The organism is Streptomyces sp. NPDC002476, assembly GCF_042889785.1.
GTDB lineage: Bacteria > Actinomycetota > Actinomycetes > Streptomycetales > Streptomycetaceae > Streptomyces.
On the sequence record NZ_JBIARH010000009.1, the window covers coordinates 55,510 to 109,331 of the forward strand.

A 53,822-nucleotide genomic window follows, 5' to 3' on the forward strand; every position below is an offset into this window, starting at 1 on the left:
TCCCACCCGCTGCCCCCCGAGGCACCTGCCGCCCCGACCCCCGCGCCCGCGCCCGGCGCCGCGCCGGTCGCCACCGGCTCCGCGGCCACGACCACGTCCGGACTCGACACCTCCGGGTACGGCGCGCCCAGCACCCTGGGCAACAGCCGCGTCACCGACGCCCAGCGCGCCCGCGCCGAGGGCCGCTCGCCGATCATCCCGCCGGGCATTCAGCCCGCGGGGCTCACCGCCGTGCTCGGGCTGCTGCTCGCCCTCGGCGCGGCGATCGGGTCGTACGCCCTGCTCGTACCGCTGGTGCTGCTGCAGGCCGTGACCGCGGCCGGATGGTTCCGGCTGAACGGTATGTGGCCCGCGCGCCAGGGCATCGCGCTCGCGTTCGCGGGCGGGATCGTCGCCGATGCCGCCCTGCTCGCCGCGGGCCGGGAGAACGCCCCGGCCGCCGTCCTCGGCACCCTCGGCGTGTGGGTGCTGCTCACCGTGGTCCTCCAGCTGCGCAGCCAGGCGGACGCGGACGAGCGGATGTACGGGCTGATGGCCACCACCGCCTCGGCCGCCCTGACGGTGCTGGCGGCGGGGCACCTCGCGGCGGCTCCGGACGCGGTGACGGTCGGCACGGTGGCCGTCTCGGCCGCCGTGCTCGTCCGCGCGCTCCCGCTGCCCGGACCGGCCTTGGTCGTGGTGGCGCTGCTCGCGGGCGCGGGTGCCGGCGCGGCGGCCGGGGCGCTCGCCGGTCCCGGCGGCACGCACGGCGCGCTGCTCGGCCTGGCGGCGGGCGGATGCGCGCTGATCGGGCTGCGGGCGGCGAGTTACGACTACCCGTCGCGGTTCGTCCACATGACGGCCGGTGTGGCGCTGCCGCTCACCGCCGCGGCCCCCGCCGTCTATCTGATCAGCCGCATGCTCGCGTAACGCGTAACGCGTAACGTGTACTGGCATCGTCTGGGCGCCGATCGGCGCCGCCTTCCGACGAGCGGGCACCTCCCCGGGGAACCGAAGGGGGTGCCCGCTCGTCGATCATTCGGGACGGTCCGTGCGCACGGGGGAGCGCGGGCGCCGTCGATTCGGACGCAGGGGGAAAAGAGCGATCATGCGGGCGCTGCGGGGATTGCTGGTCATGGTGCTGGTGCTGGGCGGGATCTTCGTCGTCCTCGACCGGACGCTGCTGTACTTCGCCGAGTCGGAGGCCGAGGACCGGATCCGGATCCCCGGAGCGACGGTCGAGTCCGCGGACGTCTCCATCAACGGGTTCCCGTTCCTGACCCAGGCCTTCGCCTCGCGGTTCGACGAGGTCGATGTCGAGATCAGCGGCATCCAGACCGACAGCAACGGCCGCAGGATACGGGTCAGCCGGATGAGTGCCGCGCTGCACGACGTGAAACTGACCGACGGCTTCTCCGGTGTCACCGCCGCCGACGCCGACGGCAAGGCTGTCATCTCCTACGGCGACCTGACCAGCACCGCCGGTGACGGGGTCGCCGTCGAGTACGGCGGCAACGGCAAGGTGAAGGTCACCGGCACCGTCGACGTCCTCGGCCGTCCGTTCTCGCGCAGCGTGCTCTCCACCGTCACCCTCGTCGACGGCCAGACCCTCAAGGTGCGCGCGGACAAGGTGCCGGGCGGGGGAATCCCCGGGCTGGAGGACCTGGTGCGCCGGAAGGCCGACTTCGAGCGGCAGATCGGCGGCCTGCCAAGCGGTCTGGAGCTCCGGAAGGTCCAGGTGACCGACGAGGGTGTGGAGGTCATGGTGGCGGGCACGAACGTGAAGCTCGTCGGCTGAATCCGGGCGGGTTCCGCCGGAGCCGGCGAGACCGGGCGGGTCGGACGCGTCCCTTCGGGCCCGGCTGATCCGGCGGCGGGCCCGGACGAGTCCCTGTGGCCCGGTGGGCCTGGGTGGACCTGGGTGAGTCGCGGTGGCTCCGGTGGTTCCGGGCGAGCCCTGGCCGGGAACGGGCCGGGACCGGGACCGGGACCGGGCAGGGGATCCGGCCGCCGCTGCCTCGCAGGTCACATGCTGAGACGACGGTGTCCGCTCCGCAGATGGGTGACGGGCGCCGACCATCGGGGAGCGATGCGAGGAGTGTCGGGAACCCCTTCGCATTCCGAATCGTGGATGATCGTGTCTCATCATGCGACACAACGGTGACATGGCCGTCCGCACGTCCCTACGATCGGTCCCATGCAGTGCGCTATTGGCGGTCTCCCTCAGTGGGGACGGGCGGATCTCACGAAGCGGCGGGCAGTGGACCTGTGCCGCGTCGCCGCCATGCTCTGTCGCGCCGTCTGAGCGGGAGCCTCCGGCACCCCGCGTCTTTTCCGGCCCTTCGACCGGTTTTCAGGGCCCAGCCCCATCCCGCTGTCCTCGCACGTGTGCGCACGGGCCCGCGCCCGCCGTGCACCCGCATCACGCACCGTCTCGCATCATCTCGCCGCAGACTGCCCCGGAGGAGAAAAGAATGAGCCGCAGCGACGTCCTGGTAGACGCCGACTGGGTCGAGGCCCACCTCGACGACCCGCAGGTCGCTCTCGTCGAGGTCGACGAGGACACCTCGGCGTACGAGAAGAACCACATCAAGAACGCGATCCGGATCGACTGGACGAAGGACCTCCAGGACCCGGTGCGCCGTGACTTCATCGACCAGGCCGGCTTCGAGAAACTGCTGTCCGGGAAGGGCATCGCCAACGACACCACCGTCGTCCTGTACGGCGGCAACAACAACTGGTTCGCGTCCTACGCGTTCTGGTACTTCAAGCTCTACGGTCACCAGGACGTCCGTCTGCTCGACGGCGGCCGCAAGAAGTGGGAGCTGGACTCCCGCGACCTCGTCGACGGCGACCAGGTCCCGTCCCGCCCGGCCACCGAGTACCGGGCCAAGCCGCAGGACGAGTCGATCCGCGCCTACCGCGACGAGGTCGTGAAGGCGATCGGCGGCCTCAACCTGGTCGACGTGCGTTCGCCCGACGAGTTCAGCGGCAAGCTGCTCGCCCCGGCGCACCTCCCGCAGGAGCAGTCGCAGCGCCCCGGCCACGTGCCGACGGCCCGCAACATCCCGTGGTCGAAGAACGCCAACGACGACGGCACCTTCAAGTCCGACGAGGAGCTGAAGGCCCTCTACGAGGCCGAGCAGGTCGACCTGTCGAAGGACACCATCGCCTACTGCCGCATCGGCGAGCGTTCCGCGCTCACCTGGTTCGTGCTGCACGAGCTCCTCGGCCAGGAGAACGTCAAGAACTACGACGGTTCGTGGACCGAGTACGGCTCCCTGGTGGGTGTGCCGATCGAGCTCGGCGCCGCCAAGTAGCCCCGCGACTCCGCACGACCCGGATCAGCACGACCCCGACCCAGAAGGACAGGACACCATGTGTGGAGCACAGGCCGGCGGCCCCGACGCCTCGACCATCAAGCCCGGTGAGACGACCATCCAGGGCAGCGTGACGCGTGACGGCGAGCCCGTCGCGGGCTACGTGCGTCTGCTGGACTCGACCGGCGAGTTCACCGCGGAGGTTCCGACCTCGGCGACCGGGCAGTTCCGCTTCTACGCGGCCGAGGGCACGTGGACGGTGCGCGCCCTGGTGCCGGGCGGCAGCGCCGACCGTACGGTCGTGGCGCGGACGGGGGGCCTCTCCGAGGTCGCCATCGCCGTCTGACCGCCGTCCGACCGCCGTACGGGCCGGGTTGTACGCGGCCGGCCCGTGCGGGACGAAACGAGCGCGGCCGAGCGGGCCGCCTCGCACGGGCCGGAGGGCCGTACCCCAGGGGTTGGACGCTTCTGGCGCGGGTACGGCCCTTCGCGCCGTCCGCGCGACCCTGTCGGCACCATGTGCCGTCGTGCCGATGCGCACGATCGCGTGTTCAGGTGTTCGTGCGGACGGGATCCCGCGTGTGCGCACGGGCTGTCCGCACCGGCGGAAACCGTCCTACGCTTGAAGCATGTACGCCCGACGCCGTCGTGGCTATTTCCTGATGATGGGCGGCTGCATCGTCCTCTTCGTCTCGGCCTGGGCCTTCGTGAGGCTGTGGTCGATGCCCGCCGCGATAGTGATGTGCTTCGTGGCGATGGTCATCCCGCCCGTCGCGGCCATGATCGCCAATCGGCGGGGGCCGGAGGACCGCTGGTGGGACGATCCGTCCGGCGACCCGCAGTCCGACGAGTGGTGGGACGAGCTCGACGGCAAGAAACGCCACTGAACGTCACCGCCCGGCGATGACGCGTGTGCGTGCGAAGCGAGGACGGGGCGTCGCGGGCGCGACTGCTGGGGTGTGTCAGTAGACGAGGGCCTGTACGCCGTCGGCCATGATCTCGCTGACGAAGACCTGGGCGCCCGCGATCCGTACGCCTTCCAGGACATCCTGTTCGGTGATGTCGCGGCGGGCCGCGCATTGTGTGCACAAGGTGATCCGCCCGCCCGCCTGGATCGACTCGATCAGGTCCGGCAGCGGCGCCGCGTGCGGCAGTTCGAACTCGGCGGCGCGCCCCGGCAGGGCGAACCACGAGGATTCCCCGGTCAGCCAGAGCGAGACCTCCACTCCGCTGGCGGCGGCGACCGCGGCCACCGTGAACGCCTGCGAGCAGCGCTCGGCCGCGTCGGCACCGGCGGTCACCTTGATCACGAGCTTCTTCGACATGGCCCGAACTGTATCGACCCGGGGAGCAATAAGGAGTGGATCGGCGAGCGGCGTCGTGCGGCTTCCGATCCAGGGCGGAGGAGGGAGGCGGATGGGGCCTCCCCTGCTCGAAAGCAGCTGAGCGCTCGCGGAAGGGGCGTCGGTGACCAACGACGACGCGGGAGGCCGAGTCGCAGGGCGTCGGGAGCCCGCTCCCTCTTGCCCCCCAGGTCGTAATCGCCGGCCGGTCCCCGCGCGCGGGCCCGCACCGCGCGGTCCCGCCGTGCTCACCGCGAACCCTGCGTCCGTGCGCGGCCGGGCGCAAGCCCCGAACCGACGTGCCGGGGCCCAACCCATTAGGCTGGGGCCCGGCGCCGTACCGCTGCCACACCGCCCGTCCCAAGGAGTTCCCGTGCTTGAGGCATTCTTCACCGCCCTGCTGGTCCTCGTCTGCATCGGCACCCTCGCCTTCGCGGGCGTGACCGTGAAGAAGCTCTACCAGGGCCAGCGCTGACCGCAGCGGCCCACCGCCGCCCCTCCTCCCTCCGTCCCCCCGGCGCGGGCGTCCCCGCTGGACGGACGTGACTCCCGCACCCGCGTGTGCCACGTCCGGAATCCACCACCCCCGCCTTCCTCACAGATCGTCTGAGCCACTCATGATCGAGATCCCGTCCGACCTCCACCCGGACCTCGTCCCGCTGGCCTTCCTCCTCGGCAACTGGGCGGGCGCGGGTGTCTCCGACTTCCCCGGCGCCGAGAAGTGCAACTTCGGCCAGGAGGTCTCCTTCCGGCACGACGGCCGGGACTTCCTGGAGTACGTCTCGCACACCTGGGTGCTCGACTCCGAGGGCAACAAGGTCAGGCCGCTGGAGTCCGAGACCGGCTACTGGCGCATCGACAAGGACCGCAAGGTCGAGGTCGTCATGGTGCGCGACCAGGGCGTCGTCGAGATCTGGTACGGCGAGCTGGCCGACCAGAAGCCGCAGATCGACCTGGCCACCGACGCGGTGGCGCGTACAGCCGCCTCCGGCCCGTACAGCGGTGGCAAGCGTCTCTACGGCTACGTCAAGAGCGACCTGATGTGGGTCGGCGAGAAGGCCACCCCCGAGGTCGAGCTGCGCCCGTACATGTCGGCCCATCTGAAGAAGGTCGTCACCCCCGAAGAGGTCGAGGCGATGGCGAAGAGCCTCGGCGACCTGCCGGACGACGGCATCGCGTTCTTCAAGTAGACCGCTTCGAGCAGGCTCCAAGCGGCTTCGAGCAGGCTCCGAGCGGGCCGCAGGCATCGCGGGCGGCGGTGAGCCGCCTCGGGCGGACCGCCCGACCCGCGCCCGGCCGGTCCTCCGGCCCCGCCGCACGGCTCTCTCGTCTTCGGCCGCGGGCGGCGGTCCGCCCGGACCTACACTGAGCGTGTGGTGAGCACCGACTGGAAGACCGATCTCCGGAAGCGCGGCTACCGGCTGACGCCGCAACGGCAGCTTGTCCTGGAAGCCGTCGACACACTCGAGCACGCGACGCCCGACGACATCCTCTGCGAGGTGCGCAGGACCGCGTCGGGGGTGAACATCTCCACCGTCTACCGGACGCTCGAACTCCTTGAGGAGCTGGGCCTGGTCAGCCACGCCCACCTGGGGCACGGGGCGCCGACGTACCACCTGGCCGACCGCCACCACCACATCCATCTGGTCTGCCGCGACTGCACGAACGTCATCGAGGCCGATGTCGAGGTGGTCGCCGAGTTCACCGCGAAGCTCCAGGACGGCTTCGGTTTCGAGACCGACATGAAGCACTTCGCGATCTTCGGCCGGTGCGCCGAGTGCACGGCGAGGGCGACGGCCGAAGAAGCGTCGGCGAAAGCGGCGTCGAAGGCGGCGCCGGACGGTCACGGCGCCGAAGCATGACGCCGAAGGGGGCGTCGGAAGGGGACGGCGCCCACCGCCGGGCCCCTGGGGCCGCGTCGTACGCTGGTCGCATGAAGAGCCCCCTGCTGTCCCTGCCCGGCGCCGTCCCCGCCGAAGGCCGCGACGAAGGCGTCGCCGCGCACTACGGCGACCTGTTCCGCGAGCAGCGCGCCCTTGCCGACGGTTCCGGCCTCGTCGACCTCTCGCACCGCGGCGTCGTCACCGTCAGCGGCGGCGACCGGCTGGCCTGGCTGCATCTGCTGCTCACCCAGCACGTCAGCGAACTCGCCCCGGGGCAGGCCACCGACGCGCTGATCCTCACCGCGAACGGGCACGTCGAGCACGCCCTCTACCTCGTCGACGACGGCGAGACGGTGTGGATGCACGCCGAGCCGGGCACGCAGGACGGACTCGTCGCCTACCTGGAGTCCATGAAGTTCTTCTACCGGGTCGAAGTCGCCGATCGCACCGAGGACTTCGCCGTGGTGCACCTGCCCGCCGGTTCCATCGCCGAGGTCCCGGACGGTGTGACGGTACGGGAGACGGCGTACGGCCGGGACGTGTTCCTGCCCCGCGCCGACCTGGAGGAGTACGCGGCCGCGCACGGCCCGCTCGCCGGGATCCTGGCGTACGAGGCGCTGCGCGTCGAGGCGCACCGCCCGCGTCTCGGCTTCGAGACCGACCACCGCACCATTCCCCACGAGGTCGGCTGGATAGGCACCGCGGTCCACCTCCAGAAGGGCTGTTACCGGGGGCAGGAGACCGTGGCCCGGGTGCAGAACCTGGGCAGGCCGCCGCGTCGGCTGGTTTTCCTGCACCTCGACGGCAGCGAGGTCGTCCTGCCCGGACACGGCACCCCCGTGCGGCTCGCCGCGGACGGCCCCGAGGGCCGGCAGCTGGGCTTCATCACCACGTCCGCCCGCCACCACGAACTGGGGCCGATCGCGCTCGCCCTGGTCAAGCGGAACGTCGCGGTCGACGCGCAACTGCTCGCGGGGGAGACGGCCGCCGCGCAGGAAGTCGTCGTGGAGCCGTAGGACCGGGCCGTCCGGGCGCCCCGCCCGGACGCGTTTCTCCAGGGGACGGGCGCACCGCGGATGCGCTTGTTTCCGGGCCGGGCGCCCCGCCCGGACGCGCCCGCGTCGGGGCCGGATGGGTCCGACCCGCTTCGAGCCCCGGCCCGGCCCGCACCCGCAGCCGGGCCCGTGCGCGCCATCCGGATGCGCCCGCGCAGGGACCGGTCCGTCCCGGTCCGTCCCGGCCGGGGCCGGGTCAGACCTCGACGATCACGGTGAACGGGCCGTGGTTCGTGAGCGAGACCCGCATCTGGGCCCCGAAACGGCCCGTCTCCACGTGCGCCCCCAGCGTCCGCAACTGCGCCACCACCTCGTCGACCAGCGGTTCGGCGACCTCGCCCGGCGCGGCGGCGTTCCAGGTGGGCCTGCGGCCCTTCCTGGCGTCCCCGTAGAGGGTGAACTGCGAAATCACCAGAAGCGGTGCATTCACGTCCGAGCAGGACTTCTCGCCCTCTAGAATGCGGACCGACCAGAGCTTGCGGGCGAGCTGGGCCGCCTTTTCCGGAGTGTCGCCGTGGGTGACCCCCACCAGCACACACAGCCCCTCGCCGACGATCTCGCCGACCACCTCGGGCCCGTCCGACGCGCCCGAGCCGTCGGCCACCGTCACCTTCGCCCCGTCCACCCGCTGTATCACTGCACGCATACGGACCAACCTAACTTGGCCAACCCCGCCTTGGGCTGAACGGGTACAGAGCGCCCACACGGGGCCACTGGAGTGGCACCATGCTCGCAAGGCGGTGTGCCGACGCACCGGTCGAGGGGATGGACATCAGCATGAGCACCTATGGAACCGGGCGGTCCTCCGGCGCCGTGCCGTTCACGTGCGACGGCAATGGCGACGGCGACGGCGGCACCAGCACCATGCGCCCACCCGTACAGCGGACCGGTCACGCGGGTGTGGACGCCCCGCCCGCCGGGCCGCGGCCCGAGCTGGGCGGTCTGCGGCTGGCGGAGCTGCGCACGCTGCGCCGCGAATCGCAGCGCGACGAGGCCGACCTCAGCTATGTGCGGCGACTGGTCCAGGGACGGATCGACATCCTGCGGGCCGAGCTGGCCCGGCGGCTGGATCCGGAGGCGCCGGTGGTGGACCGGCTCTCGGAGATCCTCGCCGACACCCCGTCCCGGCACCGCTCCTCCGCCCGGCACGTCACGCTCACCACGCCCCGCAGCGACGAGTACCGCCAACTGGCGGCCGAGACGCTCGCCGAGGTCGAACTCTCCGACCTCGACGCCCGTACGGACGAGGAGCTGCACGCCGCGATGGGGCGCCTGGTCCGTTACGAGCAGCAGGTCTCCCGGCGCCGTCACCAGCTGCAACGCACCGCTGACGATTGCGGTGCCGAGATTGCCCGCAGGTACCGTGACGGAGAAGCACAAGTAGACGACCTGCTCGCCTGAAGCGATCCTTCCGGGGGCGGATCCGCACCGTCCCCGGAAGGCCACCATGACCCCCAGCGCCGCCGCCTACGCATCCTCCGCCCCCGGCGTCCCGTCCGGCATATCCCCCGCCCACCCGGACGCCCATCCGGTCCTGGCCGAGATAGTACGGTCCGGCTTCGTGGAGGGCGGCCATCGCGGCTCGCTGGTCGTGCTGGCCGCGGACGGCAGCGTGGAACGGGCCCTGGGCGATCCGGCGGCGCCCGTCTTCCCGCGGTCCGCCAACAAGCCGATGCAGGCCGCTGCCGTGCTGCGGGCCGGACTCGACCTGTCCGGGCAGCGGCTGGCGCTGGCCGCCGCGAGCCACTCGGGGGAGGGCTTCCACCTCGATCTCATCCGTACGATGCTCGCCGAGCACGGGCTGACGCCCGGTGACCTGCGGACCCCGCCCGACCTGCCGCTGGATCCGGCCGAGGCGGAGACGTACCTCGCCGCCGGGAACGTCCGGGAGCGGATCACCATGAACTGCTCGGGCAAGCACACGGCGATGCTCGCGGCGTGCGCGCTGAACGGCTGGGACCGGAGCTCCTACCTCGACCCCGCGCACCCGCTGCAGCGCCTGGTCCACCAGGTGGTGGAGGAGGCCGCGGGCGAGCCGGTCGCGGCGGTCGGCACGGACGGGTGCGGCGCGCCGCTGATGGCGATCAGCCTGGTGGGGCTGGCCCGGGCGTTCCGTTCGTTCGTGCTGGCGGAGCCGGAGACGGCCGAGCGCCGGGTCGGGGACGCGATGCGTGCCCACCCCGAGTACGTGGCCGGGACGCGCCGTCCCGACACCTGGCTGATGCGGGAGGTGCCGGGCACGCTCTCCAAGATGGGCGCGGAGGCGGTGCAGGCGGTGGCGCTGGCGGACGGCCGGGCGCTCGCCTTCAAGATCGACGACGGTGCCGGGCGCGCGCTGGGCCCGGTGCTGGCCCGGTCGCTGCGGCTGCTCGGTGTCGACGCCCCGGTGGTCGACCGGATCGGGCACGCCCCGCTGCTGGGCGGCGGCGACGAGGTAGGCGAGATCCGCGCGGCGTTCTGAACGGACACGCCCGGACGGATGTCCCCGTCCGCTGTCCGCTGTCCGGGGCCGGAACCCGGGTCCGGGGCGGTGCCGGGACGGGAGCCCGAGCCGACCGGGCCCTGTCCCGGTACTGATGGAAAACCCGGCGACAGCCCGTGATCGGAATGTCTAGCGTGGGCTCATGCCTCTTGACCTCCGTACGCTCGACGAGTCCGACTTCCCCGGCTGGTTGCGGGCCGTGAACACCGGCTTCCTGCGCCCGCCGACCGTGACGGAGCAGGAGATCGGCAGCCGCCTCCCGCACACCGACTTCTCACGCACGCGAGGCGTGTTCGACGACGGGCGGTGCGTGGCCACGTTCCGCTCGTTCGCACAGGAACTCACCGCCGTCGGCGGTGCCGCGGTGCGCGCCGACGCGATCTCCAATGTCACGGTCTCGCCCACGCACCGCCGCCGCGGACTGCTCGGCCGGATGGTGGCAGACGACCTGGCGGCGGCGAAGGAACGCGGCGAGGTGGTCGCCACGCTGATCGCCGCCGAGTACCCGATCTACGGGCGGTACGGCTTCGGCCCGGCGACGTGGACCACCGAGTGGGAGATCGATGTGTCCCGGTCGGGCCTCGACCCGCGCCGACCCGTCCCTTCCGCGGCGGACGGCGGCCGGATCGACCTGGTGACGGGCGCGGAGGTACGGAAGCTGGGCCCGGCGATCCACGACCGGCTGCGCGCCCGCAGGCACGGGGCCATCAACCGCGACGCGCGCTGGTGGGAGTTGACCACCGGCGAGAACCGGCCCCGCCCCGAGCCCTGGACGGAACCCTTCTACGCGGTCCACCGGGACGCGGACGGCGAGCCCGACGGCCTGATGGCCTACCGCGCCGACGAGCGCTGGAGCGACGCCAAGCAGCCGCTGAACCGGGCCACGGTCGTCGAGCACATCGCCGTCACCCCGGCCGCGGAGCGCGCGCTGTGGCACTTCGTCTGCTCGATCGACTGGATCACCACGGTCCGGACCGGCTACCGCGCCCCCGACGACCTGCTGCCCCTTCTCCTCCCGGACCCGCGTGCGGCCCGGGTCGTGACCCACGCGGACTGGCTGTGGGTGCGCGTCCTCGATGTCGTACGCGCCCTTGAGGCGCGCACCTACGCCGTGCCCGGCACGCTGATCCTGGACGTCCACGACGCGGCCGGCCTGGCCGGCGGCCGGTACCACCTGGACGCCTCCCCGTCCGGCGCGACCTGCGCCCCGACCACGCGGGACGCCGACATCGCCCTGGACGTAAGGGAGTTGGGGACGCTCTACCTGGGCGACGAGTCCCCGGCCCGGCTGGCGGCCCTCGGCCGTATCGAGGAACGGACGCCGGGGGCGGTGACGACGGCGGAGGGGATGTTCCGGGCCGCGCGGCGGGCGTGGTGCCCGGACGTGTTCTGACGCACGGAGGCGGGGGCGCTCCGCGCGCGGGCAGGTCCGCCGGGGTTCGCGCGTGCGGGTGGGTCCGTGGGGGGCGTGCGCGCGGTGGCCGGGCTCGGGCGTCGAGTCCGCCCGGGGCCGAGGCGTACCCTTCATGGTCATGAGCGGAGAGAATCCCGGCCCCGGGGCAGTGGCGCACGAGGGCCGTCGGGGCCGCCCGGAGCACATGCTCCGGACCTCCCATGCGCTTCACGCGCCGATGAGCCTGCGTGAGCGGAAGAAGCAGTTGACGTATCAGGCGGTCTCGGAGACCGCGATCGCGCTGTTCCTGGAGCGGGGGTTCGACAAGGTCTCGGTCGCGGAGGTGGCGGCGGCCGCGGACATCTCCAAGCCGACGTTGTTCCGGTACTTCCCGACCAAGGAGGACCTGGTGCTGCACCGGTTCGCCGACCACGAGGACGAGTCGGCCCGCGTGGTCGCCGCCCGCGCGGACGACGAATCCCCCCTGGACGCCCTGCGCCGCCACTTCCTCGACGGCCTGGAGCGGCGCGACCCCGTGACCGGGCTGTGCGACGCGCCACAGGTGCTGGTGTACCTGCGGCTGCTGTACGGGACTCCGTCTCTGGTGGCGCGGCTGTTCGGCTACCAGAGGCGCTCGGAGGCGGTACTCGCCCACGCGCTGGGCGACCGGATGCCGGACCGGCTGGCCGCGGGCCAGATCAGCGCCGTGCTCCGCGTCCTGGCCGAGGAGAACTGGCGGCGGATCGACACGGGCATGAGCGCGGACCGGGCGTACCCGGAAGCTGTCGCGGACGCCGAGGCCGCGTTCGAGCAGCTGCGCTCGGGGATCGACCGGTGAGGAGCGCCGGGCGCGAGCCGGTGAGCAGCCGGCCGTGGTATTGGCCCGGAGCCGCCCCGGAGCAGCCACGGAATCGGCCGTGGGACCGCTCGTTCGGACGCGTGAGTGCGTGAGTGCGTGAGTGCGTGAGTGCGTGAGTGCCTGCGCAGGCGCGTGAGCGCTCAGCCGCGCGGGCGCTCGGCGCTCAGCCGCTCAGGTCCGTGCCGTGCAGCACCGCTTCGGCGATCGCCCGTACCCGGTCGCGTGTGATGCCGGTGCGCTGTTCGACGGCGAGGGGGTGGTCGGTGGGTTCCAGCTCGACGGCGGGGCGCCGGCCGATGGGGCGGGTGTGCACGTTCGTCTTGAGATTGGTCGTACGGGGCGAGTACAGCCCCAACTCGGTGCTCAGCCAGCCGAAGTAGGGCTGCTCGGCCTCGCGCCCCGGGGTCTCCCACACATCGAGGGCGCGCGCGAAGTTCGTCCGGCTGAGCGAGACCCACACACCCCAGGAGAAGGGCTCTTCGCGGCCGAGGACGGGTATCTCGATCAGGCCCTTGATGAAGAAGTGCTCGTTCCTGACGACGCACTGTTCCGCGGAGAGCATGCTGTCGGGATCGCTCTCCAGGCTCGCGTCCCAGACGTCGGGCGCCATGGTCGAGTACCCCATCGGGAGTTCCGCGTGGTGTTCACCGCAGCAGGAGCAGGTGTAGCCGGGGTCGATAGCCATGGGCGGGATCCTAACGACCTGGGGAGCGATAGGGAGCCCGCTCCCTATCGCTCCCCAGGTCGTAAGGGCTGCCCCGTAATCACGGTCTCCGAACGCCGCCCGCCGTGCGGCCGACACGGACCCCGGGCGCACGGGGGAGACCGGGAACGGGGACAGGAACCGGGGGCCGGGGCCAGGAGACGGGGCGTCGGCTCCGCTCCCTACCGGTGCGGCTCCACCACGTCCGCGACGACGCAGCTGATGTTGTCGGGGCCGCCGGAGCGGTTGGCCAGCGAGACGAGTTCCCGTACGGCCGGTTCCGGTTCGGCGACCGTGGCGAGGACCCGGCGCGTCTCCTCGGTGCCGACCACCGCGGACAGGCCGTCGGAGCAGAGCAGGTAGCGGTCCCCGGCGCGGGCTTCGTGCAGGCGCATGTCGGGGGTGCCGTCGGCTCCCCGGCCCAGCGCCCGTATCAGCAGCGAGCGCTGCGGGTGGGAGTCGGCCTCCTCCGGGCCGATGCGTCCCTCGTCGATCATCGCCTGCACCACGGTGTGGTCGTGCGTGATCCGGAACAGCTCACCGTCGCGCAGGAGATGGGCGCGGGAGTCGCCGATGTGGACGAGGGCCAGCCGCGAGCCCGTCCAGAGCATCGCGGTGAGCGTGGTGCCGGTTTCGTCCGGCGCGGGACCCGTGGCGGTGACGCCGCGTACCGCCCGCTCGGCCCGTTCGACGGCGTCCTCCAGCACGTTGAGGAGATCGCCCGCCGGGACACCGCCGGTTTCGAGATGCCGGAACGCGTCGACGGCGGCGGCACTCGCGGAGGCGCCCGCACGGCCGAAGCCGTCGGCGACGGCGAGCAGCCGGCCTCCCGCGTAGGCGGTGTCCTGGTTGCTCCCGCGGACGCGGCCGGTGTCGGAGAGCGCGGCGTAACGGATTTCCAGGGGCTCGGTGGTCGTGGTCGGTGACATGGCGGAGTCCTTTCCGGTCAGCTGGTCGACGAGGAAGGCGGCGAGGTCCCGCCGCGCGGCGGTCTCGGCCTCGAACCGGGCCCGGAACGCGCGGACCTCCTGGGCCGCCCCGGCCGCGTCCAGGGTGCAGACGTGCCGGATGCGGGCGAGCGGCATCCCCAGGCGCCGCAGCCAGGCGACCAGCCGGGCCTGTTCCAGCTGCCGCGGCGCGTAGAGGCGGTAACCGGTCACCGGATCGACGCGCGCGGGTGGCAGCAGGCCGAGTTCGTCGTACAGGCGCAGGGCCTTCGGCGACAGCTGGGACGCCTTCGCGAACGCCCCGATGGTCAGCAGCTCCATGCCCGCTCCTCCTCGTGCCGGGCGTCTGGCCCGGCCCCACCGATGCTGTGGCTTTCCCCAGGGTGAAGGTCAAGGCAGAGGCCGGGCAGGGGATCCGTGCTCTCCCGGTCCTTCATCCACCCGCCCGGGTCCGGCTCGCCGCGGGGGAGTCCGCGCGGTCCTGGTCAGCGCCTGCGCAGACGCGGCGAGTTCCAGCTCGCGTCGGCGGTCCAGCCTCCGTCCACCAGCAGCGCGACGCCGTTGACGAAGCCGCTGCGCGCGGGGTCGGCCAGGAAGGCCACGGCCGGGGCGATGTCCTCGGGCGCGGCGTGTCCGGTCTCAGATAAGTCCGGGTGAGACGGTCCCCTGACCTGCGGTGCCCGGACTTGAGTGAGACTGGTTTCGCGAGGTCGTCTCACTCAAGTCCGGGCAAACGTGTCCGCTGTCATCCAATCGAGGCGTTTGACAGCGAACCCAGTCGTTTCGGCTTCCTTGCCAGCGAACCTAGTCGGACTCCAAAATGCGGTCGAGTGTCCGGCGCCCCATTCTGCTCATCGTCGGATTGCTCTCGACGTAGTACCAGACAACACCCATGGCCTGTTCGAACGCCCATGCCTTGCCGCGCTCCCACTCCAGATCGTCACAGGCCAGTGTCTGCCGGAGCACTTCCCGCGGGCCTGGCTGCAACAGGTGCCAGGCACTGACCAGATCCAGCGCGGGGTCGGCCGGGCCGAAGCCGCCGGTGTCGAGTACGCCGCTGAGCCGGTCTCCCGCGACCAGTACGTTGCCGGGAATCAGGTCACCATGGCTCATCACGTCGGCAGCCGTGCGTGGCAACTCCCGGAGGCGACTCCACACTTGGCGCAGCCGGGGCACGTCGAGCAGCCCCTTGCTCTCCTCGAAGCACTTCGCCATCCAGTCGTCGTGGTGAGCGAGAACGCCGCCACGGTTCTCGCCGCTGAAACGCCGCCCCCGCGTCTCGGCGTCCCGCATGGCTGCGATGAAGGCCGCAAGGTCCTCGGCGAAAGCGTCCGACCCACTCGGGTCGGCATCGAAGGCGACCGTTCCCGGCAGCCATGTCTGGATCGACCACGGCATGGGGTAACCCGCTCCAGGCTTTCCCAGGGCGACGGGTTCCGGAACGGGGAACCGAGACACCTGTGCCAGCTCCGCGCTCGCCTGGGCTTCCCGTTCCAGAACCGCCAGCGCCTCCGCGGCATCGGTCAGACGCAGCGGGAAACGCGCGGAGAGGTCGTCCCCGATGCGGAAGATGGCGTGGACCGTCCCGGTCGACGACAGGAGTTGGATCGCCTTGCCGCTCCACTGAGGGAACTGTTCTTGGATCAAGGTCGCAACGATGTCGGTGGTCACGTCCACTTGGTCATCGTGCATGGTCAATCTCGCAGGCCCTTCCACTAATCCAGTTCGAAACGACGGAAGCAGTCCAGATCAACTGAGACGACAGCCAGTATTCAGACGCCAGGTTCCAGATCAACTGAATTCTTTTCGTCCGCCCAGGTGTCTCAACCGTTCTGGTCGCCCCAGGTCACAGCCGCGGCTTCGGACCAGATCACTTGAGACGGAACATGAGAGGCGCCCACCGAGAGCGATCGTTTGCCATCGAACCTAGTCGCTCAAGGTCAGGGCATCGCAACCGACTAACTTCGCTATCAAAGGACAAAACGGCCTTCTTGGTCAGATGTGGAGTTCGGGCGGGAAGCCGGTCCAGCGCAGTTCTGTGGGCAGGTGCCGCATGTCGTTGTAGAACAGCACGGAGGACGGCCTGCCGGGTGCGTATCGGATGGCCGTCAGGGCCGCGTTGCCGTGGTTGAGGCCCATCCAGCGCCACTCGGGTGCGTTGAGGGCGGCTCGGATCAGCCATCCGATGAGGAAGTTGTGGGTGACGACCAGTTCATGGCGGGGGCGATCGCCGTCGACCGGGCCTGTGAATTCTGCGAGTGCCTCCCGGGCCAGTGCAGGACCGCGGTTGCGCTCCTCTTCGGGAACCTGCGCGAGGAAGCTGAGCATGGCGTCGGCCGAATCCGGCGGAAGTTCCTCCTTCGCAGGCAGGTAGGGGATGTAGTCGCCGGCCAGTTCCGACTGGTGCAGTGGGACGGCGTCAAGTTGTGCGCTGATCAGCTGGGCCGTCTGCTGCGCCCGGGGCAGCGGCCCGTGGTAGATCGCCGAAAGCGGGGTGTTCCGGAGCCGTTCACCGAGCAGAACGGCTTGGCGCCGGCCGCTTTCCGCCAGGGTCGTCTCGTCTGCTGACGCTTCACCGTGCCGGGCGAGGTAGAGGTATCGAGTGGCGGTCTCTGTCATGTCCCGGGTCTCCGTCGTCATCCGTGATCTTGTATATCAGGGATGGACGCTGAGCTCTTTGTGCATAGTTCCGTCGCGGCTGCGCCGGCCCAGTTGGCGATGAGAGTGGGGACGCCTTCGGGGTTGCCGAGCCGATACTCGATCTCCGCGGCAGACGACTTCACAGTCTTCGTGAGCCAGACGCGGCTGGTCCCGCGAATCGGGCTCTCGATGGGGAAGCGCTGATGGAACTTGGCGATGCTGCTGAGGGAGACGTAGAAGTCGTCGCTCATCGCCAGTTTCCTCCAGTGGGGAGACGTGAACATGTGGATCAGCGCGACGCGTTCGGGGAATCCGGCTGCTGTCAGCCAGGGTGCCTTCCTGTCCGGCTCGACTTCGGGCCCTTTGACTCGGACCAGGTCGTGAAGGGTCTCGGCTCGGTGGACGAGCCGGTAGTGGCGGTGGGCGAGGCCGGCCCAGAGCGCTGCGGTGAGTTCCTCGCAGAGGTCGATGAGGGCCGGGCCGTGATGCCGGCGAAGGCGCCAGTACTTCTGCTGTGCTCGAACGACATCGGGGGTGCGGGACAGATCGAGCTGCTCCTCGGGCGCGTGGACGTGCTGACCGACCCATAGTTTGTGGCGGATGCAGACGTTGTCATGGATGGGTGCCCAGATCTGGGCGGGAAGTGTCGCGCCGGTGCGCGCGACGACGCAGCGGCGGCAGGCCCAGCGAAGGACGTGGTCATCCGGGATGGCGGGCGGATCCGCAGGGCGGTCGTCGGTCTGAAGGTCAGGGAGTGTGCGGATCAGGTGTTGTCGAGTCTGGCCGCTGAGGATGCAGAGGACATCGACGCTGGTCAGGCGGGATTCCAGCCAGCGTGACGGTGCTCGCAGTCGGGCCAGAGGGACATGGTTGGCCAGGGCCAGTCGGGACCAGTAAGACGACTCGCACTCGCCGGGAAACGGCGGCAGCGGGATGGGCAGAGGACGGATTAGGGCCGGACGGAACACGTTCATCCCGTGTGGGGCAGGGATGAGGGACGGCTGTGGCCGGAGGATTCGCTGCTGTGGTCGATGCGGATGTTCTTGACCGTGGTCCGGGTGATGCGTTCGGTCCCGTCCAGGATCGCGGAGATCGCCGCAGCCCGGATGAGGTGGGAGAGGCTCCCGATCATGCCGCCGGTGCGCTGGTGGAGGTGTTTCGCCATCTTCACCAGGGTGTTGGGCTCGTGCCGGTGGAGGCGGAGGGTGGTCTCCATGGAGGCGATCAGGGACCGCCATTCCGCGTTGAGGGGGAAGGGGCCGGTGCGGATGAGGACGCAGCGGCCCGCGAGCTGCTTGCCGCGGATGCCGGTGAACAACCCCGACTGTTCGACGTTGATGCCGGCATAGACGAAGGTCGCAGGGAGGTGCTCGGTGAAGTACTTCAGGTGGTCGGAGAGGTCTTCACCGGCGATGGTGGCGTGGTTGAGCAGGTGGATCTCGTCGACCAGGACCAGGTCCGTGCGTGCCTCGATCAGCACCTGGCAGACGGCGCTGGTGACGTCGATGGTGTTGTGCCTCGGGCCGATCACGGGCAGACCGAGGAACCGGGCGAACTCCATAGCGAGCTTGCGCGGGGACCCCTTGGGCGGGGCGGTGATGTAGACGACCGGGATGCGCTGGGTTCCCGGGTAGCGTTGCCGGACGCGCAGTTCGTGCAGGCGTCCGAGCTGCTTCAGTGCGGTGGTCTTTCCGGTGGTCCACTCGCCGGAGACGATGAGCCCGCGGCGGGCGCCGTGCTCGCGCTGGTTGAGCAGGGTCAGCAGCCGTCCCTGGTGGGCGATGTCCTTGACCGTGGACGTGCGCACGACCTGGAGTTCGGAGTGGTAGGCGATGCGGGCCTCGTCGTAGGCGTCCCGCATCGGCGGGCTCAGGGCCTGCCACTGCTGTTCGGGCAGCAGGTCGAAGACGGCCGGGTCCTCTTCGACGAACCGGCGCCAGCCCTCCAGCCGGGTGGACGGGTCCGTGCGGTCCTCGCCGGGTTCAGGCACTTCCTCGCTGTCCGGCTCCGGCGTGTTCACCACCACCGTTCGGCCTCCTTGCGTGCGTCGAAGATCTCCAGCGGGATCACGTCGGCGAGTTCGTCCTCGTCCGTCTCCACCGGTTCGGCAATGGGCTCTTCGGCCGGCTCGTCCGGCCGGGGCCAGGACGGTTCGGCGGTGGCCCGGGACCGGGCGGCGACCTTGCGGTCCCGGCGGCTGCCGCGTGACGCGCGGGATGGCTTCGCGGGTTTGTCCTCCGGGCCGTCGGCGGCGCGATCCAGCAGGGCGACGGCGGCCTCGGTGATCTCGCCCTCGGTCGCCGGATCGGTGCCGCGCTGGGCAAGGATGCGGCGGGCGTGCTCCCAGGCCAGTTCCCCCATCGGGGTCGGGGCGGTGCGAAGGTGCCGCCAGATGGCGGTGATCCAGCCGCCTTCGCGGTGGTTGCGTACCCAGACACGGGAGATGTCGTAGGGGTCGTAGTGGACCTCCCAGCCCCGCCCGTCCGCTCCGGCTCCGGACGGCTGGCGTCGGAAGGGGGTCAACTCCGCGCTGTCGTAGGTGCGGTGGCCCAGGCGGATGCCGTAGGAGTTGATCCTCCGCCGACAGCGGGGCAGCAGCTCGATGTACTCCTGCGGGCTGAGCGCGACCGGGACGTGCCCGGCCGCCGCGACCAGGGCGGCGTACTTCTCGTTCGGACTCAACGCCTTGCCGGGCATCAGCGGGTCCCGCAGCCCGTCGTGCGGCCGGTTCTGCCAGTGGACGATCCACTCCTGCAGCAACTCCTGGAGCTGATGGATCGTCCAGACTGCCTCCACCGCCGGATCGGTGCCGCGATGCTCGGTGCTGCGTCCCTTGTGACCGGGAAGGTGCTGGACGAACATCGTGGCCACCGAGCCCAGCGTCGTCTCGATGTGCGGCTTGTCCGTCGGGGTGTCGGGGTGGGCGGGCTGGAAGGAGACGCCCAGCGCCTGGCAGGCCGAACGGAAGGTGTCGGAGATGTAGGCCTTGCCCCGGTCGCAGACGATCGTCTCCGGCGTGATCACGGGGACGGCCGCCGCATGGGCCAGCCGTTCGTCCAGCGCCATGAGCGAGGCGTGCGGCAGCACCGAACGGGACATCCGCAGCGCGTCCGCCCAGCCCGGACGCATCGGCTCCGGCGTCATCGCCCGCGCCAGCAGCAGCGCGGCGTCCACCGCCTTCGTCGACGGCCGCAGCACCGCCGCGGCCAGCGTGCGCGTCGCGATGTCCACGATGCCGGTCAGCTCGACGGTGTCCACCGTGCCGTCGTCGTGCACGACCAGCACATCCAGCGGAGTCGAGTCGATCTCCATCACCTCGCCCGGCCAGGCAGCGGTGAGCTGGCCGAACATGCTGTCCGGCTGCCTGGCCAGCGAACGCCGGGTGCGGGCCGATCCCAGCGTGTGCCGCCCGGAGGAGACTGCCTTCAGCAGCCGGTAGAACGTTGCCCGCGAGGGCAGCGGCACCACCCCGGGCCCGTGCTCGGCCTCCAGGAGGCGTTCCATCCGGCGCCGCAGCACCTGCGCGGAGACCGTGGACCGGCTCGTCTGCTCGTCCACGACCTTCCGCAGGGCCTCGACCACCCGCCGGTCGGCACGGCCCGTGCCGTCCGGGGTGGTCCGCAGCCGCGGGTCGACCAGGCCCAGCACCCCCTCCCGCTCGAACCGGGCCCGCATCTCCTGCAACACGGTCAGCGACACCGCCATCCCCGCCGCCGCCAGCTCCGCAGCCTTCGCCAGCTCCCGCTGCCGCAGGGACCCGACCGCCGGGTCGTACTCGGGTTTCACCGGCCCGTGCGGATCCTCCAGCGGCCGCCCGGTGAGCATCTCCACCAGGTGCCGCTGCCACCACTCGGCCCGCTCAACTGCCTTGGGCGGGAGACCTTCCAGTGTTCCGGCCGGCGGAACCACCGTCCGCACCGATGCCGGGGTGACCACCTCGAAGCCGTCCGAGGACAGCAGATGGGCCAGCATCACCACGCTCGCCGACTGGCTCTCGTCGACCAGCCGGACCGCAGTCCCCTCCAACGCGGCGACCGTATGCAGACGGCCGTCAAAGCGGACCAGGTCACCCGCTCGCAGCAGTCGCGGACGCGACGGCATCCCCGCCTCCCTCCCGGACCAGGCCGAGCCGAACGTGCGTGTCCGCCGACAGCAGTCCGCCCTCCAAGTCCGTGGTCAGAACCTGCTGCCAGAGCAGGTGGAACAGCACCGGCAGCACCGCGATCTGATCACCCACCAGCCGAGCCCCGTCCAGCAGACCGGCGCCGTCGGCGAACACCTCCACCAGACGACCGGCGACGTCAGGACGGTGCACCCGAGGATGCCGGTAGCCGGCCAGCCACCGCACGTTCGCCATCAGCACCGCATCCGGCGTCCCGACCCGCGCGAAGTCCCAGCCCACCGACCGGCAGGCCGCCGCAGTGACCGCGAACTTCACCGCGTCCCCCGGCTCGATCCGTTCATCCGGGCGCACGTCCACCACCAGGGCCGTTCCGTCGTTGCGGCGGACGAAGTAGTCCGGAGTGTGCCGCACCCGCTTCCCGTCCGGCCCCGCCCAGGACAGCCGGAACGGCTGCGAGGACATGCCCGTCACCAGCGGGTCGAAATCGAGCAGCATCAGGCGATCACGCTCCAGCCACGACTCGTAGCCCACATGCCCGCCACACGTCGCCGACCAGTACCAGCCGCACCAGTTGCCCTGACCGCGGAAAGCCGGAAACCGGCGCTCGGGCCGTACCGACTCGAACCGGACCGGCCATACCCGGCTCAGCGGCCCCCGCTCACGCGACCCGGACACGCTGACGTACTCCAGCTCGATGTCCTCCGCCGACACCTCACACGCATCCACCTGGGCCTCCGGTACGACGCCGACCAGCCACAACGACCGTAGGCACAGCCACAGCGACGTACCCGGAGAAGACCGAGACACCCCACCAAATGCCCGGACATGACTGAGACGTCAACTCAGATGCCCGGAGATCTCCGAGACTGCCCGGACATCACAGAGACAGGACACGGCGAACCGCGCCATGGGCAGAAGGGCTTGATCCTTCTGGCTGTGGCACAACCGGTGGCGCCAGTGACGCGATGCACTTTTGCAAGCGGTTGCTTGCAAAAGTTAGCGAGTGGGTGCACCATCGGGGTATGGCATCGCTCAACGTCGGCAATCTCGGTGAGTACCTGCGCGAACAGCGGCGCAACGCGCAGTTGTCGTTGCGGCAGCTCGCCGATGCCGCCGGGGTGTCCAACCCCTACCTCAGCCAGATCGAGCGCGGGCTGCGCAAGCCGAGCGCCGAGGTCCTGCAACAGGTCGCCAAGGCGCTGCGGATCTCCGCCGAGACCCTGTACGTACGGGCCGGGATTCTGGAGGAGCGGGAGCGGGAGGAGTCGGAGACGCGGGCGTCGATCCTGTCCGATCCGTTCATCAGCGAGCGGCAGAAGAGCGTGCTGCTGCAGATCTACGACGCCTTCCGCAAGGAGAACGGGTTCGAGCCCGGACCTGGATCCGGTGACGGCACCGACGGCCCGCACACGGGCGACGACGGGGAGGACGCCGGCCCGGCTTCGAAGTCAAAACCCTCAAAACCCTCACACTGAGTCTGATGATCCGGGAGGACCACAGTCATGGCCATCACCGATGACCTGCGCAAGACCCTCACCGACCCGACCCCCCTCTACTTCGCCGCGGGTACGGCCGACCTCGCCGTCGAGCAGGCGCGCAAGGTTCCGGCGCTGATCGAGCAGCTGCGTGCCGAGGCGCCGGAGCGCATCGAGGCGATGCGCAACACCGACCCCAAGGCCGTGCAGGAGAAGATGGCCGCTCAGGCCAAGGAGACACAGGCCAAGGTCGGCGAGGTGATCGGGGCGTTCGACAGCGATCTGCGGAAGCTGGGCGAGAACGCCCAGGACCTCGCGATGCGCGGCCTGGGGGTGGCGGCGGAGTACGCGGTGCGGGCCCGGGAGACGTACGAGAAGGTCGCCGAGCGCGGCGAGCGGACCGTGCGCAACTGGCGGGGCGAGACGGCCGACGAGATCGTCGAGATCGCCGTCGTCGTCGAGCCGCGCAAGGAGTCCAAGCCGGCCGGGACCAAGACGACCGGTACCAACGCGACCGGGGCCAAGGCAAACGGCGCCAACGCCACTGCGACCGGGTCCGCGGGCGCCAAGTCGGCCGGGACCGCATCTGCGGGGACCAGGCCCGCGGGTACCAGGTCCGCCGGGACCACGGGCACCTCACGGACGGCATCGGCCGACCGGGCGGGACAGGCCAAGGCGGCGCCCGCCCCGAAGGCCGCGGGGGCGGAGGGCAAGGCTCCGGCCGCGTCCGCCAAGAAGGCGCCCGCGCGCAAGCCCGCTGCCAAGCGGACGCCTCCGCCGAGCGCGAAGTAGGACCCCTGGGGCGAGGCGGAACTCCCGGGGCGAGGCAGAAGCCGCGGTGAGAAGCGGAACCCGAGTGAAGCAGGACCCCGGTGCCACGGGCCGCAGGCTGCGGTGCCGTGGCACCGCCGCGTGTACCGGCGGCCGGGGCGGGCATTTTTCGGGGTGCCCGGCTCGTTGCCCCGGTACCTTGGCCGCGAGGGGCTCATCCATCGACTAGGCGGTGCACACCATGTTGCTCACAGGATTCAGCACACTCATCTGGCTGCTCTACATGGCCATGCTCGTCCTGGCCGTGGTCGCGCTGGTCATGGCGGCGATGGCCCGTGAGGACGCCTACCGGGCCGCGGACAAGCAGCAGAAGTCCTTCTGGCTCATCATCCTCGGTGTCGCCGTCGCCGTGAATCTCTTCGTGCCCATGCTGTTCCTCCAGCTCGCCGGTCTGGTCGCGTCCATCGTGTTCCTGGTGGACGTGCGGCCCGCGCTCAGGGCGGTCTCGGGCGGCGGCCGGCGCGGCGGTTCCAGCAGCGACGGACCGTACGGGCCTTACAACGGCGGGCGCTGACCGGACGCGGCGCCCGCCGCGTTCGTGGATGAGGCAGATCCGGGGCGGGGGCGCGGGATGTTCATGGCCCGGCCCCCGTTCCTGTTCGGGCCACCGCTCGGACTCCGGTCACCGCTCGGACTCCGGCCGTCGTTCGGACTCCGGCCGTCGTTCGGGTTCCGTCCGCCGCCAGGGCCGTGGTCGGAACAGGGGGCGGAGTAGCGGTCGGAGTGCGGGGCGGGGCCACGGCTGGTGTACGCGCCCAGGCCGGATCCCGCGTACCGGCGAATCCGTTCCTGGTCGCGGTCGAGCAGCAGGACCGCCACGTCGTCGGTCAGCTCGTCGCCGTTCAGCTGACGTACGCGGGTGACCGCGGCCTCCAGCAGGTCCTCGCCGGTGAGTCCCTCGGCCAGTTGCTGGTTGATCATCGCGACCATGCCGTCCTGGCCGAGCCGTCGGGTGCCCTCGCCGACGCGTCCTTCGATCAGCCCGTCCGTGTACATCATCAGGCTCCAGGAGCCGCCGAGGTCCACCTGCCGACGCGGCCACCGGGCCCGCGGCAGCAGGCCCAGGGCCGGTCCGCCGTCCTCGCACGGGAGCAGATGCGCGGCCCGTCCGTGCCGGGCGAGCAGCGGGGCGGGATGGCCCGCGATGCAGAGACCGGCGCGCCGGCCGTCGGGGGCGATGTCGACGGCGCAGAGCGTCGCGAAGACCTCCTCGCTCTGCCGTTCGTGCTCCAGCACCTGCTGGAGCGTGGCGAGCAGCTCGTCGCCGCAGAGTCCTGCCAGGGTCAACGCCCGCCAGGCTATGCGCAGTTCGACACCGAGCGCCGCTTCGTCCGGGCCGTGGCCGCAGACGTCGCCGATCATCGCGTGGACGGTTCCATCGGGGGTGCGGACCGTGTCGTAGAAGTCGCCGCCGAGCAGCGCGCGGCTGCGTCCGGGGCGGTAGCGGGCCGCGAAGCGCAGGTCGGAGCCCGTGAGCAGCGGGGTGGGGAGCAGGCCGCGTTCGAGACGGGCATTCTCCTGGGCACGCAGCCGGGACTCGGTGAGCTGGTGCTGTGCGAGGTCGGCGCGCTTGCGTTCGACGGCGTACCGGATGGCACGGCTGAGCAGCCGCCCGTCGAGTTCGCCGCGGAAGAGGTAGTCCTGGGCGCCGACCCGTACCGCCTCGGCGGCCAGCTCGGTGTCGTCCCGCGAGGTCAGGGCGAGGACGGCGTGGCGCGGGGCCAGTCGCAGGACGTGCCGGAGCGTGGCGAGCGCGTCCGCGCCCCCGCCCCCGGCTCCCGTGGCCTCTGCGGTCTCCGTAGGTCCCGTCGCTCCCTGGGCGGACCCGGTCGTTCCGTGGACGTTCCCGGCGCGGGTGGCGCGGGTGGCGCGGGTGGCGCGTGCCTCGGCGCCGGTCGGCAGGGCCAGGTCCAGCAGGATGCAGTCCACGTCGTCCGTGAGGAGCCGGTCCGCCTCGGTCAGGTTGCGGGCGGTCCGGACACGTATCCGGGTGCCCGCCGAGGCCGGGAGTTCGGGGACGGTGAAGGTGCCTGCGGGGTCGTCCTCGATCACCAGAAGGGTGAGGTCGGTGGCGGGGGAGGTCTCCGCAGCGAGCGGGGTCTGCTCCTGCGGTTCGGGTGCGGGCATCGGTTCGGGTTTCCTTCCCTCCCCCCGAGGGTGCGGCGGGACGACGAACGACGAACCACCAGACCGGGACGATAGCGGGCCGCGGCGGGGAAACGGAATGGCGTACCGCGGCCGCCCGCCGTCATGCTCCGGTCGTATGTCCGGTCGTGCGCCGGGTCGCGGGCCGCATTCGCCCGGCCATAGGCCGCCTCCCGTCGCGGATCCGGCGGGGAGCGCCGGGACGGGGACCAGGGGCGGGCGACCGGGCATGAGAAAGCTCACGTGGGCGCGGAGGTGGCGCGCGTCACCGCGAAACGTGTGAGCCGCTCGGCGGCCCGGCCCACCACGAAGCGCGTGAGCGCCCTGGTGGCGCGCGTCACCCCGGTGAGATGGGTCACCGGAGCGAGGCGCGCGGTCCCGGCCCGGTGAGTGGCTTCGGCGTGATGGCGCAAGCGGGCGGGGCGGTACACGCGGGCGTGACCGTGCACATGCGCGGGGTGGGCGGTGCACACGGGCGCGATCGTGCACATGGGCGGGGCGGGGTGGTGCACGCGGGCGTGCCCGTGCACATGGGCGGGGCGTGCAGTGGCTCTCGTCCCTCTCCCGTCCCCGGGCGGCGTCCTACTTCTCCGGGCGGACCACGCCGAGTATCCGCATCGAACCCGCGCCCGCCAGCGTGACGTCGCGGCCGGGGCGCGGGGCGTGGACGATGGCGCCGTCGCCGACGTACATCCCCACGTGGCTGGCGTCGTCGTGATAGATGATCAGGTCGCCCGGGCGCATGTCCTTGATGGCGATGCGCGGCAGCAGCCGCCACTGTTCCTGAGAGGTGCGCGGGATCGGCCGGCCGGCCGCGGCCCACGCCTGCGACGTCAGCCCCGAGCAGTCGTAGGAGTCGGGCCCCTCGGCGCCCCACACGTACGGCTTGCCGATCTGCGCGGTCGCGAAGGCCAACGCCTTCTTCCCGCTCGCGCTCGCCTCGCGGTTGATGTCCTTCAGGGCGCCGGAGCTGAGCCACGCCGTCTGCATCTTGTACGCGGCTTCCTGCTCCAGCTTGAGCAGCCGGGCCCGCTCCTCCTTCTCGAGCCGGGATTCCAGCTTCTTCGCCGCCGCCAGCTGTTTCTTGATCTCTTTCTTGGCCTCGGCCTGCTTCAGACGGTTGGCTTCGAGCTTCTCCCAGTTGGTGCTCGCGTCCTTGCTGTACGTCTCCAGGTTCTGCTGGGTCCTGGTCAGTTCACCGAGGACGCCGCGGGCGGCCTGCTGGCCCTCCCGGACCCGGTTCACCCCGTCCAGGAACAGCTGTGGATCGTCGCTCAGCACGAGCTGCGCCCCGGGCGGCAGACCGCCGCTGCGGTACTGCTCGCGGGCCTGGGCACCCGCCTGGCTCTTGAGCTCGGTGATCTTCGCCCGGCCCACGACGATGGCCCGGGCCAGCCTGACGATCTCGCTGGACTGCTTCTTGGCCTTCTCGGCGGCGAGGTTGTACGCGTCGGTGGCCGCACCCGCCTTGCGGTAAAGGGCCTCGATCTCCTCGCGTACCTCTTCGAGGCTCTTCTTCTTCGGCTCCGACACCTTCGACGGCTTCTTCGCCCCGGTCCCGGATCCGACGGGGTTTCCGGGGTCCGACGCGTGCCGCGATGCGGCGGGGGAAGGCGGGGAGGGCGCGGCGAACGCCTCGACCGGCGCGGTGAGCACGGTCAGCGCGCAGACCAGAGTGATCGCGGCTGCGGCACAGTGACGTCGGTTCACGTGCTCCCCCTCCGAAAGTACCTGATTAACCGTCAGTAACTATTCGTCGATGGCGTGATCGTGCCACGCCGTCCCGAAAAGCAACAGAGGCCCACACATGCTGTTCCGACCATCACACAGATCGGGCCGAAGTGTTGGCAATACGCGTACGCGCCGGGGGCGCTCGGTTGCGAAGCCGGTACGCGCCGGGCCGCGGAGGCGGATCCCCGTGCATAACGGGCTGCCGGTTCAGTACGTGTCTCAGCCCGCGCGTCCCAGCACGCGCGTCCCAGCGCTCGCGCCTCAGTGCTTGGGTCCCAGTGCTGGCGTTTCAGTACGCGTGTTTCAGTACGCGTCGGGTCGGAGCGCGGCCCACCGCACCGTGACCTCGCCCTGGCGCCAGCGTCGTACCCCGCCCGTCAGCGGCCAGTCGGCCGACAGCGCCCGTACCGCCGTGATCCAGCGCTGCCGGGCGCCGAGCGCCGCGTACGGGGCGGCCGCGGCCCACGCCCGGTCGAAGTCGCGCAGGAAGGCGTGGACCGGTTCGCCCGGCACATTGCGGTGGATCAGCGCCTTGGGCAGGCGTTCCGCGAGGTCGGAGGGGCGGTCCAGGGAGCCGAGCCTGGTCGCGAACGTCACCGTGCGCGGGCCCTCCGGCCCGAGCGCCACCCATACGTGCCGACGCCCGATCTCGTCGCAGGTCCCCTCCACCAGCAGCCCACCCGGCGCGAGGCGGGCGCACAGCAGCCGCCAGACCTCCGCCACCTCGCCCTCGTCGTACTGGCGCAGCACGTTCGCCGCCCGGATGAGGTCGGGGCGGCGGGGGGCCGGGATCTCGAAGCCGCCGTGCAGAAAGGTGAGGCCCTCGCGTGCGTACGGCTTCGCCGCCGCGACCCGTTCCGGGTCGATCTCGATGCCCGCCACCTCGGTGCGCGGTTCGGCGGTGCGCAGGCGCTGGAGCAGTTCGACGGCCGTCCAGGGGGCGGCCCCGTACCCGAGATCGACGGCGAGGGGGGCGTCGGCGCGGCGCAGGGCCGGGCCGTGGGCGGCGGCGATCCAGCGGTCCATGCGGCGGAGCCGGTTCGGGTTGGTGGTCCCGCGGGTCGCGGTGCCGATGGGGCGCATGACAGCGAGCGTAACGGCCGCCGGGCGGTGGACGTCGGGGAGTGGGAGCAGGGGACATCGGGTGAGTACGGGGGCAGCGGGGCCGGGGTGGCGGGCGGCAGCGGGAGGCGCCCACGCGCCTTGAACGCGCGCGGCGTGAGGAGCGAGGCAAGTGGTACCAGGCACGGGGCACGCGGGCGCGAGGCGCGGGGCATGGGGCACGCGGGCGCGAGGCGCGGGGCATGGGGCACGCGGGCGCGGGGCATGGGGCATGGGGGCACGAGGCACGGGCATGTGATGCGGGCCCGGGCGGCGAAGTTCGTAATGATTTGGTAAAGCGGAAATGAAAGGAGAGGTTCCGCTGTTTCCCCCCGCGGGAGGGGCTCGGTCCCTCCGTGTCGTGCCCTGAGTGAGGAGGACCGGACGACGTGAGTCAGTACGTCTCCCGGCTCGGCAGCAGTCGTGTGGCGCCGCGTCTCAGGTTCCCCGCGGCCTTCCCCGGTGGTCACCGCAAGCCACGCCGTATCGCGATGCTCTCCGTGCACACCTCGCCCCTGCACCAGCCCGGAACGGGCGACGCGGGCGGCATGAACGTCTACATCGTGGAGCTGGCGAGGCGCCTGGCCGCGATCAACATCGAGGTCGAGATCTTCACCCGGTCCACCACCGGCGGGCTGCCCCCGGCGGTCGATCTTGCGCCGGGCGTCCTGGTCCGGCACGTCGACGCGGGACCGTACGAAGGGCTCGCCAAGGAGGAGCTGCCCGCCCAGCTCTGCGCCTTCACCCACGGAGTCATGCAGGCGTGGGCCGGCCAGCGCCCCGGCTACTACGACCTGGTCCACTCCCACTACTGGCTCTCCGGCCACGTCGGCTGGCTCGCCGCCCAGCGCTGGGGCGTCCCGCTCGTCCACGCCATGCACACCATGGCCAAGGTCAAGAACGCGGCACTCGCGGAGGGCGACACGCCGGAGCCCGCCGCCCGCGTCATCGGTGAGACCCAGATCGTCGACGCGGCCGACCGGCTGATCGCGAACACGGCCGAGGAGGCGGACGAACTGATCCGCTTCTACGCCGCCGACCCCGGTTCCGTCGCCGTCGTCCACCCCGGGGTCAATCTGGACTGCTTCAGCCCGGCCGACGGGCGCGCCGCGGCCCGGGCCCGCCTCGGACTGCCCCAGGAGGCCCTGATCCCGCTCTTCGCTGGCCGCATCCAGCCGCTGAAGGCCCCGGACGTGCTGCTGCGGGCCGTGGCGGTGCTGCTGGACCGGGACCCCTCGCTGCGCACCCGAATGGTCGTACCGATCGTCGGCGGTCCGAGCGGCAGCGGGCTCGCCAAGCCGGAGGGGTTGCAGAAGCTGGCGGCGCGGCTGGGCATCGCGGACGTCGTGCGGTTCCACCCGCCGGTGCGGCAGCATGAGCTCGCCGACTGGTTCCGGGCCGCGTCCGTGCTGGTCATGCCTTCGCACAGCGAGTCCTTCGGGCTGGTCGCGATCGAGGCGCAGGCGGCGGGCACCCCGGTCGTCGCGGCGGCCGTGGGCGGGCTCCCGGTGGCGGTGCGGGACGGGATCACCGGCTTCCTGATACCGGGGCACGAACCGGGGGCGTACGCGGAGGCGTTGGCCCGGTTCGCGGACGCGCCGGACCTGGTCGCCCGGATGGGCGCGGCGGCGTCGGCCCACGCGCAGGGCTTCGGCTGGGACACCGCGGCGTCGGCGACTGCCGACGTGTACACGGCCGCGATGCACGCGCGCCGCCGTCGCGTACGCTCGCACCATGGCTGACGCACCCGAGGAAGCGACGACGGCTGATGCGGCGACGGCCGACGTGACGGCGCGGGACGGGCGGCCGGAGCAGGACGAGCGGCAGGAGCGGACCGGTCGGCAGGAGCGGGCCACGCAGACCGCGCCGTCGGAACGGACCGCGCAGGCCGCACAACCGGGAGAGGCCACGCAACCGGGAGAGGCCGCACCGGCCACGCAGGTCCCGGAGGCCGCACCGGTCTCGCGGATCATCGAGGCGGCGCTGAAGGACGCCGAGCTCGAATGGGAGAGCCCGGAACCCGGAAGTTACGTCGTCAAGCTGCCCGGCACGCGCAAGCTGTCCACCACCTGTTCGCTGAGGGTCGGCAGGCACTCGCTCTCCCTCAACGCCTTCGTCATCCGGCACCCGGACGAGAATGAGCCGGCGGTCCACCGCTGGCTTCTGGAACGCAACCTCCGCCTCTTCGGCGTGAGCTACGCGGTCGACGGGCTCGGCGACATTTACCTCGTCGGCAAACTGCCGCTCTCCGTGGTCACGCCGCAGGAGCTGGACCGGCTGCTCGGCACGGTCCTGGAGGCGGCCGACGGCTCGTTCAACACCTTGCTGGAACTGGGGTTCGCGAGCGCGATCCGCAAGGAGTACGCATGGCGGGTGGCGCGCGGCGAGTCCACGCGGAATCTGGAAGCGTTCAGGCACCTGACCGGACGTCCGGAACGCTGACACCCGGCGGAGCGCCCGTGCGGCTGACCGCTCGACCGGCCAACTGGCCCGACTGCCCAAGAGCCCAAATGTCCAACCGGCTGACCAACTGACCAACTGACCGGCTGACCGGCTGACCGGCCGAACCGGGCCCGCCGGGCTCAGGCCCCCGACCGCAGCGCCGATTCCACGTCGCCCAGGGCCCGTACGAGTTGTGGACCGACCTCCTGCCACGTCCAGTCCAGTTGCTCCGGGGGAACTCGACGCGGGACGGTCTCCACCAGCATGACCAGGTAGAGGTAGCAGCGGTAGAGCGCGAGCCGCAGTCGTGTGGACGCGTCGAACACCATCGGCTGTCCGCTGCCTTCGGCGTACCCGGTGAGGAGATCCTCGTCGTCCTCCGGGTCCGCGAAGAGGGAGAGGGACACGAAGTCGGCGACCGGGTCGCCCCAGAACATCCGCTCGCCGTCGACGATCCCGCCGAGGGAACGGGCGCCCGGCTCGCCGTCGACGAGGAGGTTGCCTCGCCACAGGTCGAAGTGGACCGGGGCGGGCCGGGTGACGTCGTCGAGGACGGGTGACGCGGCAGCGAGCAGCGCGCGGATGTCCGCCGTCGGGCGCGGCAGCCGGGCCTGGTACGCGTCCGCGTCGGCGAGGACGGCGTCGGCCATCGCGGTGAACGCCTGCCGCCAGGTCGCGGACAGCGGGCCCAGCGCCTGCCCCGGGTAGCCGAATCCGCCGGAGCCCGTGAGGGAGTGCGTACGGCCGACGATCCTGCCCAGCTCGTTCCTGAGCCGACGTTCCTCGGCGCCCGGAACGGAGGCTCCCGGAACGGAGGCTCCCGGAGCGGCGGCGTCCGGAGCGGCGGCGTCCGGAGCGGCGGCGTCCGGAGCTGAGGCCTTCGGAGCTGAGGCCTTCGGAATGGTGGCGCCTGGACCGGAGGCGCTCGACGCCGCGGAGTGCGTGGCGGCAGTGTCATGGGCGGCGATGTCGTCGGCGACGTCACTCCAGGGGCGTCCCGGAAGTGCCGACGCGATCAGGTACGGACCGGTCGGCGACGCCGGGTCGAGTTGGCTGTGGAGCACGCGCGGCACCGGTGCCGTACTGGCCGTGCAGGTGTAGAACTCGACCTCGTTGACCAGCAGATCGCGCTCATGGCTCATCAAGGTCCCGTCACCCGCGGGCGGTGGAACCTTGACCACCCAGTCGTCGCCGTTGGTGAGGGTGACCCGCGTGACGGTGTTGAAGGTGCCTCCGGTGAGACGCGTGAGGGCGGCGATCCGGTCCTCCTTCAGGCCAATCGATCGCAGCACGACGGCGGTCAGGTCTTCGTTCGTCATGGGTGGGTTTGCCCCTCTTGGTCGTGATTTCTGCGCATCGTGGTGACGAACAGCTCATTCACGGCGTGATCACAGCGCCGTCACGATCGCACCGCTTTTCCGGCTTGATTGATCAACAAACAAAATTTGCTTTTAAGGTGAATCAAATCCCCAAGTCCTGCACAGAGATACGGTTCCGGATCATGCAACCCACCGCCATACGCCGTACCGCCCTTGCCGCCACCGCGGTGTGCGTGGCCCTGCTCGCCACCGCGTGCGGTGGGAGCTCGGACTCCGCTTCCGGCTCCGGAGACAAGGGGGCGGACAAGGGCAAGGAGTCCGCCGCCGCGCAGCCTGCCGCCAAGGCGCTGACCGCCGCCGAACTGGAGAAGGCGGCGCTGGCCCAGGGCGATGTCGAGGGCCACAAGATCGCCAAGACCGCGGCCAAGGACACGATCTCCAAGGACGACGTCAAGTCCGCGAACGCCGCCTGCACCCCGCTTGCGAACGCGCTGATGGGCGTGGAGGTCGGCGAGCCCGCGGCGTTCACCAGGCGGACGGTCGTCAGTGAGCCCAAGAAGAAGGAGGGCCTGAAGCCCGAGGAGATGTTCGAGGCGGCGATGGACATCACGACCACGCAGCTCGCGCTCGGTGCGTACGACGGCACGGGCGCGGCCGACTCGGTCGCCGCACTGCGCAAGGCTGCCACCGAGTGCGCGGGCGGGTTCGAGTTCACGGCGGCCGGTACCAAGAACAAGATCACCAAGGTCACCGAGGCGCAGGTCACTGCCGGCGAGGAAGCGGCCGCCTGGACCGTGGAGATGGCTGCTGACGGGGAGAAGATGCAGCTCAAGCTGGTGGGCATGCGTCAGGGCGCCTCGTTCGCCTCGTTCTCCTCGATGAACCTGGCCGCAATGGGCAGCGGTGGCGACTTCGAGCTGCCGACCGCAGTGGTCGAGGCACAGGCCAAGAAGCTGGCCTAAGGGCTTTCCCGTAATCCGCGGCGGACGCCGCGGGCCCCGCCCTTCGGGCGGACGACGCTCCTCTCGAAACACGCCCTAGCCGTTCGGCCCATGGCCGTTCGGCCCGTGGCCGTTCGGGTGGTGGCCGCCCGGGTGGTGGCCGCCCGAGAAGTGGTCGCTCCTTCCGTAGCTGCCCGGAGCCGACTGGGCGAGGAGGCGGAAGGAGCGGCCGGAGCCGGGGCCGGTCCGGTCGTTCACGGCAGCGGGACGAGCCTCACCACCGTGACGATCAGGACCGACCCGGACACGTAATAGAGCACGATGGCCCCGGCGACTGTCGCCTCGCGGCGATCGCGCTCGCTCTTGACGGCGGTGGACCCGTGCCCGTACGGGTCCCGGCCCAGGGTGCGGGCCATCTCGTCCCGGAAGACCTCGCCGTCGCGCATCTTGGCCAGGGTGTCGTCGGCGGGCGGGGCGTAGGAGATGCGGAAACTCAAGCGACGGTCCGCCTCTCGGCCTCGTCCTGCGCCAGTCGGTCCAGGATCTTCTCGGCCTCTGGATCGGGTACGGCCTCCAGCATCCAGTGGCGCATGACCGCCTGGATCTCGCCCACTCCGGCGTCGTTGATGGCGCGGTCGAACTCCTCGCGTCTGTCCTCGGGCAACGCGGCACGGATGGCCGGAATGCTGTTGGGCACGTCGACTTCGGCGCCGCCGACGAAGGTCTTCAGGGGCTCGCCCATGGTTGCTCTCCCCGCTCTCCTTGCTCTCCGCGCACGGCCCGCCCGGGGCCCGTACCCGCACCCGCGCGGCTGCGACCCCGCACGGGTGGACTCCCGCCCGCGTACGGACCGTTGCTCGGCCTCACGGTAGCGCCAGGCGCCGGGGCGGGCCCGGGGACCCGCACGGTACGTTCGTCCCGTGACAGGAACATCATGGGACATATTGCTGGTTGGTGGGGCGTCAGGCATCGGCAAGAGCCGACTGGCCGCGCGGCTCGCGGCCGAACGCGCGGCGTTCGTGGTCGAGTTCGACGACGTGGTCAGCGCGGTCGAGGCGATGACGACGGCCGAACACCACCCCGCCGTCCATCACTTCGACGACAGCCCCGACACCTCCCGGCTCGCTGTCGACGAGGTGCTCGGCCTCCAGATCGCCACTGCCCGTGCCCTGGAACCCGCGGTGCTGGGCGTGGTCGACAACCGCCTGACCGTCGACGCCCCCGCAGTGATCGAGGGCGACTACCTCACCCCGGCCGTGGCCGCGACGGCGATCAACCGCGGCGCCGGCTCCGGTCGCCGCGTACGGGCGGTGTTTCTGCACGAGGAGGACCCGGACCGGATCACCGCCAACTACGCCTCCCGGGAGCCGGGCAACGGCGAGCAGCGGCACCGGGCGCAGGTCAGCGCCGCGTACTCGCGCTGGCTCGCCGCCCAGGCGACCCGCCACGGACTGCCGGTCGTCCCGTGCCGCCCCTGGAACACCCTCGCGGCGCGCGTGGGACAGGCGTTGGGATAGGAACGAAGACCCCCGCGGCCGGGGGCGCGACCACGCGGCCACCGGCCGGACCGACCACCGACGTGCTCCGCGTCCTCGCCCCGGTCCCGCATCCCCGCCCCGGTCCCGTAGCCGCCCCCGGTCCCGGAACCGCCCCCAGTCTCCGCCCGTTCGCCCACCCGGCGTTGTCACACCCCCGCCGTACGCTCGGGCCATGAGCGTTTCCGTTTACTACAGCGCCCGTCGGCAAGAGCCGTTGACCGGCCCCGAGACCGCCGCCGTCGGGCGTGTCGTCGCCGCCCGCACGGCGTCGTTCCCGTACGACGACGAGGAAGACCTCTACCTCTACGACCTGGGCGGCGACGAGGACGACGAGATCCTCGCGGGATCCACCAAACTGCCCATCGAACCGGACAGATGGCTGCCGGTGCTCACCCACGTGCTCGACTCCGTCACCGAGCTGCGCCGCGCTGTGGGCGGGGCGGAGTGGCACGTGCACATGGACGACGTCGACGTCCCGTGGGACGAGAACGAGGGGTACGCCCTGCCGGGCATGCGCGACACGGAGCTCGCCGCCGAGCTCCGCGGCCCGCACTGACCCCCGGGCAGGGGCGCGGAGGGCGGACGGAGGGCGGACAGGGGGACCGGAGGAGACGGCCGCGCACAACGACGAGCCCCCGCCCGCGGCGAACCGCGGACGGGGGCTGTCATTTGGGATTGGTTCAGGCGCTGACCTGGGTGAATGGTCGAGATGGGGCCTCGTCGGGCCAGGCTGCTTTCCCCGTGCTTCCCCGCTGGATCTGGTGCGCTTGTGGTGCGGGGTCCTCACATGCCGTATGCCCTCCAGAGCCTGTTCGGCCGTAAGGTGCACCGCGCAGGGCCATAAGATGCAATTCGGGATGAAGCATGTGATGTCGTGCGGTACATCGGGCACCCTCGGCTTGCCCTCCCGCCCGCGGCGCCGCATCGCCCCATCCTGTTGGCCGGACGTTCGCGGCGGGCGACTTCAAAAGGAGTGACATGCTCACGCGTAAGTCCCTCGTTCGGACTGCCAAGGTGCTCTGTATGGGCACCGTCGCCACGCTAGCCCCCATCGCGCTGGCCACCCCTGCTTCGGCCGCGATTCTGCCCGTGGCGTGCAGCGAGGCTGCCTTGCAGAGCGCCATCAACGCCGCCAACAGCACCCCTGGAAGCGACACGCTCAACCTGGCGCCCCGCTGCACTTACCGACTGACCACCGAGCTGCCCGCCATCACCTCGCCGATCGTCATCAACGGCAACAGCGACACGATCACCCGTGTGTCGGGATCGTTCCGTATCTTCACCGTCAACGGTGGCAACCTGACCCTGGTAGGAGCCGCCCTCACCAACGGCGACGCCACGGGCAGTTCGATCCAGAACGGCGCCGGCGGCGCCATCGTCGTCACCGGCAATGGCTCCCTGAGTCTTATCGGCGACCTGATCGCGAGGAATCACGCCGACTTCGGCGGCGGCATCAGCGTTTTCGATGGCTCCCAGGCGCAGGTGAACGGGAGTGCCTTCACGGGCAACACTGCCGCAGTGAACGGCGGCGCCATCGCCAGCGACGGCAGCACGGCCGTCAACTTCAGCAACCTCAGTGGGAACACGGCCGGCAACGTGGGCGGTGCCATCGCCAACACCGGAACGCTGACGGTCGAAGGCAGCACCCTCATCAACAACACCGCGCCGAACGGCGGCGGCGGTCTCGCCAACGGCGTAACCGCCCAGCCAGGCGGAACCTCCACCGTGACCGCCAGCGTCATCAGCGGCAACTCAGCCAGCGGCGTGAACCCCGGCGGCATCTACAACAATCAGGGCACCGTGACCCTGCGTATCACCGTGGTCATCCGTAACACCCCGAACAACTGCCTCAACAGCCCGACCCCGGTCCCCGGCTGCCGCAACTGACCTCCGGCACCCGTCGCCGACTGCCGTCGCGCGGTCCGGTGTGCACCGGACACAGATCTTGAGCACCGTCGTGACAGCGATGCCACCATGGGCTCAAATGCCGCACCCACCATGCAGGTTGAAGGCCCCTGGCCAGCAACATCGGTCGGGGGCCTTCGCCGTGCACGTTGCCTGTTGATGACCGCGATTCTCGTGAATCCTCGGTCTGTCAGGCACGGATGGGGCACGGCCGCACACGGGCTTTGAGGTTGGTCCTCATCCTTATCAGGTCGATCGAGGGCACCTCTCGACCTGAATGAACTGCCGCCGGATCCTGGCTCGCCTGCCGCTGAGGTGCGGCGTTGATCGGAGCCGTTCATGCTTGTTGGTGTCAGCAGTTGATGTCAGGAATCGCGGCCCCCTCTTGACGAACCCTCGATGAGAAAGGGGTGGGCGGGCCAGACTGTGATGGATAGGCTCTGTCTGGCCATGCGTCGTCGAAGGTGGTCGGGATGAGAGCCCACGACGCTCGCCACGTCCCGGCCGGCACTTGCGAACGGCGCCCCGTCCATCCCGGAGTCTGAGCGCCCGCGCCGGAGGCATGTCTTGAAGCCGCGGGCTTGGTTCTCGTCTCATGCCCCTCCGGGCCTATCTCTCGTGGGCGCGCGTCGGCGGCGGCAGCGCCGAGCGGGCCGCAGGCAGGAGCGCGGGCGCAGCCAGAGCCGGGAAGCGCGCCCGGCGGAGCGGAGCGCAGAAGGGCACGACGTGTTGCAATCCGGCCCTGGGACAGCCAAGCCCATGCCACGTCGGATGCATCGGAGTCCAGCGCCGGTGAGATCGTGAGGAGCGTGACCGCGACCCACCTGTCCGCCTGGGATGCCGAGTAGGCGTCGAAGGATGCCCGGAGCGCCCGGCACAGCATCAAGGCCCCTACCAGGGACGAAAGTCCAGATAGGGGCCTTGATCAATGGGGCTTACTTCTTCTTGCCCTGGGTCTGGTGGGCCTGTCTTTTTGACCAGGTCCGCGGGACACAAACTCCCGCTGACCTGCGACCGGGCGGTCATAGATGGTCGTTGTTGACCGTTGCTTGTCGCCCTCGGAGGGCCCAGAGGGGGCCCAGCGTGTCGCCCCAGACTCTCAGTCATGAAGAAGAGCAGCATCCCCCCGGCTTGCGAGCACAGCCTTCCCTTCGCCCGCCGGGAAACGCAAGAGGCCCCGGATATCTCCGAGGCCTCCCGTCTGCGCGTGTTCGGCGGGATACGCACTGGTCATGTCACCATTGACAGAAGGCGACGGCGGCATCGTCGCCGGATTTGTATCGTGGCCACCGACGGCCGGTTGGGTCCGTCGCCTCAACCTTGCGCACAGTGTTGATCAGCTCTCGCGGTCCGCCTGCACGAAGCGTCGCGAATACGTCAGACCAAGTCGCCATCTCGTACTCAGTCACGAGCCGTGATACCCCGTCGGACATGACGGCAGCAGAGTTTGCCTCATCGAGTGGCGTGGTGCCGGTCAGGGCATGCTCAGCAGCCTCTGGAGTGGTGGAGGCGACCCAGTAGCCGTCTAGCGTGTTGCGCATTTGCCGCTGCGCGAGCACGAAGCGTTGCAGGGCCTCTCTGTGCCCCGGCGTATGTGTCTCATGTCGTTCGACCTCAGCCCGCATCTCAGGAAGGATGTCGTCGACGCGGAGATCCGTGATCACCGAGTAGCCGTCAGGGCCTTCAAAGACGATGGGCGAGTCTGCGAGAACTAGATGGTCAAGTACGCCGTACCGATGCCGCAGGATTGCAACCGTGGCCGACGGCGTTCCCGGGTTACTCAGGTCGCACTCGGGGTGCATGTCGGCAACCCGTCCAAGTGCCTCCGCCAGTGCACTTGAGAGTGGCCGGTCCAGCTCTGCCAGAGCCGCCACCAACTGGCCGCCGAGTTGAGCGACGTACCACGGGACGCCATGACGGCATCCCGTGGTCAAGCCCGCTGTACTCAGTCCGTCCAGCACGATGGCGAGCGTGGGCGTGCTGGCCACCCAATCCTCGTTCGGGTTCGCTCCCCCGGGGAGTGTGTCAATGGAGACTCGCATGATCACGCCTCATGTCGGTACAGCGGAGTGACACGTCGACTCTCCAGCACGTCGAGTGTCTTGGGGTCGTAACGGCATGAGATGAGCGTCGAGAACCGTCGTGTACGGACCTCTCGGTACAGCTCAGCCAAGTTGTTCTCCAGGAAGTGAACGACTCCGTTCGCACCAATGGAGTGGACTCCCGCGATGTACAGGAACGTCCCGCGACCGTCCAAGCGAGGGAGCCGCCCAAGGTACCCAAAGTCGCCGGCCGAACCGTCCTCGTCGATCGGGGACCGATATTCCTGCCCGGTCTTCCTGTCCAAGAGGTGCCAGGCCCGATCTTTCTCAAAGCCGAGGTTGTCGTCTCCTTCGAGTACCTGCGCCACGATGGGGGACAGGCGCGGGCCGCAGACGACGACGTGATTGTCACGGTTCAGGTTGATGATCCCTGTCGGCGGAACCACCTCGTACTTGGCGTCAAGCTTCATACCACCGAGCAATGTGCGCAGGTGCTCGAAGTTGCTGATGTCCTCCTTGGTAACAACCTCGCTGGACTGCTCGGGGGCCTTGCCAGCCTCGTGCTTGCCACCGAGTGACACGGTCACTGTGTCCGTGCCGAAGAAGGCCCGCTCCGGGGGTGGGCCAGCGGACGCGAGTTGTCCAACCCGGCCCCGGCTCACCCCGAGCCGCTTGGCAATCTCCGCTTGAGTCATGCCGGACGCTTGCGCTTCTTCGATGGCCTCACGCCGCATGCGGGAGAGCTCCAGTACCCATCCCTGATACGTCGCCATCAGGTCGATTGCGGCTTTGGCTCGTTCGACCGGCTCAGCGATCCCAGAGACCTGCTCCATGTCTGTGTGCACGACTCTCCATTCCTTGCCTAGGGGGGCTACCAAACTGTACCGGGAGAGGGGGTTGCATGCAGCTTCGGGTTTGCCTATGGTCTCTATCAGGCAAGGCGGCGAGCCCCCCTAAGCAAGCGGGGGCAAGGCCCCCGCGCCTCGTTTGACCTGCAAGAACGCATGACCCAGGAGCCCCGCGTTGGTCGGGGGGAGGGACCCGGACCCCTTGTCAGTCCGGAGGGCTTGAGGCCGAAAGGCCACGTCTCCATACGCCTTCGCCGGGAGCTCGTGTTCCCGAAGGAGACATCCGCACCACCTGCACATGTTCGAACTGCCTCGGAGGTTGATGTGTACCGACGAAGAATCTGGGCGCTGCCCGTGCTTTGGACCGGCACGGGCGGTGATGCCCTTTGCGTCTGCCTGATCTGCGGAGTGCACCGGCTATCCCGGTGATTCGCGGACTCAGGGTCACCCTCGCAGCCGATGGCTGCGCCGGTTGCCTCCCCCAGCCGTCCGCCCTGTTTTACGCGGGGCGTACGGCCGGGCGGCGGGGAGCCGGTCCCCGGTCGACTCCTGCTGTGGAAGCAAGTGCAAGGCACGGCGGGTCCGGTGTTGCAGCTCCGGACCCGCACCCCACACACATTCCAAAACGGCCGCAGCCCCGGTGGTTGGACACCGGGGCTGCTGTTCGGGCCGTTCCTCTCTGGAAGGAACACACCCAATGAAGCACATCGTTGCACTTCAGGCCGCTGTTACGGTCCCGCCGCCCGGCGGTGAGCCGTCGGCTGCGGACCTGGCCGCGATCGAGCGGGAGATGCCGCTCATCGCGGCTGAGGTCGAGTTGCTGGACGTGCAGATCGCATTGCTGGACCGGGCCCCGTCCGAGCTGGACGAGCGCCGCATCCGCCGCGCCCGCAACCGGGTCATGGCGGCCCGTCGGGACCTGACCAACCGCACCGAGCCGCTGCTGGGCGGTGCCGCATGAACCTGATCGCTTTCTGGTTCCTGGCCCTGGTCTGCATCGCCGTAGAGGTCTTGGGCCTGGTCATCGGCCGTCAGGACGTGCACTACGCCGGGGCCCTCGCCGCGGCCGGTGTCGTCGCCGTGCACATCCTCCTTACCCGTGCGGAGGGGCGCCATGAGTGACCGGCCTGTTCTGGATGAGGCGGTCAAGGATCTTCTGACCGCTGCCGCCGCCGCCCTCGATCTGCCTCTCCCGGCACTCAGCAGGGAGTCCGAGGTTGCCCACTACCACCTGCTTGAGCTTCGGGCCATGGGCGTCCGCGCCGCGCTGAGCGCGCTGGCCGACTTCTGGCACCCGGGGTCGGTCGCGGAGACTGCGGCGGACCTCCGCCGCCAGACTGACAGGCAGCCGGTCGACTACGCCCCGTTCGTGTTCCGCGGGAAGGGGGCGGAGTGAAGGCCAAGACTGTTCTGCCCGCCGTCGCGATGACGGCGGTGTCCATGGCCCTGACCCTGGCGGTGGTCATGCTGTGGCTGGGTCCGGTGATGCCGTGGCCCGTCGCCCTGGTCGTCGGTCTCGGGATCGATGGAGGGTGGCTGGCCACCCTCGCCTACGACCGCCGCCTGGCCTCGCAGGGCGACCACAACCCTGCGGTGACCGCGATCGGGTGGGCTTTTGGTCTGGTCGCGACCGGCGTCCTGGTCGCACACGCGCTGACGGCCGAGGAGTCCACCGGCGCGTGGCTGGCAGTGGCCTGGCTGCCTCTCGCGGCCAAGGCGTTGTGGGTGGTCCACTCCCTGTGGGAGCGCACCGCGCTCACCCCGACCGCGCTGGACACGATCCAGGGGATCCAGCAGACGGCCCGCGACGAAGCGGCCGTGGCCCGTGCCCGGCTGCGGGCGCAGGCGGCGACCGAGGAGACGCGGCTGACGGCTGTGACGCAGGCAGGGGCACGCGTCGCACGCGTCCAGGCCCAGACCGCTCGGACCCTGTCTGAGGCGTGGTCGACGCTGGAAGAGGCGAGGACCGGTGAGGGCACCAACAGGGCCCTGACCAGCGTGACTACCCCCGTCACGCCCGACGTCACACCGGGCGTCACGCCCCGATGGGAACTTCCCGTGTGGGGCCCCTCCGAGCCGGTTCCCGACCGCGCTCTGGAGTCGGGTCCCGCGCTCACCGATGACGCCCTGGACGCCCTGGTCGACGAGATCCGTCACAGCGACGACCCGGCCCTGTCCTACCGCGACACGGCCACCCGCTTCCGCGCCGCCGGTCACTCCGCATCCGAGACCCGCTTGCGGGCCGCCTGGAAACGCGTGGAGGCCGCGTAATGGGCGCGCTTCCCGTCTACCGGTGGCGCCTCGCTCCCGAGGGCTATGCCACCCGTCGACAGCTCCGGGCCCTGGGGCTGCGGCCCGGCGGTCAGGACGTTGCAGCCCAGCTCGAACGCCCGAGGCGGCGCCGCGGGCCGCTGGTCGCGTACCTGTACCGGATCGACCGGGCCAAGCCCGTACGCCCCATGACCCCCGCCCGCGCGGCGGCATTGGCCAAGGCCATGACCGCACGCCGCACCTGCCCCACCTGCCGTCGCGATGCCGGGTACTGCATCCCGCGCTCGCTCGGCATGTGCGTTCCCTGCTTTGACTCCCCGGCCCGAAAGGACCTGTGTTCATGAAGTACTCCACCTCCACCCCCGTGGGCGGGACCACCGAGGTCCGCACCCGCGTGTTCGGCAAGTCGACCGTCCTGTGCACCTGCGGGTTCCAACGGACGGTCTCCACCCGCGACGCCGACCGGATCGCCAACAGCCACGCTGGATCGTGCCGCCGCGGCACCCCGCCCGCCAAGTGGCGCAGCAGCAGCGGCTCCATCGGTCGCTGACCCCCACCGCCCCGGCAGCCACGCCGTGAGGGCGCCCGATCGAATCGGGCCCGGGGCACTCCCCGCACCACCTCGCCGACGCCGCTTCCCGCCGTCGGCATCTCACTCCTGCCCACGTCCGAGGAGACCTGTGTCCCGCGACCGTGACAACGAGTTCATCGCCTACATGCAGGCGTTCGAGGCGTCTACGACGCACCTCGGCGCCTGCACCGCCTGCCAGGACGACCAGCCCTGCACTGATGGGGCCCCGACCCATGCCGAGTTCATCGCCCGTCAGGACGCCTGGACCAACCGGGTCCGGGCCGAAAGGAAGCAGCCGTGAACAACCTCCCCATCCCCGAGCCGGTCCGGGTGGTGCAGCTCCCGGACGGCACCTACACCTACGCCGACCACCTGCCTGCCCCGCAGGTGCCGCCGCAGCAGATCGTGCAGCACATCCACCACGCCCCGCCCGACCGGACCGTTCAGCGGGTCGCGCTCGGGTCCGGTGTCGGCGCCGGTGCTGTTGCGGCCGGTGTCTACTTCGGCCCGCTCCTCGTCGGCGCCCTGACCGCCATCGCCGCCAACTTGGCCCTGCTCGCGTTCCTCGCCGTGGCCCTGGCCTGGGGCGTCGTGACCGTCGTGAAGTCGGTCGGCGGCACCCAGGAAGCCGCCAAGTCCCTCACCAAGACCGGCCGCCGCTGACCCGAAGGAGCCCGTCATGTTCAAGGCAGGCGACAAGGTGCGGATCGTCTCGTGTGAGGACGACCCGCGCGCGGCCGGCAGGACCGGCCGCATCGTCGACGAAGTACCGCCCGGCCCGCTGACCGAGGGCCGGTGGACGGTGGACAGGATCAGCTGGCTGATCGGTCCCGTGCTGTGCCACACCTCTGAGCTGCGGCTTGCCTGACGGTTCCCTGTCCGCCCCGGTCACCCCCGGGGCGGGCGGGGAGCTGGACAGTCCGGCTCCGCCCGAGGAGGACATCGTGGAGAGCTACACCCGAGCCGAGAAGCGCGAGCGTGCCCGCCTGTTCCGCCGGGGCTTCAGGCAGGCCCTCGCGGACTGCGTCGACCCGAAGGTCGAAGCCGCGATCGAGCGCATCGACCAGCGGGCCGCCGAGCGTGGCGCCCAGGAGTTCGCCGCGCTGCTGAAGGTCCAGGCCGACGCCCGTCAGGCCGTCGCTACTGCCAAGGCCACCGAGCGGACCGCCGCCCGTGAGGACCGGGCCGCCGCCCGGCAGGCCCGCAAGACCGCCGAGGACCACTTGCGCCGTGCCGAGCGGGCCGTGGCCCGTGCGGAGAGCTGAAGAAACCACCCCTGCCGGAGAGGGGGCGCCGGTAGCAGCACGTACCGGGCGCCCCCTTTTCGGTGGTCCCACTGGATTCAGGCAGGAGCACCAGTCATGACCGAACTCGCTGTTGAGGGGGCCGACATGGGCACCCTGCACCATCTCGACGACCACCGCCCCGCGCCCGTGGACGCGGGCCCGGTCGATCTGACCAAGACTGCCCCCGCTCCCGACGAAGCCCCCATGGTCAAGGCCCCGGCCCCGGTGTCGAGGTGGGTGCGGTCCGGCCGTGCGGTCCGGCGGGCCGCCACCCACGAGCGGACCCGTACCGTCGGGCGCCTGACCGTGCGGCACGGCATGTACGTCGTGGGCGGGGGCCGGATCGTGGCCCGCCGCACCTGGGAGGGCCGTACCGCCGCCCGCTACGAACGCATGCTGCGGGCCGCCGAAGCCGCGGGGAACCTGGACCTTGCCACCGAGTGGGAGGAGCGCGGGGCCCGCTTCCGCGCCGCACGCCACCAACGGCGCATGGACCTGCTGATCGCCCCGGTCAAGGCCGCCAAGGGCGCGGCGGCCGGGGCCGGGGTGACTGCCGGTGGACTGCTCCTGCTCGGGATCCTCCTCGCCGTCGCGAACAAGGACTTCGCCGATGTCGCCACACCCACGTTGGCGGTGATCGAGCTGGTCCGGTGGATCGTCCTGATCATCTCCGTGGTCTGGGGCCCGCTGGTCACCCTGGGCCCGTGGGCGGCCCTGCTGGGCCTGTGGGCGGTCGGTCGTCACCAGCAGTCCGCACCGCAATGGGCCCTGCCCGCCAAGGCCCGGACCGGGGAGGGCGCCGCGATCACTCCGTCGATCGTGGTCACCGCCATGCGGGACCTGGGAGTGTCCACCCTGAAGAAGGCCATCAAGGAGATGGGCGACGTCGGGGCGCAGATGCTCAGCCCGATCACCATCGCCGGGTGTGGTGTCGAGGTCGACGTGCATCTGCCGTCCGGTGTCAGCACCGAGGAGATCCAGGCCCGGCGCAGGAAGCTCGCGGAAAACTTGAACCGCCACGAGCACGAAGTGTTCATCACCATCCCGCCGTCCCCGCGCACGGTTCGTCTGTGGATCGCGGACAGCGGCGCGCTGGACGAGCCGATCGGCCCTTCCCCGCTGGTCACCGACCCCGACGTGAGTGCCAACTACAAGACCGGGCGGGCCCCGTGGGGGCAGGACCTGCGCGGTGACGCCGCCCTGATCAGCCTGTTCCAGCGGATGCTTCTGATCACCGGCCTGTCGAACCAGGGCAAGACCGCGTCTTTGCGGGCGCTGGCCCTGTGGCTGGCGTTCGACCCGAAGGTCGAGTTCCGTATCGGTGACCTCAAGGGCGTCGGTGACTGGGCCATGTTCGACGGTCTGGCCACGGTCCTGATCCAGGGGCCGACCGACGACCATGTCCTGGAAGTGACCGAGATGGTTGAGGACGCCGTCCGGGAGATGAACCGGCGGCTCCAGGCCCCCGGCGAGGACTTCGATCCGCTGGTCGTCATCGTCGACGAAGCGCAGGTCGCCTACGGGTCCGGGGCCGTCGACAAGAACAAGATCCCTCTCGGGGGAGCCAAGGCGACGTCCCGGTACTTCCGTGCCATCAAGGCCATCCACGACCAGGGCCGTGCGGTCAACGTCACCACTTGGGAGGGCACGCAGGACCCGACGAACGAGAACCTTCCCAAGCGGTCCCGCGAGGGCAACCACATCCGCTCCTCGCTGGTTCTCGGGACGGAGTCGCAGGCTCGCATGGCGATCGGGGACGCGGCCATCGACGGCGGTGCGGCACCGCACAAGCTGCGGCAGGGACTCGACAAGGGCACCGTCGTCGTCGCCGGGGACGGCATCAAGCTTGCCGCCGGGCAGACGTCCGTGACCGTGCGCACGCACTACATCGACACCGATCAGGCCGCCGAGATCGCCGACCGGGCCAAAGCCGCACGCAACGGTGTGACCACCCTCCACGTCGTCGAACGGGACGAGGAGCGTGACCCGCTCGCCGACATCGCGACCGTGCTGGGCAGCGACGCCCGCGTCCGCACCCAGGAAGTCATCACGCGGCTGGTCGCGCTGAACAAGGACGCCTACGGCAAGTGGTCGTTCATCGACCTCAAGCGCGTCCTGGACGACGCCGGAGCCGAGCCGTACAAGTCCGACGGCCGCATGGTCGTCGCCCGCGACCGCGTCGCCGCTGCCCTCGCCACCCGCGACGGCGATGGTTCCGCTTCCGCCTCGGACTAGAGGGAGGCAACCCCACACGGGTCAGGGAGACAGGGAGAACTCCCTAACCGCCTCCCTGACCCACCTCCCTGGCCCTGACCTGCACAAATACCCGTTCAGGGAGGCAGGGAGGCGCACACGCCGCTACCCCTGAAACCCCCTCCACACGCACCCCGGGAGGGGGTGCCTCAGCCTCCCTGACCGACCCACGGCAGGGATTCCGCATCACGCCGGACGAGTCGAGAGCGGCCCCCGTCTCACGCCAATGAATTGGGGCCGCTCTCGTCTGCCAGCACCTTCTACAGAACTGGAGACCCCAGCATGACTCAACCCATGCCGATCCGGCGAGACCATCGCCGGTCCGCTCTCGACCTGGCGGCGTCGGGCGTGCCCGTGCTGCCCCTCCGGGCGGGCAAGCGCCCGCTCGGTAACTGCCCCGACTGCACCGGCAACGCGTGCGGCGGGCGCCCGAACATGAAGGTTGCGGGCCCCTGCCAGTGCCCGCGGCCGTGTCACGGCTGGGCCGCCGCCACCACCGACCCCGCCGTCCTCCGGTCCGCTGCGTGGGCTGTGGCGTGGCGGGAGGCGCACGCGGTCGCCTACCACCCCGGCGGCGCCCGGCTCACCGTCGTCGACCTCGACAACGCCGACGCCATCACCTGGGCCCGCCAGACGCTGCCCGCCACCCGGACCGTGCCCACCACTCGTGGTGAGCACTGGATCTACCTGGGGGCGATGCAGTCCGCGAACGCGGTGAGGCCCGGCGTCGACATCAAGTCGTGCATGCAGTACGCCCGGTGGCTCGGCCCCGGCACCGGCACCATGACCCAGCTGCCGGACGTCGTGCGCGCGCTGGTCGTCAAAGAGCCGTCTCCGGTCCGGCCCGCGCCCGTCACCGTGTCCGTGCCGACCGGGGGCGGGGAGTGCCGCCACCGCACACCCACCTACCTGGACCGGGGCATCGCCATGGCCGAGCAGCGCATCACCGAGGCCCGCAGCGCGGTGCACAGCACCGTGTACCGGACGTTCCTCGCCGTACTGTCCGCCCACGGCCGGTGCGGCTGCCTCACCGAGGCGCACATGGACCGCCTGTTCACCGCCGCACAGGCCAAGGGCGAGGGCCCCCGGCACTGCGCGGTTGCCTGGTCCAACGCCCGCACCGCGCTGGGGATGTGAGCCATGTCCGAGGACGAGAAGACCCCGGCACGCGAAGTCATCACCGACTACGCGCAGGCCCATTTTAGGTACTTCCGCACCATCGACGGGGCCGTCTACGCCCAGCGCAACGGCCACCCCGTCGCCCGCCCCATCCGCTCCCAGGGCACGACCGGTAGCCACCGCCAGGAACTCATGGTCGGCCTGTTCAAGGACGGGCTTGGCGTCTTCAACGGAACCGCCTTGAAGGAGGCACTCGACTTGATCGAAGCACTCGCGCTCACCGAGGACGTCCAGCCCGTCCACATTCGCGTCGCCCCCGGGTTCGACGGCGCGACCTGGCTTGACCTGGGCCGCGACGACGGCAAGTCCGTCCGCATCCACCCCACCGGCTGGGACATCCTCACCCCCGACCCCCGCGAGGTCTGCTGGCGCCGCACCCAGCTCACCGGCGAACTCCCCCTTCCGGCCAAGGACACCGACGGCAAGGGCATCGATCTGCTGATGCGGCTGTGCAACTTTACCGATGCCCGCGCCGAGAGTCTCGCCCTGGCCTGGCTGATCGGCTGCCTCGGCCCCGACGTGCCGGTCCCCGCTCCCTTCCTCACCGGCCCGCAGGGCGCGGGCAAGTCCACCGCTGGCAAGATGCTCGTCCGGATCATCGAGGGCATGAGCGGCGACCTCCGTCGGGCCCCGAAGGACGAGGAGAACCTGATCACGGCTGTGGCCGCCGGATGGGTCACCGGCCTGGATAACCTCTCCCACCTCGGCCCGGACCTGTCCGACCTCATGTGCTGCATCGTCACCGGCGCCGAGAACATCAAGCGCGCCCTGTTCACCGATGGCGACGTCGTCCGCGCCCGCTACCGTCGGCCGATGCTGCTGACCGGCATTGACGTCGGCGTCATCCGCCCCGACCTCGCCGAACGCCTCCTCCCCCTCCGCTTGGAACGCCCCCGGGTGCGGCGGACCGAGGCGGAGTTGTGGGCCGACTTCGCCAGGGACCTGCCCGTGATCCTCGGGTCCGTGCTCGACCTGGCCGTCAAGGTCCGCGCGACCGAGGCCGACATCCCCACCGACCTGCGCATGGCCGACTTCGCCCACCTGTGCGCGCAGCTCGACGCCGCCGCCAGCATGGGCGCGCTGGACGCCTACCGCGCCAGCCTGGACGACCTCAACGACGACGTCATCGAAGGCGACCTCCTCGCCCAGACCGTCCTCAAGCACGCCGCCGACATCGACCCGGGCGTGGAGGTCCGGATGACCTCCGCCGAGTGGCTGCACGGCCTCACTCAGCTCTACACCGGTGAGGACTTCCGTCCCCTGCCCAAGGGGTGGCCCACCACCGGCAAGGTCCTCTCCGACCGCCTCAAGCGCCTCCAGCCCGTCCTGGCCGCCCGAGGCGTCCTTGTCGACTGGGGCCGCACCAAGCTCGCCCGCTACATCGAAATGACCCGGCCCAAGCCCCCGCAGGACGAACAGGGCCAGGTGTTCTAGCCCCCGCGCCACGCGGCCCGCCGCACAAGCAAGAGGAGCACCCCGCCCCGGCGCGGCGGTGCTCCTCTTGTTCTTCGGCGGCTTGCCGCCGCCCAAGGAGGGTGCCGCTCCGCGGCTCCCCATTCACGCCTGAAGGCGCACACAGAACAGACACAGGCCCCTTCTTTTCCTAAGTAGGAAGACGCTGCGTCACCTGCGTCACCACGGGCCTGAAAACGGCTTCTGAGCTGCATTAAGAAGGGTGACGCAGAGCCCGAATTCCTGCGTCACCTTGCGTCACCTGCGTCACCCCGTGACGGACGGCTCCGTCACCGGTGACACAGGCCCCGGCCCGCTGCGTCACCTAAACCCGCAGGTCAGCGGCGCAAATGACGCTGATGACGCGATGACGCAGAAATCCGCACCTCGGACACACACGGGCCCGAAGCAAGGCCGCACAACCGACATTGAGGGAGGGCCAGTGCCCTCCTACTACCAGGGAGGTGCAGTGGCCACAGCCACTACCCCAGGCCCCCGAGCACCGCTCCGCAGTGGTCTGCCCGACCGGTACCTCACTCCCGACGACATCGCCGAGATCTTCGGCGTACCCCTCGAAACCGTCTACCAGTGGCGCAGAAAGCGCACGGGTCCTCCCGGCTTCCGCATCGGCAAGCACGTGCGCTACGACCCCGCCGAAGTAGGGGCCTACGTCACTCGACTCAAGAACGTCGACCACGTCGCGGCCTGACGCAGCCTCACGCACCGCCAGGGGTGGCCGTTGAACGGCCACCCCTGATCCATTCTGAGAAAGGACTCCGCCTCCGATGGCAGGGAGCATCCAAGACCGTTGGTTCAAGACCACCACCGACGCCGGGGGTAAGGCACTTCGCGTCAAGACCGACCGCTACGGCAAAGGCATGCGCTACCGGGCCCGCTACTTCACGCCCGACGGGCAGCGAAAGACCAAGTCTTTCCCTGACGGACAGAAGCGCCTCGCTGAGCAGTGGCTGAGCAGCATCACGGCGGATGTCGCCCGTGGCGACTTCATCGACCCCAACGCGTCCCGTGTGACGTTCCAGGAGTTCGCTGAGAAGTGGCTCGCGAGCCAGAGCGGCGACCCGAACACCCGGGCGTCAATGGTGTCTCAGCTGAGGTTGCACGCCTTCCCGCGCATCGGCCCGCGTCAGCTTGGGTCGTTCCAGCCTGGTCATATCCGTGAGTTTGTGGCACAGCTTGAAGCGTCCGGCATGTCCGGCTCGTACGCCCGCGTCATCTTCTCCAACGTTCGAGCTGTGCTTTCCGCCGCCGTGGAGGACGGGTGCCTCCGCCGGAACCCCTGCAACTCGCGCACGGTGGCCCTGCCTGCTATGGGCGCCCGACGGGTCGTCCCCTGGGAGCCTGAACGCGTCTTCGACGTACGCGCCGCCATGGTCGAGCGCTTTCGGCCCATGGTCGACGTAGGCGCCGGATGCGGCCTGCGGCAAGGAGAGATCCTCGGCCTCTCCATCGATGACATCGACTTCGACAGCGGCACCCTGCACGTGGTGCAGCAACTGAAGCTGAGCCTAAGCAAGGCCGTGTTCGCGCCCCCGAAGGGAGGCAAGCTTCGTGACGTGCCCCTGCCCGACCCTGTGGCGGAGTCTTTGCAGGAGCACATCGAGCGGTTCCCGCCTGTGGAGATCAAGCTCCCGTGGATGCGGGCGAACGGCCAGCCGGTGACTCGGCGGCTTATCTTCACAGGCCCCAACGGTGGGCACATCTGGCGTACGTCGCTGAATGAAGACCACTGGAAGCCCGCGCTCGCGAAGGTCGGCGTCATCCCGAAGGCCAAGAGTCGCGAGTACGCCGCCGCCCGCGAGCACGGCATGCACGCTCTACGGCACTTCTATGCGTCCGTCCTTCTGGACGCCGGGGAGAGCATCAAGGCCCTTGCCGAATACCTCGGGCACTCCGATCCGGGCCTGACGTTGAAGGTGTACGCGCACCTCATGCCGAGCAGCCGGGACCGTGCTCGGAAGGCTCTCGGACGGGCGCTCCGGCCCCAGGATTCGGAGGGCTGAGGGCCCAGAGCGGTCCCAGGCCGTGAAAATGCCTCCCATCCGCGCCATTCGCGCAGGTGGGAGGCATGATCACGTTCTCTACTTCTTCTTGCCCTGGTTCTTCACGGCCTCGATGGCGGCCTTCGCGGCCTCCGGGTCGAGGTAGGTGCCGCCCGGCTTCACGGGGCGGAAGCCGGCGTCCAGTTCGTAGAAGAGCGGGATGCCGGTCGGGATGTTCAGGCCCGCGATGTCGGCGTCGGAGATGCCGTCGAGGTGCTTGACGAGGGCCCGGAGGCTGTTGCCGTGGGCGGCGACCAGGACCGTGCGGCCGGCCAGGAGGTCCGGGACGATGCCGTCGTACCAGTACGGCAGCATGCGGACGACGACGTCCTTGAGGCACTCCGTGCGCGGGCGCAGCTCCGGCGGGATCGTCGCGTAACGGGCGTCGTCGCTCTGGGAGAACTCGGTGCCGTCCTCGAGAGCGGGCGGCGGGGTGTCGTACGAGCGGCGCCAGAGCATGAACTGCTCCTCGCCGAACTCGGCGAGCGTCTGCGCCTTGTCCTTGCCCTGGAGGGCGCCGTAGTGGCGCTCGTTCAGGCGCCAGGAGCGGTGGACGGGGATCCAGTGGCGGTCCGCGGACTCCAGCGCGAGCTGCGCGGTGCGGATGGCGCGCTTCTGGAGGGAGGTGTGCAGCACGTCGGGGAGCAGACCGGCGTCCTTCAGCAGCTCACCGCCGCGGACCGCCTCCTTCTCGCCCTTCTCCGTGAGGTTGACGTCCACCCAACCGGTGAACAGGTTCTTCGCGTTCCACTCGCTCTCGCCGTGACGGAGGAGGATCAGCTTGTACGGTGCGTCGGCCATGGCTCCGAGCGTAATCGAAGCCCCGCGAGCGCCGCGCGGACGGTCACAGGGCGGACGGCCGGGGGTGGGCCAACCCTTGCCCCGCCCCTGACCAGGGCGGACTCGGCCCCTGACCGGGACCGGGTCGGAGTCCCCCGCCGGGTTCGGAGCCGGGGCGGACGGGGGCGGTGTGCGATCGGGACGGGGCAGGAGCGTGTCGATTGACGGGGCGCGTCAATCGACTGGCGATCCGGAATCCGGTGACCGTAATGTACGGATCGCTGCTGGGCCTCTTACCGGTGGTGTTCGCTCCGTCGTAACTTCCCTGGGGGGATTCCGTATGTCTGTCGCCGGTGTCAGACGGGCTCTACGGGAGTCCGTGTCCGGGCTCCCCCGGGAGTTCTGGTGGCTGTGGACCAGCACGCTGGTCAACCGCCTGGGAGCGTTCGTCGCCACCTTCATGGCGCTCTACCTCACCCTGGAGCGGGGCTACTCCGCCTCGTACGCCGGTCTGGTGGCCGCGCTCCACGGGCTCGGCGGGGTCGTGTCCGCGCTCGGGGCCGGGGTGATGACGGACCGGCTGGGGCGTCGGCCCACCATGCTGATCGCACAGATCTCGACCGCTGTGTCCGTGGCCGTGCTCGGATTCATGGTCGATCCGGTGGCGATCGCCGCTGTCGCCTTCGTCGTCGGCATGGCCAGCAACGCCTCGCGGCCCGCCGTTCAGGCCATGATGGCCGACATCGTGCGGCCCGAGGACCGGGTGAGGGCCTTCTCGCTCAACTACTGGGCGATCAACCTCGGCTTCGCCGTCTCGTCGGCCGGGGCCGGATTCGTCGCCGAGTACAGCTATCTCGCCGGGTTCCTGGGCGAGGCCGCGATGACGCTGATCTGTGCCGTCGTCGTCTTCGTCAAGGTGCCCGAGTCGCGGCCCGGGCCCGAGACGTGGCCCGGGAAGGACGGGGCGCCCGGCCGGACGGTTGCCGGCGGGGCGGCCGCCGGGCGTGCGGGCGAGGTGCGGCTCTCCACCGTGCTGCGCGACGGCCGGTTCATGAGTGTTGTCGGGCTGTCCTTCGTCATCGCCCTGATCTTCCAGCAGGGATATGTGGGGCTGCCGGTGGCCATGGGTGCCGACGGGTTCTCCAGCTCCGACTTCGGCACCGCCATCGCCGTCAACGGTGTGCTGATCGTGGTGCTCCAGATCCCGGTCACCCGTTTCATCGAGCATCGGGATCCCCGTCGGCTGCTCGTCGTGTCCTCCCTGCTTGCGGGATACGGATTCGGGCTGACCGCGTTCGCCGGGTCCGTCGCCGTCTACGCGTTGAGCATCTGCGTCTGGACGATCGCCGAGATCGTCAACTCGCCCATCCAGACCGGCCTGGTCGTCCGGCTCTCGCCGGCCCAGGGCCGCGGCCGGTACCAGGGCATGTACACGATGTCCTGGTCCGCCGCGGCGCTGATCGCGCCCCTGATGTCGGGCCAGGTCATCGACCGCTTCGGGGCGCAGTGGCTGTGGGGGGCGTGTGCGGTACTGGGCACCGGTGCCGCGCTCGGCTACTGGCTGCTGATGCGGAACCTTCAGGAGGAGTCCGCGGCGGCGCCCGACGGCGGGACCGCGGCGGCGGGCGTCCGGGCGGGGAGCGGCAGGAGCGGCAGGAGCGGGAGCGCCGGGAGTTCCGAGCGTGTCGAGAGCACCGAGCGTGTCGAGTGCCTCGCGAGCGAGGGAGGCACACGAAACGGGTCGGCCACCCCGTCGGCGTCCGAGCACATGTCCGTGGAGGGCAGCTGAGCGGGCGGCTGAGCGGGCGGCTGAGCGCCTGCCGTACAGGGCGCGACACGGCGCATGGTCCGTGACGCATGACCCACGCCACATGCGGGGCGTGGGTACCAGCCACCAGCCACGGCCCATGAAGACACGGCCGACATGCCCCCGGCGCACACGCCCACAGCTCACACGCCCACAGCTCACGCGCCCCCGGCGCACGCGTCCACGACGCGCACGGCTGTGACACATGGCTGCGGCAAACACAGCGGCGCCCCGCGCGGAGACCTATCACTCCGTGCGGGGCGCGCGCCCGTCACCGCTGGGCGGCCTCGGTCAGCCGCAGCAGCCGCCGCACTGGCACGGAGCGCCGGACTGGCAGCCGCAGCCGCAGCCCGAGCCGCAGCCACAGGCGCCGAGCAGAGGCAGGTGCACCGCGTCGGCGGGGGCTTCCTGCCGGGGGTCGGTCGTGGGGGAATCGGCCATGGTTCCTCCTCAAGGCGTACGTCAGGGCCCGTGCGCCGACAGCGACGTGCGCACGGCCGGGGCGTACGGACAAGGCGTGCCGCCCCACCCCATTGGATGCCCACAGGGGCGGGCGCATCAACGGCGCACACGTGCAGAACGCGTGTGCGATCAAAATGCGACCGCGCACGCCGCCCCGCATCCGGGCCTGTCCGCCCCTCGGGACTTCCGCCGGGCATCCCCGTCCGGTTACGCGCCCTCCTTACGCGCCCTCCACCGGGGCCTGCTGCTGGATCTCGTCGGCGTGCTCGCCCGTCACCAGATAGACCACACGCTTGGCGACCGACACCGCGTGGTCCGCGAAGCGCTCGTAGTAGCGGCCGAGGAGCGTCACGTCGACGGCGGTCTCGATGCCGTGCTTCCAGCGGTCGTCCATCAGGTGCTGGAACAGGGTGCGGTGCAGCAGGTCCATCTCGTCGTCGTCCTGCTCCAGCTGGAGGGCCAGATCGACGTCCTTCGTGATGATCACCTCGGCCGCCTTGGCCATCAGGCGCTGGGCCAGCTGCCCCATCTCCAGAATCGTCGCGTGCAGGTCGCGCGGCACCGGCGACTCCGGGAACCGCAGCCGGGCGAGCTTCGCGACGTGCTGGGCGAGGTCGCCCGAGCGCTCCAGGTCGGCGCTCATCCGCAGCGAAGTG

Annotated in this window: 61 protein-coding genes (2 of these 61 only partly in view); 38 read left to right on the forward strand and 23 right to left on the reverse strand. The window is 70.5% G+C overall.

All coding sequences use genetic code 11. The features are described from left to right. From ACFYXM_RS13500 to ACFYXM_RS13525, 6 genes are all read left to right on the forward strand, one after another. A protein-coding gene (locus ACFYXM_RS13500; protein ID WP_389289307.1) for a hypothetical protein crosses the window boundary here: on the forward strand, nt 1-909 show its 3' portion. Its footprint begins 414 nt before the window's first position; 909 of the gene's 1,323 nt are visible here — the last part of the coding sequence; the start codon falls outside the window, past its left edge; the stop codon is at nt 907-909. A gap of 178 nt (nt 910-1,087) precedes the next feature. Then, a complete protein-coding gene (locus ACFYXM_RS13505; RefSeq protein ID WP_389289162.1) occupies nt 1,088-1,777 on the forward strand; it encodes a DUF2993 domain-containing protein in 690 nt (229 codons plus the stop codon). A gap of 399 nt (nt 1,778-2,176) precedes the next feature. Next, nucleotides 2,177-2,284: a putative leader peptide gene (locus ACFYXM_RS13510; protein ID WP_351520956.1), complete on the forward strand. Its 108-nt coding sequence runs from the start codon at nt 2,177-2,179 to the stop codon at nt 2,282-2,284. Between the two features lie 169 nt (nt 2,285-2,453). Further along, nucleotides 2,454-3,299 carry a sulfurtransferase gene (locus ACFYXM_RS13515; RefSeq protein WP_389289163.1) on the forward strand — a complete coding sequence of 282 codons (846 nt, stop codon included), beginning with the start codon at nt 2,454-2,456 and terminating at the stop codon, nt 3,297-3,299. Between the two features lie 58 nt (nt 3,300-3,357). Next, a complete protein-coding gene (locus ACFYXM_RS13520) occupies nt 3,358-3,645 on the forward strand; it encodes a DUF1416 domain-containing protein (protein WP_073785773.1) in 288 nt (95 codons plus the stop codon). 283 nt (nt 3,646-3,928) lie between these two features. Further along, complete coding sequence (locus tag ACFYXM_RS13525) at nt 3,929-4,186, forward strand: DUF3099 domain-containing protein (RefSeq protein ID WP_351520959.1); 258 nt, start codon at nt 3,929-3,931, stop codon at nt 4,184-4,186. Between the two features lie 75 nt (nt 4,187-4,261). On the opposite strand, the gene ACFYXM_RS13530 is transcribed toward ACFYXM_RS13525, so the two are convergent. Then, a complete protein-coding gene (locus tag ACFYXM_RS13530) occupies nt 4,262-4,624 on the reverse strand; it encodes a DsrE family protein (protein WP_384410864.1) in 363 nt (120 codons plus the stop codon). 635 nt (nt 4,625-5,259) lie between these two features. On the opposite strand from ACFYXM_RS13530, the gene ACFYXM_RS13535 reads away from it, so the two are divergent. From ACFYXM_RS13535 to ACFYXM_RS13545, 3 genes are all read left to right on the forward strand, one after another. Further along, entirely contained in the window at nt 5,260-5,832 is a 573-nt protein-coding gene (locus ACFYXM_RS13535; RefSeq protein WP_073789323.1) for an FABP family protein, read from the forward strand. 183 nt (nt 5,833-6,015) lie between these two features. Beyond that, nucleotides 6,016-6,504: a Fur family transcriptional regulator gene (locus tag ACFYXM_RS13540; protein ID WP_389289164.1), complete on the forward strand. Its 489-nt coding sequence runs from the start codon at nt 6,016-6,018 to the stop codon at nt 6,502-6,504. A gap of 71 nt (nt 6,505-6,575) precedes the next feature. Beyond that, entirely contained in the window at nt 6,576-7,541 is a 966-nt protein-coding gene (locus ACFYXM_RS13545; protein WP_389289165.1) for a YgfZ/GcvT domain-containing protein, read from the forward strand. A 235-nt stretch (nt 7,542-7,776) separates the two neighbouring features. Here ACFYXM_RS13545 and dtd read toward each other — a convergent pair whose 3' ends face one another. Next, the gene (dtd, locus tag ACFYXM_RS13550; protein ID WP_389289166.1) at nt 7,777-8,226 is read right to left on the reverse strand and encodes a D-aminoacyl-tRNA deacylase; all 450 of its coding nucleotides are present in this window, start codon (nt 8,224-8,226) and stop codon (nt 7,777-7,779) included. Nucleotides 8,227-8,357: 131 nt separating this feature from the next. Between dtd and ACFYXM_RS13555 the strand changes: the two genes are divergently transcribed. The 4 genes from ACFYXM_RS13555 to ACFYXM_RS13570 all read left to right on the forward strand — a co-directional run bounded on the left by ACFYXM_RS13555 (nt 8,358) and on the right by ACFYXM_RS13570 (nt 12,293). Next, the gene (locus ACFYXM_RS13555) at nt 8,358-8,981 is read left to right on the forward strand and encodes an ABC transporter substrate-binding protein (protein ID WP_389289167.1); all 624 of its coding nucleotides are present in this window, start codon (nt 8,358-8,360) and stop codon (nt 8,979-8,981) included. A gap of 46 nt (nt 8,982-9,027) precedes the next feature. Further along, complete coding sequence (locus ACFYXM_RS13560; RefSeq protein ID WP_389289168.1) at nt 9,028-10,041, forward strand: asparaginase; 1,014 nt, start codon at nt 9,028-9,030, stop codon at nt 10,039-10,041. A gap of 163 nt (nt 10,042-10,204) precedes the next feature. Continuing rightward, nucleotides 10,205-11,455, forward strand: a complete 1,251-nt coding sequence (locus tag ACFYXM_RS13565) for a GNAT family N-acetyltransferase (protein WP_389289169.1) — start codon at nt 10,205-10,207, stop codon at nt 11,453-11,455. Between the two features lie 133 nt (nt 11,456-11,588). Further along, complete coding sequence (locus ACFYXM_RS13570; protein ID WP_389289170.1) at nt 11,589-12,293, forward strand: TetR family transcriptional regulator; 705 nt, start codon at nt 11,589-11,591, stop codon at nt 12,291-12,293. A 184-nt stretch (nt 12,294-12,477) separates the two neighbouring features. Here the strand turns inward: ACFYXM_RS13570 and ACFYXM_RS13575 are convergent, their stop codons facing one another. From ACFYXM_RS13575 to ACFYXM_RS13615, 9 genes are all read right to left on the reverse strand, one after another. Then, nucleotides 12,478-12,999, reverse strand: coding sequence for a DUF2199 domain-containing protein (locus ACFYXM_RS13575; protein ID WP_389289171.1), 522 nt, complete (start codon nt 12,997-12,999; stop codon nt 12,478-12,480). A 200-nt stretch (nt 13,000-13,199) separates the two neighbouring features. Continuing rightward, nucleotides 13,200-14,285, reverse strand: a complete 1,086-nt coding sequence (locus ACFYXM_RS13580) for a MerR family transcriptional regulator (RefSeq protein ID WP_389289172.1) — start codon at nt 14,283-14,285, stop codon at nt 13,200-13,202. A 164-nt stretch (nt 14,286-14,449) separates the two neighbouring features. Next, complete coding sequence (locus ACFYXM_RS13585) at nt 14,450-14,683, reverse strand: hypothetical protein (RefSeq protein ID WP_389289173.1); 234 nt, start codon at nt 14,681-14,683, stop codon at nt 14,450-14,452. An 85-nt stretch (nt 14,684-14,768) separates the two neighbouring features. Then, nucleotides 14,769-15,656 carry an aminoglycoside phosphotransferase family protein gene (locus ACFYXM_RS13590; RefSeq protein WP_389289174.1) on the reverse strand — a complete coding sequence of 296 codons (888 nt, stop codon included), beginning with the start codon at nt 15,654-15,656 and terminating at the stop codon, nt 14,769-14,771. Between the two features lie 303 nt (nt 15,657-15,959). Continuing rightward, the gene (locus ACFYXM_RS13595) at nt 15,960-16,583 is read right to left on the reverse strand and encodes a histidine phosphatase family protein (protein ID WP_389289175.1); all 624 of its coding nucleotides are present in this window, start codon (nt 16,581-16,583) and stop codon (nt 15,960-15,962) included. A 17-nt stretch (nt 16,584-16,600) separates the two neighbouring features. After that, on the reverse strand, nt 16,601-17,578 hold the full coding sequence (locus ACFYXM_RS13600) for a hypothetical protein (protein WP_389289176.1): 978 nt from the start codon (nt 17,576-17,578) through the stop codon (nt 16,601-16,603). After that, the gene (locus tag ACFYXM_RS13605) at nt 17,575-18,630 is read right to left on the reverse strand and encodes a TniB family NTP-binding protein (RefSeq protein ID WP_389289177.1); all 1,056 of its coding nucleotides are present in this window, start codon (nt 18,628-18,630) and stop codon (nt 17,575-17,577) included. Before ACFYXM_RS13605 ends, ACFYXM_RS13600 begins: the two co-directional genes overlap by 4 nt. Further along, complete coding sequence (locus ACFYXM_RS13610) at nt 18,621-20,705, reverse strand: Mu transposase C-terminal domain-containing protein (protein ID WP_389289178.1); 2,085 nt, start codon at nt 20,703-20,705, stop codon at nt 18,621-18,623. The genes ACFYXM_RS13605 and ACFYXM_RS13610 overlap by 10 nt, the downstream gene beginning before the upstream one ends. Continuing rightward, nucleotides 20,671-21,453, reverse strand: a complete 783-nt coding sequence (locus tag ACFYXM_RS13615; protein ID WP_389289179.1) for a TnsA-like heteromeric transposase endonuclease subunit — start codon at nt 21,451-21,453, stop codon at nt 20,671-20,673. Before ACFYXM_RS13615 ends, ACFYXM_RS13610 begins: the two co-directional genes overlap by 35 nt. A 296-nt stretch (nt 21,454-21,749) precedes the next feature. Between ACFYXM_RS13615 and ACFYXM_RS13620 the strand changes: the two genes are divergently transcribed. The 3 genes from ACFYXM_RS13620 to ACFYXM_RS13630 all read left to right on the forward strand — a co-directional run bounded on the left by ACFYXM_RS13620 (nt 21,750) and on the right by ACFYXM_RS13630 (nt 23,547). After that, nucleotides 21,750-22,202: a helix-turn-helix domain-containing protein gene (locus ACFYXM_RS13620; RefSeq protein WP_389289180.1), complete on the forward strand. Its 453-nt coding sequence runs from the start codon at nt 21,750-21,752 to the stop codon at nt 22,200-22,202. Between the two features lie 27 nt (nt 22,203-22,229). Further along, the gene (locus ACFYXM_RS13625; RefSeq protein ID WP_389289181.1) at nt 22,230-22,994 is read left to right on the forward strand and encodes a hypothetical protein; all 765 of its coding nucleotides are present in this window, start codon (nt 22,230-22,232) and stop codon (nt 22,992-22,994) included. A 220-nt stretch (nt 22,995-23,214) separates the two neighbouring features. Then, the gene (locus tag ACFYXM_RS13630) at nt 23,215-23,547 is read left to right on the forward strand and encodes a DUF2516 family protein (RefSeq protein WP_073789351.1); all 333 of its coding nucleotides are present in this window, start codon (nt 23,215-23,217) and stop codon (nt 23,545-23,547) included. Here the strand turns inward: ACFYXM_RS13630 and ACFYXM_RS13635 are convergent. The 4 genes from ACFYXM_RS13635 to ACFYXM_RS13650 form a co-directional block, all read right to left on the reverse strand. Beyond that, nucleotides 23,529-25,160 carry a PP2C family protein-serine/threonine phosphatase gene (locus ACFYXM_RS13635; RefSeq protein WP_389289182.1) on the reverse strand — a complete coding sequence of 544 codons (1,632 nt, stop codon included), beginning with the start codon at nt 25,158-25,160 and terminating at the stop codon, nt 23,529-23,531. The two genes, ACFYXM_RS13630 and ACFYXM_RS13635, sit on opposite strands and share 19 nt — an antisense overlap. Before the next feature lie 257 nt (nt 25,161-25,417). Next, entirely contained in the window at nt 25,418-25,651 is a 234-nt protein-coding gene (locus ACFYXM_RS13640; protein ID WP_389289183.1) for a hypothetical protein, read from the reverse strand. Between the two features lie 109 nt (nt 25,652-25,760). Further along, entirely contained in the window at nt 25,761-26,888 is a 1,128-nt protein-coding gene (locus tag ACFYXM_RS13645; protein WP_389289184.1) for an NlpC/P60 family protein, read from the reverse strand. A 324-nt stretch (nt 26,889-27,212) separates the two neighbouring features. Continuing rightward, nucleotides 27,213-27,992, reverse strand: coding sequence for a class I SAM-dependent methyltransferase (locus tag ACFYXM_RS13650; protein ID WP_389289185.1), 780 nt, complete (start codon nt 27,990-27,992; stop codon nt 27,213-27,215). Between the two features lie 407 nt (nt 27,993-28,399). Between ACFYXM_RS13650 and mshA the strand changes: the two genes are divergently transcribed. Continuing rightward, on the forward strand, nt 28,400-29,752 hold the full coding sequence (gene mshA / locus ACFYXM_RS13655) for a D-inositol-3-phosphate glycosyltransferase (protein WP_389289186.1): 1,353 nt from the start codon (nt 28,400-28,402) through the stop codon (nt 29,750-29,752). Nucleotides 29,753-29,978: 226 nt separating this feature from the next. Next, a complete protein-coding gene (locus ACFYXM_RS13660) occupies nt 29,979-30,452 on the forward strand; it encodes a YbjN domain-containing protein (RefSeq protein ID WP_389289308.1) in 474 nt (157 codons plus the stop codon). 140 nt (nt 30,453-30,592) lie between these two features. On the opposite strand, the gene ACFYXM_RS13665 is transcribed toward ACFYXM_RS13660, so the two are convergent. Then, a complete protein-coding gene (locus tag ACFYXM_RS13665) occupies nt 30,593-31,771 on the reverse strand; it encodes a phosphotransferase family protein (RefSeq protein WP_389289187.1) in 1,179 nt (392 codons plus the stop codon). Between the two features lie 182 nt (nt 31,772-31,953). On the opposite strand from ACFYXM_RS13665, the gene ACFYXM_RS13670 reads away from it, so the two are divergent. Next, entirely contained in the window at nt 31,954-32,733 is a 780-nt protein-coding gene (locus ACFYXM_RS13670) for a hypothetical protein (RefSeq protein WP_389289188.1), read from the forward strand. 233 nt (nt 32,734-32,966) lie between these two features. Here the strand turns inward: ACFYXM_RS13670 and ACFYXM_RS13675 are convergent, their stop codons facing one another. After that, nucleotides 32,967-33,209, reverse strand: coding sequence for a hypothetical protein (locus ACFYXM_RS13675; protein WP_073789288.1), 243 nt, complete (start codon nt 33,207-33,209; stop codon nt 32,967-32,969). Continuing rightward, the gene (locus tag ACFYXM_RS13680) at nt 33,206-33,454 is read right to left on the reverse strand and encodes a hypothetical protein (protein WP_389289189.1); all 249 of its coding nucleotides are present in this window, start codon (nt 33,452-33,454) and stop codon (nt 33,206-33,208) included. The genes ACFYXM_RS13675 and ACFYXM_RS13680 overlap by 4 nt, the downstream gene beginning before the upstream one ends. Before the next feature lie 178 nt (nt 33,455-33,632). On the opposite strand from ACFYXM_RS13680, the gene ACFYXM_RS13685 reads away from it, so the two are divergent. From ACFYXM_RS13685 to ACFYXM_RS13695, 3 genes are all read left to right on the forward strand, one after another. Then, nucleotides 33,633-34,229 (forward strand): hypothetical protein, encoded by a 597-nt coding sequence (locus ACFYXM_RS13685; RefSeq protein WP_389289190.1) that lies wholly within the window; start codon nt 33,633-33,635, stop codon nt 34,227-34,229. A 193-nt stretch (nt 34,230-34,422) separates the two neighbouring features. Then, a complete protein-coding gene (locus tag ACFYXM_RS13690; RefSeq protein ID WP_389289191.1) occupies nt 34,423-34,806 on the forward strand; it encodes a hypothetical protein in 384 nt (127 codons plus the stop codon). A 467-nt stretch (nt 34,807-35,273) separates the two neighbouring features. Beyond that, nucleotides 35,274-36,137 (forward strand): hypothetical protein, encoded by an 864-nt coding sequence (locus ACFYXM_RS13695; protein WP_389289192.1) that lies wholly within the window; start codon nt 35,274-35,276, stop codon nt 36,135-36,137. Nucleotides 36,138-37,390: 1,253 nt separating this feature from the next. Here the strand turns inward: ACFYXM_RS13695 and ACFYXM_RS13700 are convergent. Further along, a complete protein-coding gene (locus ACFYXM_RS13700; RefSeq protein ID WP_389289193.1) occupies nt 37,391-38,143 on the reverse strand; it encodes a hypothetical protein in 753 nt (250 codons plus the stop codon). A 56-nt stretch (nt 38,144-38,199) separates the two neighbouring features. Beyond that, the gene (locus ACFYXM_RS13705) at nt 38,200-39,042 is read right to left on the reverse strand and encodes a sigma factor-like helix-turn-helix DNA-binding protein (protein WP_389289194.1); all 843 of its coding nucleotides are present in this window, start codon (nt 39,040-39,042) and stop codon (nt 38,200-38,202) included. A gap of 700 nt (nt 39,043-39,742) precedes the next feature. Between ACFYXM_RS13705 and ACFYXM_RS13710 the strand changes: the two genes are divergently transcribed. The 15 genes from ACFYXM_RS13710 (at nt 39,743) to ACFYXM_RS13780 (ending at nt 50,078) form a co-directional block, all read left to right on the forward strand. Next, the gene (locus ACFYXM_RS13710) at nt 39,743-40,006 is read left to right on the forward strand and encodes a DUF6284 family protein (RefSeq protein ID WP_376239933.1); all 264 of its coding nucleotides are present in this window, start codon (nt 39,743-39,745) and stop codon (nt 40,004-40,006) included. Then, on the forward strand, nt 40,003-40,167 hold the full coding sequence (locus tag ACFYXM_RS13715) for a hypothetical protein (RefSeq protein WP_376239931.1): 165 nt from the start codon (nt 40,003-40,005) through the stop codon (nt 40,165-40,167). Before ACFYXM_RS13710 ends, ACFYXM_RS13715 begins: the two co-directional genes overlap by 4 nt. Continuing rightward, entirely contained in the window at nt 40,160-40,441 is a 282-nt protein-coding gene (locus ACFYXM_RS13720; RefSeq protein WP_389289195.1) for a hypothetical protein, read from the forward strand. The genes ACFYXM_RS13715 and ACFYXM_RS13720 overlap by 8 nt, the downstream gene beginning before the upstream one ends. After that, nucleotides 40,438-41,316: a protein spdB gene (locus ACFYXM_RS13725; RefSeq protein ID WP_389289196.1), complete on the forward strand. Its 879-nt coding sequence runs from the start codon at nt 40,438-40,440 to the stop codon at nt 41,314-41,316. Before ACFYXM_RS13720 ends, ACFYXM_RS13725 begins: the two co-directional genes overlap by 4 nt. Further along, nucleotides 41,316-41,660: an RRQRL motif-containing zinc-binding protein gene (locus ACFYXM_RS13730; protein WP_389289197.1), complete on the forward strand. Its 345-nt coding sequence runs from the start codon at nt 41,316-41,318 to the stop codon at nt 41,658-41,660. Before ACFYXM_RS13725 ends, ACFYXM_RS13730 begins: the two co-directional genes overlap by 1 nt. Then, entirely contained in the window at nt 41,657-41,866 is a 210-nt protein-coding gene (locus ACFYXM_RS13735) for a hypothetical protein (protein ID WP_389289198.1), read from the forward strand. The genes ACFYXM_RS13730 and ACFYXM_RS13735 overlap by 4 nt, the downstream gene beginning before the upstream one ends. Nucleotides 41,867-41,996: 130 nt before the next feature. Then, on the forward strand, nt 41,997-42,188 hold the full coding sequence (locus tag ACFYXM_RS13740) for a hypothetical protein (RefSeq protein ID WP_389289199.1): 192 nt from the start codon (nt 41,997-41,999) through the stop codon (nt 42,186-42,188). After that, a complete protein-coding gene (locus tag ACFYXM_RS13745; protein ID WP_389289200.1) occupies nt 42,185-42,550 on the forward strand; it encodes a DUF6251 family protein in 366 nt (121 codons plus the stop codon). Before ACFYXM_RS13740 ends, ACFYXM_RS13745 begins: the two co-directional genes overlap by 4 nt. Before the next feature lie 16 nt (nt 42,551-42,566). After that, on the forward strand, nt 42,567-42,755 hold the full coding sequence (locus ACFYXM_RS13750; protein ID WP_389289201.1) for a hypothetical protein: 189 nt from the start codon (nt 42,567-42,569) through the stop codon (nt 42,753-42,755). Further along, nucleotides 42,748-43,152, forward strand: a complete 405-nt coding sequence (locus tag ACFYXM_RS13755; RefSeq protein ID WP_389289202.1) for a hypothetical protein — start codon at nt 42,748-42,750, stop codon at nt 43,150-43,152. The genes ACFYXM_RS13750 and ACFYXM_RS13755 overlap by 8 nt, the downstream gene beginning before the upstream one ends. Before the next feature lie 96 nt (nt 43,153-43,248). Continuing rightward, the gene (locus ACFYXM_RS13760; RefSeq protein ID WP_389289203.1) at nt 43,249-45,408 is read left to right on the forward strand and encodes an ATP-binding protein; all 2,160 of its coding nucleotides are present in this window, start codon (nt 43,249-43,251) and stop codon (nt 45,406-45,408) included. Between the two features lie 300 nt (nt 45,409-45,708). Further along, nucleotides 45,709-46,563, forward strand: coding sequence for a bifunctional DNA primase/polymerase (locus ACFYXM_RS13765; protein WP_389289204.1), 855 nt, complete (start codon nt 45,709-45,711; stop codon nt 46,561-46,563). Between the two features lie 3 nt (nt 46,564-46,566). Beyond that, nucleotides 46,567-48,039 carry an ATP-binding protein gene (locus ACFYXM_RS13770; protein WP_389289205.1) on the forward strand — a complete coding sequence of 491 codons (1,473 nt, stop codon included), beginning with the start codon at nt 46,567-46,569 and terminating at the stop codon, nt 48,037-48,039. Nucleotides 48,040-48,526: 487 nt separating this feature from the next. After that, entirely contained in the window at nt 48,527-48,766 is a 240-nt protein-coding gene (locus tag ACFYXM_RS13775) for a helix-turn-helix domain-containing protein (protein ID WP_389289206.1), read from the forward strand. Between the two features lie 76 nt (nt 48,767-48,842). Then, nucleotides 48,843-50,078: a tyrosine-type recombinase/integrase gene (locus tag ACFYXM_RS13780; RefSeq protein ID WP_389289207.1), complete on the forward strand. Its 1,236-nt coding sequence runs from the start codon at nt 48,843-48,845 to the stop codon at nt 50,076-50,078. Nucleotides 50,079-50,156: 78 nt separating this feature from the next. On the opposite strand, the gene ACFYXM_RS13785 is transcribed toward ACFYXM_RS13780, so the two are convergent. Continuing rightward, complete coding sequence (locus ACFYXM_RS13785; RefSeq protein ID WP_389289208.1) at nt 50,157-50,918, reverse strand: phosphoglyceromutase; 762 nt, start codon at nt 50,916-50,918, stop codon at nt 50,157-50,159. Nucleotides 50,919-51,237: 319 nt separating this feature from the next. Between ACFYXM_RS13785 and ACFYXM_RS13790 the strand changes: the two genes are divergently transcribed. Beyond that, nucleotides 51,238-52,686 carry an MDR family MFS transporter gene (locus ACFYXM_RS13790; protein ID WP_389289209.1) on the forward strand — a complete coding sequence of 483 codons (1,449 nt, stop codon included), beginning with the start codon at nt 51,238-51,240 and terminating at the stop codon, nt 52,684-52,686. 309 nt (nt 52,687-52,995) lie between these two features. On the opposite strand, the gene ACFYXM_RS13795 is transcribed toward ACFYXM_RS13790, so the two are convergent. Beyond that, nucleotides 52,996-53,145 carry a hypothetical protein gene (locus ACFYXM_RS13795; protein ID WP_187438691.1) on the reverse strand — a complete coding sequence of 50 codons (150 nt, stop codon included), beginning with the start codon at nt 53,143-53,145 and terminating at the stop codon, nt 52,996-52,998. 241 nt (nt 53,146-53,386) lie between these two features. Further along, nucleotides 53,387-53,822, reverse strand: the 3' portion of a protein-coding gene (gene phoU / locus ACFYXM_RS13800) for a phosphate signaling complex protein PhoU (protein ID WP_384410942.1). The gene runs 242 nt beyond the window's last position; 436 of the gene's 678 nt are visible here — the last part of the coding sequence; its start codon lies off the right edge, out of view — the gene reads right to left on this strand; it ends in the stop codon at nt 53,387-53,389.

Bases quoted from the DNA above. Each gene is read 5' to 3' on its own strand.
- ACFYXM_RS13730 (WP_389289197.1), top strand. From the start codon at position 41,316: ATGGGCGCGCTTCCCGTCTACCGGTGGCGCCTCGCTCCCGAGGGCTAT.
- ACFYXM_RS13765 (WP_389289204.1), top strand. From the start codon at position 45,709: ATGACTCAACCCATGCCGATCCGGCGAGACCATCGCCGGTCCGCTCTC.
- ACFYXM_RS13570 (WP_389289170.1), top strand. From the start codon at position 11,589: ATGGTCATGAGCGGAGAGAATCCCGGCCCCGGGGCAGTGGCGCACGAG.
- ACFYXM_RS13510 (WP_351520956.1), top strand. From the start codon at position 2,177: ATGCAGTGCGCTATTGGCGGTCTCCCTCAGTGGGGACGGGCGGATCTC.
- ACFYXM_RS13590 (WP_389289174.1), bottom strand. From the start codon at position 15,656: ATGCACGATGACCAAGTGGACGTGACCACCGACATCGTTGCGACCTTG.
- ACFYXM_RS13575 (WP_389289171.1), bottom strand. From the start codon at position 12,999: ATGGCTATCGACCCCGGCTACACCTGCTCCTGCTGCGGTGAACACCAC.
- ACFYXM_RS13720 (WP_389289195.1), top strand. From the start codon at position 40,160: ATGAGTGACCGGCCTGTTCTGGATGAGGCGGTCAAGGATCTTCTGACC.
- ACFYXM_RS13750 (WP_389289201.1), top strand. From the start codon at position 42,567: ATGTTCAAGGCAGGCGACAAGGTGCGGATCGTCTCGTGTGAGGACGAC.
- ACFYXM_RS13630 (WP_073789351.1), top strand. From the start codon at position 23,215: ATGTTGCTCACAGGATTCAGCACACTCATCTGGCTGCTCTACATGGCC.
- ACFYXM_RS13780 (WP_389289207.1), top strand. From the start codon at position 48,843: ATGGCAGGGAGCATCCAAGACCGTTGGTTCAAGACCACCACCGACGCC.
- ACFYXM_RS13670 (WP_389289188.1), top strand. From the start codon at position 31,954: ATGCAACCCACCGCCATACGCCGTACCGCCCTTGCCGCCACCGCGGTG.
- ACFYXM_RS13715 (WP_376239931.1), top strand. From the start codon at position 40,003: ATGAACCTGATCGCTTTCTGGTTCCTGGCCCTGGTCTGCATCGCCGTA.
- ACFYXM_RS13530 (WP_384410864.1), bottom strand. From the start codon at position 4,624: ATGTCGAAGAAGCTCGTGATCAAGGTGACCGCCGGTGCCGACGCGGCC.
- ACFYXM_RS13790 (WP_389289209.1), top strand. From the start codon at position 51,238: ATGTCTGTCGCCGGTGTCAGACGGGCTCTACGGGAGTCCGTGTCCGGG.
- dtd (WP_389289166.1), bottom strand. From the start codon at position 8,226: ATGCGTGCAGTGATACAGCGGGTGGACGGGGCGAAGGTGACGGTGGCC.
- ACFYXM_RS13595 (WP_389289175.1), bottom strand. From the start codon at position 16,583: ATGACAGAGACCGCCACTCGATACCTCTACCTCGCCCGGCACGGTGAA.
- ACFYXM_RS13625 (WP_389289181.1), top strand. From the start codon at position 22,230: ATGGCCATCACCGATGACCTGCGCAAGACCCTCACCGACCCGACCCCC.
- ACFYXM_RS13545 (WP_389289165.1), top strand. From the start codon at position 6,576: ATGAAGAGCCCCCTGCTGTCCCTGCCCGGCGCCGTCCCCGCCGAAGGC.
- ACFYXM_RS13710 (WP_376239933.1), top strand. From the start codon at position 39,743: ATGAAGCACATCGTTGCACTTCAGGCCGCTGTTACGGTCCCGCCGCCC.
- ACFYXM_RS13525 (WP_351520959.1), top strand. From the start codon at position 3,929: ATGTACGCCCGACGCCGTCGTGGCTATTTCCTGATGATGGGCGGCTGC.
- ACFYXM_RS13515 (WP_389289163.1), top strand. From the start codon at position 2,454: ATGAGCCGCAGCGACGTCCTGGTAGACGCCGACTGGGTCGAGGCCCAC.
- ACFYXM_RS13520 (WP_073785773.1), top strand. From the start codon at position 3,358: ATGTGTGGAGCACAGGCCGGCGGCCCCGACGCCTCGACCATCAAGCCC.
- ACFYXM_RS13635 (WP_389289182.1), bottom strand. From the start codon at position 25,160: ATGCCCGCACCCGAACCGCAGGAGCAGACCCCGCTCGCTGCGGAGACC.
- ACFYXM_RS13555 (WP_389289167.1), top strand. From the start codon at position 8,358: ATGAGCACCTATGGAACCGGGCGGTCCTCCGGCGCCGTGCCGTTCACG.
- ACFYXM_RS13770 (WP_389289205.1), top strand. From the start codon at position 46,567: ATGTCCGAGGACGAGAAGACCCCGGCACGCGAAGTCATCACCGACTAC.
- ACFYXM_RS13620 (WP_389289180.1), top strand. From the start codon at position 21,750: ATGGCATCGCTCAACGTCGGCAATCTCGGTGAGTACCTGCGCGAACAG.
- ACFYXM_RS13600 (WP_389289176.1), bottom strand. From the start codon at position 17,578: ATGAACGTGTTCCGTCCGGCCCTAATCCGTCCTCTGCCCATCCCGCTG.
- ACFYXM_RS13690 (WP_389289191.1), top strand. From the start codon at position 34,423: ATGAGCGTTTCCGTTTACTACAGCGCCCGTCGGCAAGAGCCGTTGACC.
- ACFYXM_RS13610 (WP_389289178.1), bottom strand. From the start codon at position 20,705: ATGCCGTCGCGTCCGCGACTGCTGCGAGCGGGTGACCTGGTCCGCTTT.
- ACFYXM_RS13535 (WP_073789323.1), top strand. From the start codon at position 5,260: ATGATCGAGATCCCGTCCGACCTCCACCCGGACCTCGTCCCGCTGGCC.
- ACFYXM_RS13580 (WP_389289172.1), bottom strand. From the start codon at position 14,285: ATGGAGCTGCTGACCATCGGGGCGTTCGCGAAGGCGTCCCAGCTGTCG.
- ACFYXM_RS13695 (WP_389289192.1), top strand. From the start codon at position 35,274: ATGGGCACCGTCGCCACGCTAGCCCCCATCGCGCTGGCCACCCCTGCT.
- ACFYXM_RS13735 (WP_389289198.1), top strand. From the start codon at position 41,657: ATGAAGTACTCCACCTCCACCCCCGTGGGCGGGACCACCGAGGTCCGC.
- ACFYXM_RS13795 (WP_187438691.1), bottom strand. From the start codon at position 53,145: ATGGCCGATTCCCCCACGACCGACCCCCGGCAGGAAGCCCCCGCCGAC.
- ACFYXM_RS13650 (WP_389289185.1), bottom strand. From the start codon at position 27,992: ATGCGCCCCATCGGCACCGCGACCCGCGGGACCACCAACCCGAACCGG.
- ACFYXM_RS13785 (WP_389289208.1), bottom strand. From the start codon at position 50,918: ATGGCCGACGCACCGTACAAGCTGATCCTCCTCCGTCACGGCGAGAGC.
- ACFYXM_RS13505 (WP_389289162.1), top strand. From the start codon at position 1,088: ATGCGGGCGCTGCGGGGATTGCTGGTCATGGTGCTGGTGCTGGGCGGG.
- ACFYXM_RS13665 (WP_389289187.1), bottom strand. From the start codon at position 31,771: ATGACGAACGAAGACCTGACCGCCGTCGTGCTGCGATCGATTGGCCTG.
- ACFYXM_RS13560 (WP_389289168.1), top strand. From the start codon at position 9,028: ATGACCCCCAGCGCCGCCGCCTACGCATCCTCCGCCCCCGGCGTCCCG.
- ACFYXM_RS13760 (WP_389289203.1), top strand. From the start codon at position 43,249: ATGACCGAACTCGCTGTTGAGGGGGCCGACATGGGCACCCTGCACCAT.
- ACFYXM_RS13680 (WP_389289189.1), bottom strand. From the start codon at position 33,454: ATGGGCGAGCCCCTGAAGACCTTCGTCGGCGGCGCCGAAGTCGACGTG.
- ACFYXM_RS13565 (WP_389289169.1), top strand. From the start codon at position 10,205: ATGCCTCTTGACCTCCGTACGCTCGACGAGTCCGACTTCCCCGGCTGG.